Source organism: Kutzneria sp. 744, assembly GCF_000568255.1.
In the GTDB taxonomy this organism is placed as follows: domain Bacteria; phylum Actinomycetota; class Actinomycetes; order Mycobacteriales; family Pseudonocardiaceae; genus Kutzneria.
In genome coordinates this window covers 919,717-970,378 of sequence record NZ_KK037166.1, presented here as the reverse complement: position 1 = coordinate 970,378, position 50,662 = coordinate 919,717, and the positions used below count along the sequence as shown (strand labels likewise).

The following is a 50,662-nucleotide window of genomic DNA, read 5'->3' as shown; positions in this document are numbered from 1 at the left end:
CGAGACCCTGGAGGCGGAAGCCGAGGCCGAGTCGGAGGAGCTCTCGGCGGAAGCCGAGGAGACATCCTCGCTGCCGGAGTGCGAGGTCGGGGAACCATGCGTCAACAACGGCATGGGCAATCTCGTCAAGGTGAACAAGCCGGACGCCGATGCCGACAAACTGGCCGAGCGGATCGGCGGCGAGTCCCGGATGAAGTTCGAGAACGACCCGGCCGGCAAGGAATATGACACCATCACCGACCGGTATGTCGCGGAGACGAAACCGGCCAACTTCACCTTGAACAAGGACTGGCGCAGGCAGGCCAAAGCCGTGTTCGACATGGCAGTCAAGACGGGCCGAACGCCGTACTTCCATTTCGAGGGGCCACCCGGGCCGGGAGTTCTCGAAGCGCTCAAGCGGTACGCCGAGCGATACGCGATCGAGCCGGTCATCGACCTCGAGCCGTTAGGCTGACTGCCATGCACGAGTTCCACGGCTGGTTCGGCATCTCGGAATCGGCCTATGAAGCTGATGAGGGAACGCTGGCGGAGGGGCTGGCGGAGCTGCGGGCCCGGGTCGCCGAGTTGGCGTGGTCGATGGGCACGGTGCGGGTGGTCGTCCACAACGCCCGGGAATTCCTGGAGGTGAACGGGGTGGCGAACCGGCGAGGCGTCGAGGCGATGGAGCTGGACAGGCTGTTGGAGCATGTCGCCACGCGGTTCCCCGGCAGTTACGGCCTGCTGTACGAGCGCTCCGACGACCCGGCCGACTTCGACACGCCCGGCGTCAACGCGTTCCGGGTGCGGGTGATGGCTCGGGGCGAGATCCACACCCGCCTGGACCCCTTCCTGTCCCCGTGCAACCCGGTGATCGAGGACTAGGACACCAGGTCGAAGCGGACGACGATCGGCAGGTCGCCGATCTCGCCCAGCGTGACGGCCGTTCCCTCGGAGATCACGGGCTTGCCGTCGAGCCTCACAGCAGTGTCAAGATCGAGCAGGCCGGCGAGGTGAGGAAGTCTCATCTCGCCGGTTTCGGCTATCAGGGCATAGGCGTGGTTGCCACCGCGAGTCCAGCGCAGCCAAGGAGAATCGCTGGGGGAAACGCCGTCCAGCGGCCGGGTGTCATGGATGGCAACGGAATTGACGGCCATCCACTCGGCCATGCCCTCCAGCACAGCCCACTGCGTCGGTGGGAGCGTGCCGTCGGCGCGAGGGCCGACGTTCAACAACAGGTTGCCACCACGGGAAACCACGTCGGCCAGCTGGCGGACGGCCCCGGCCACAGGCAACGAGTGGGAAGCGTCCTCGGCCTGGTTGTAGCCGAAGGAGAAGCCGATGCCACGGCAGTTCTCCCACGGGCCGGAGCCCTCGACCGAGCGGTTGGCCTGGTACTCGCTGGTGCGGAAGTCGTAGGCGACGTCGGGGCGGCGGGAGTGGGTGCCGTCCCACCGGTCGTTGACGATGCCGTGGGGAACGTCGGCGCGGTAGAAGGCGAACAGGCCGGGCAGATCGACCAGGCCCTGGTCGGGCCAGCCGATGTCGTTCCACAGGATGTCGGGGGAGTAGCGGGTGATGAGGTCCTGGACGTGGCGAAGAGCGTACGCGGCGTAGGCGGCCTCGTTGGCCCGGCCGTGGTCGTCGATCTGGTCCTCGTGCCGGATGACGGCCCGGCGGCCGGCGAACCAGTCGATGCCGCCGGAGTAGTAGACGCCGAACCGCAACCCGGCGGCACGAGAGGCGTCCGCGATGGAGCGACGAGGTCGCGGCGGGGACCGCGGTGTACGTGTTGCGGGTGCCGTGCGGGAGCGTCCACAGGGTGATGCGTCGTGTGCTGTGTCGGCACCACGTAGCGGGCCCCGCCCGGCGAAGAGCGAAGCCAGGTCGGCGGGATCGAAGTTCTCGGCCCGCCAGAAGTCCAAGAAGGAGTCGTACGGCCGGCCGCCGTGCACCGACTGGTGGTGGGAAAAGGCTGCGCTGCCGGGGATCTGGCTGGTGTTCCAGTACCACTCGGCATAGGGGCAGTGGGCGAACCAGAACTCCGAGTCGAACGTGCCCAGCTCGCCGATGGGCTCGGCCCACGCGGGCACGGAGTAGGCGCCCCAGTGCATGAAGATGCCGAACTTGGCGTCCTGGAACCAGGTCACCCGCGGATCGCCCCCTCGGTGGCTCCCGCGATGAAACCGCGGGCGAACAGGCCGAACACGGCGACCATGGGCACGGTGGCCATCAGGACCCCGGCCATGACCATGCTGTAGTCGGTGCTGTGGCCCACGTTCAACTGCGCCAGCGCGACCTGGAGCGTCAGCCGGTCGGGGTTGGTGAGCACGATCAGCGGCCAGATGTAGTCGTTCCACGAGTTGACGAAGGCGTAGATCGACAGGAACGACAGGGCCGGCCGCATCAGCGGGACGGCGACGTTCCAGTACTGGCGGAAGAAGCCGCAGCCGTCGATGCGCGCGGCGTCGAGCAGCTCGTCGGGCACGCCTCCGCTGATGTACTGGCGCATCCAGAAGATGCCGAACGCGTTGGCCAGCGCGGGCGGCACCAGGGCCTGCAGCGTGCCGACCCAGCCGATCTGGGACATGATGATGAACTGCGGCAGGGTGCCCAGCTGTAGCGGCAGCATCATGAAAACCAGCAGTAGTCCGAAAAGGACTCTTCGGCCGGGGAAGTCGAACTTGGCGAAGGCGAAGGCGGCCAGCGAGTCGATGAACACCACCAGGAACGTCGTGACCGAGGCGACGACCAGGGTGTTGAGCATCGACCCGAAGAAGTCGACGTTGGCCAGCACGTTGCCGATGTTGTCCAGCAGGTGCGAGCCGGGTGTGAACTTGGGCGGGTTGTGGTAGATGTCCGTGGTCGTGTTGGTGGCCATGATGATGGTCCACACGAACGGGAACACGGAGATCAGCACGGCCACGACCAGGATCGCGTGGGTGCCCCAGCGACGGGTCATTCCTTCCTCCCGCGTTGCACCAGCCACCAGTTGACCACGACCAGCACGAGGATCAGCAGGAAGAACGCCCACACGATCGCGGCGCCGTAGCCGTAGTCGTTGTTGGTGAACGCCTCCTGGTAGAAGTACAGCAGCGTGGTCAGGCCGGCCTGACCGGGCCCGCCGAGGCTGGCGTTGGCCGCGTTGGTGCCGAACAGCACCTGCGGCTCGCTGAAGCTCTGCAGCCCGTTGATGGTGGAGATGACCACGGTGAACAGGATGATCGGCCGCAGCATCGGCAGCGTCACGGAGAAGAACGCGCGCACCGGCCCGGCGCCGTCGATGCGGGCGGCCTCGTGCACCTCCGGCGGGATCGCCTGCAGGCCGGCCAGATAGATGATCATGTTGTAGCCGGTCCACATCCACGTCATCAGCAGCGCGATGACCACCTTGATCAGCCACGGGTTGCTCAGCCAGGCCACCGGCGGAATGCCCACCCCGGCCAGAATGGCGTTGACCAGACCGAAGTTGTTGCTGAACACCGCCGCGAAGAAGATCGCGACGGCCACGATGGAGGTGACGTTGGGCAGGAACAGCGCGATCCGGTAGAAGCCCTTGAACCGCCGCACCGAGTGCACCAGCGCGGCCAGCACCAGGGCGCCGAACAGCGTCGGCACGGTCGAGAGCACCCAGATGACCAGCGTGTTGCGCACCGACAGCCAGAACACCGGATCCTTGATCAGGAACCCGAACTGCTGCAGCCCCACGAACTTCATGTCGCTGAGGCCGTCCCAGTGCTGGAAGGCCAGGAACAGCGAGAAGAACACCGGGAACAGCGAGAAGACCGCGAACATCAGGTAGAACGGCGAGATCGCGAGGTACTGCCGCCAGTAGGTGAGGACTCCTCGCCGGGCCGGCTGGGCCGAGAGGGGAGGGGTGCGCCGAGGGCGGAACCGGGGCGGCGCCGTCCGAGTGGCCAAGCTCAGCTCACCCCCTGCCGCTGGGCGATCTGCTTGGCCTGGCTCACCGCGTCGTTCCAGGCCGCCTCGGGCGACTTGCCGCTGGCCTCGATGTTGCCCAGTTCCGTGCGGTAGGGCGCCATCACGGCCGCGTCGGCCGGGGCCTCGTAGCTGATCGGGATGGCCTCGGCGGCCGGCCCGAACACGTCGATGGTGCTCTGGCCGCCGAAGTACGGGTCGCCCGCGGTCAGCGCCGGCAGCTTGTAGGCGGCCGGGGCGGCCGGGAAGATCGCCGCGTCGGTGAAGCTTCGGGCGTCGTTGGCCGGGCTCAGGATCCAGCTGATGACCTTGAACGCCTGCTCGGGGTTGCGGCACTGCCTGGGCAGCGCCAGGAAGGAGCCGCCGTCGTTGGCCGGGCCGCCGGGCATCGGGGCCACCCGCCACTTGCCCTTGAGGTCGGGGGCGGCCTGCTCGATGTCCAGGGCGTGCCAGGCGGCCCCGAGCTCGACGCCGAGTGTGCCGGTGGAGATCGCCGCGTTCCAGCTGTTGTCGTCCACCTTGCCGTTCAGGCCGGCGGTCGCGCCCTTCACGGCGGTGTTCCAGGCGGTGCGGATGTGCTCCTGGTCGCCGATGAAGTGGTTGTTCTCGTCGACGAACCGCTTGGTGCCCTGGTTGACCACGATGCTGAACAGCTCGGGCAGGTTGCGCATGGGGAAGGACTTGGGCACGGCCTGGTGCAGCTGCTTGCCCATGGCGAAGAAGTCGTCCCAGGTCTTGACCTGGGCCGCCACCTGCTTCGGGTCGGTGGGCAGGCCGGCCTGCTCGAACAGGTCCGTCCGGTAGTACATGCCGGTCGGGCCGATGTCGATCGGGAAGCCGAGCTGCTTGCCGTCGGTGGTCTGCGCCCGCTTGACCTTCCACGCCAGGTACTGCGACGAGACGTCCTTGAACCCCAACTCGTTGAGGTCGAGGAACTTGCTGGCACTGGGCAGGAACGAGGCCATGTCCTCGCCCTTGATGCCGGTGATGTCCGGCACCGAGGAGCCGCCGGCGGCCAGCGTGGTGACGAGCTTCTGCTTGAAGTCGCCGCCGATGGAGCTGGCGGTGAGCGTGATGTCCTTGGCGAACTGGGTCTTGGCGTCGCCGACGACCTTGTCGCTCAGGCCGCCGCCCCAGTACCACAGGGTCAGGTCCTTGCCCTGGGCGCCGCCTGCGCCGGAGCTGCCGCAGGCGGCGGAGAAACCGGCGGCCATGGCGGTCAGCGCCGAGGCCTGGATGAATCGTCTGCGGGAGAGTTCCATGGGATCGCTCCTAGTCGTGCATGCCCGGCAGGCGGTCGAGGAAGGCGTGTTCGGGGCGGTGATCGGTGGCCCGCCAGCGGGCCAGGTCCGTCCACAGTGGAGCGGACGCGGCTCCGCCGATCCGCCGCACCGACAGTGCGGCGACGAGGGCGGCGAAGCGGAGCCGGTCGGCCAGGGCCAGGCCGGCCAGGGTGGCGAAAACCAGCGCGGCGCCGAACACATCGCCGGCGCCGGTGGTGTCGACGGCGTCAACGGCGACGCCGGGGATCGAGGCGCTCTCGCCCGTGCTGCCGTCGATGGCCAGGACCCCGTCGGCCCCGCACGTCACGACGGCCAGCGGCACCAGTTCGGCGAGCTTGGCCACCGCGGCCTCGGCGGAATCCGTTCCGGTGTAAGCCATGGCTTCACGGTCGTTGGGCAGGAACGCGTGACAACCGGGCAGCTGGGCCAGGATCGCCTCGGCGTGGTGTGAGGCCTCCTCCCACCCGGCGTCCGCGAACACGAGGGTGTCCTGGGCGACGGCCTTGCCGATCCAAGTCTGTGGCTCGGGGCAGAGATGGGCGACGGCCGCGCGGGCCGGTGGCGGGGTGCCGACCAGGTCGTCGGCCGTGACGGGCGCGGCGGTGCCGTGGGTGACCAGCGCGCGGTCGCCGTCGTATGCCATGGCCACGGTCAGCGGCATCAGCCAGTCGGGGATCACCCGGGACAGCGACAGATCGACGCCTTCGGCCAGCAGTTCCCGCTGGCACATGTCGCCCATGACGTCCGAACCGATGGCGGCGGCCAGCGAGGTGCGCAGGCCCAGCCGGCTAAGCGCCACGGCGAAGTTGGCGATGCCGCCGGGGCTGGTGCCGCGCGACCCGGCCCAGACCTCGGTGCCGGCCGCCGGCGCGGCGGGCAGGCCGGCGAAGCCGATGTCGTAGAAGAGCAGGCCCGACAGGAACACGTCGGGGACCGCTGCTGGTGTTGCCACGCCGCAACCTTCTGTTCGGTCCGAAGTTGAGCTAGAGACTGCACCGCGTGCACGAGAATGGCAATAGCTGCGTGACTTTGAGCGAGTTTGCAGAGTAGGGTCCGACTGTGCTTCCCGCCCGACGACACGAGCTGATCCTGCGCGCGCTGCGCTCGGACGGCCCCAGCACGGTGGCCGTGCTGGCCGACCTGCTGGGCGCGAGCCAGGCGACGATCCGGCGCGACCTGCTGCAACTGGAGGACGAGGGCCTGCTGCGGCGGGTCTTCGGCGGAGCGGTCCCCGTGAACGGCCATGACGACCCGTTCGCCGACGTCGCCGACGTGCGCGTGGAGGCCAAGGACGCCGTGGCCGCCCGCTGCGCGGCGATGGTGCGCGACGGCCAGACCGTGCTGCTGGACATCGGCACCACCGCGCACCGCATCGCCCGCCACCTGCGCGGCCGTTCCCTCACGGTGATCACCAGCAACCTCGCCGTTTTCGAGGAACTGGTGGAGGACAAGGAGATCCAGCTCATCCTGCTGGGCGGCGTGGTCCGCCGGGACTACCGTTCCCTGGTGGGCTTCCTGACCGAGGACAACCTGCGCCAGGTGCACGCCGACGTGCTCTTCCTGGGCACCAGCGGCATCCGGCCCGACGGCCACGTGCTCGACACGACCGCCGTCGAGGTGCCGGTGAAGCGGGCGATGATCGCCGCCGCGGAGAAGGTCGTGTTAGCCGCCGACGCCGGGAAGTTCCCCGGCACGGGCATGGCCCGCGTGTGCGGGCCGGAGGATCTCGACGTCGTGGTGACGAACGCGCCCGCCGACGCGGCGACGTGCGGCGCACTGCGCGAAGCTGGGGTGGAGGTCGTGGAGGCATGAGGCTGACGATCCTGGGCGGGGGTGGCTTTCGGGTCCCCCTCGTCTACCGGGCGCTGCTGGCCGATCGGGGCAAGGACCGGGTCACGCACGTGACCCTGCACGACCTGGATCCGCGCCGCCTGGACGCCATCGTCAAGGTGCTGCGCGAGCAGGCGTCCGATCATGACGACGCGCCGGAAGTGCGCGTGACGACCGACCTGGACGAGGCGGTGACCGGCGCCGACTTCGTGTTCTCGGCCATCCGCGTCGGCGGACTGGCCGGCCGCGCCACCGACGAGAAGGTGGCCCTGGAGCTGGGTGTTCTCGGCCAGGAGACGGTCGGGGCCGGCGGCATCGCGTACGGCCTGCGGACGATTCCGGTCGCGGTGGACATCGCCCGCCGCATCGCCCGCCTGGCCCCTGAGGCGTGGGTCATCAACTTCACCAACCCGGCCGGCATGGTCACCGAGGCCATGGCCGCGCACCTGGGCGACCGGGTGATCGGGATCTGCGACTCGCCGGTCGGCCTCGGCCGCCGCGCCGCCCAGGCACTGGGCGTCGACCCGTCGCGGGCCTGGCTGGACTACGCGGGGTTGAACCACTTGGGCTGGCTGCGGGCGATCCGCGTCGACGGCGTGGACGTGCTGCCCCGGCTGCTGGCCGACGAGGACGCCCTCACGTCGTTCGAGGAGGGCAAGCTCTTCGGCGCGGACTGGTTGCGCACCTTGGGTTCCCTGCCCAACGAGTACCTGCACTACTACTACTTCAACCGCGAGGCCGTGGCCGGCGCGCGGGCGGCTTCGCAGACCCGCGGGGCGTTCCTGCTGGACCAGCAGTCCCGTTTCTACGAGCAGATGCAGGTCCCCGGCACGCCGCCGTTCGCCACCTGGGACGCCACGCGCCTGGAGCGTGAGGTCACCTACATGGCCGAGAACCGTGAGGCCGTGGACGCCGGCGAGCGCAACTCGTGCGACCTGGACTCCGGCGGCTACGAGAAGGTCGCCCTGGCCCTGATGCGGGCCATCGCCCTGGACGAGCGCACCACGCTGATCCTCAACGTCCGTGGTCGGGGCGCGTTGAAGCCGCTCGACGACGAGGCCGTGATCGAGACGAACTGCCACGTCGACGCCAACGGCGCCCGTCCCATCACCGGCCTGCCGCTGGCCCCGCACTCCGTCGGGCTGGTGACTGCCGTGAAATCCGTGGAGCGGGACGTCATCGCCGCTGCCACTACTGGCGACCGGTCCGCTGCTCTGCGGGCCTTCGCGTTGCATCCCTTGGTGGATTCCGTTGCTGTGGCGCGGCGTCTGCTCGACGGGTATCTGACTCACGCCCCCGGCCTCGACTACCTCAAGGCGGCCAGCAATGCATGACGACCGCAAGCAGGTCGAGGCGCGTCTCGACCGAGTCCTGGAGCAGCGGATTCGTCCTGCTGTGTATGGGGATGTCGTTCCGTTGACGTTGACCGCGTGGCACGTGCCCGACGAGCCGGTGCCGGTGTCCGAGGCCTTGGCCGCCCCGTACTCGCCGTTCGCGGTGGGGGAGCGGTGGGGCCGGCCGTGGTCGACCACCTGGTTCCGTGTCGTCGGGACCGTGCCGGCGGAGTGGGCGGGACGGCGTGTGGAGGCCGTCTTCGACCTGGGCTTCGTCGGCGACTGGCCCGGCGGCCAGGCCGAGGCGCTCGTCTACTCCCCGTCCGGGCAGCCGGTGAAGGGCATCGAGCCGCGCAACCAGTACGTGCCGGTGGCCGCCCCGGCCGTCGGCGGCGAGCCGGTGGAGCTGCTGCTGGAGGCCGCCGCCAACCCGGACATCCTGGCCAACGGCTTCATTCCGACGCCGATGGGCGACAAGCTCACCGCCCCGCCCGACCCGATCTACACCTTCGCCCGCGCCGACCTCGCCGTGCTCAACGAGGACGTCTGGCATCTCGTGCTGGACATCGAGGTCGCCGGTGAGCTGATGAAGCAGCTCAGCGAGCACGACACCCGCCGCCACGAGCTGTTGCGCGCGTTGGAACGGACGCTCGACGCCGTCGACATCGCCGACGTCGGTGGCACGGCCGCCGCCGCGCGTGTCCAGCTTGAGGGCGTGTTGTCCCGGCCGGCCCATGCCAGCGCCCACACCTTGTCCTCGGTCGGCCACGCGCATATCGACAGCGCCTGGCTGTGGCCGTTGCGGGAGACCGTCCGCAAGACCGGGCGGACCTTCGCCAACGTGACGGCGTTGGCCAAGGACTACCCCGAGTTCGTCTTCGCGTGTTCGCAGGCCCAGCAGTACGCGTGGGCCAAGGAACACCATCCCGTTGTGTACCAACGCATGCAGGAGGCGGCCAAGGCCGGCAACTGGGTGCCCGTCGGGGGTATGTGGGTCGAGGCCGACGGCAACCTGCCCGGCGGCGAGGCGTTGGCCCGACAACTGGTGCACGGCAAGCGTTTCTTCCTCGACGAGTTCGGCGTCGAGTGCGAGGGCGTGTGGCTGCCGGACTCCTTCGGTTACACGGCGGCGTATCCGCAGCTGGCGCGGTTGGCCGGCATGCACTGGTTCCTGACCCAGAAGATCTCGTGGAACCAGACCAACAAGATGCCGCACCACACCTTCTGGTGGGAGGGCATCGACGGCAGCCGCGTCTTCACCCACTTCCCGCCCGTGGACACCTACAACGCGGTGTTCTCCGGCGAGGAGATGGCCCACGCCGCGCGCAACTACGCCGACAAGGGCGGCGGCACAAGGTCGTTGGTGCCGTTCGGGCACGGCGACGGCGGTGGCGGCCCCACCCGCGAGATGATGGAGAAGGCCCGGCGGCTGGCGTCTTTGGAGGGTTCGCCGCGCGTGGTCGTGCAGGATCCGAACGTGTTCTTCCGTGAGGCAGAGGCGGAGTACAGCAACGCCCCCGTGTGGTCGGGGGAGTTGTACCTGGAGTTGCACCGGGCCACGTACACCAGCCAGGCCCGCACCAAGTCCGGCAACCGCCGCAGCGAGCACCTGTTGCGCGAGGCCGAGTTGTGGGCGGCCACGGCGGCTGTGCGGGCTGGGTACTCGTACCCGTACGAGCAGCTGGACCGGTTGTGGAAAACCGTGCTGCTGCACCAGTTCCACGACATCCTGCCCGGCAGTTCCATCGCTTGGGTGCATCGCGAGGCCGAGGCCACCTACGCCGCCGTCGCCGCCGATCTCCGTGGCATCATCGACGGGGCCTCCTCGGCGTTGGCCGGCACTGCGGCCGATGTCCCGTGGGTACTCAACGCCGGTCCTCGCGCTCGAACCGAAGTCGTTGCCGTGCCTAGGAAATTGGCCGTCGACGGTCAGTCTCTCTCCGACGGCTCCGTCGCCGTGCTGACCGCTGTCGAAGGCTCCACCGCCGGGCCGTTGGTTACTGTCTCTGCTGCACACCCCGTTGTCGTCGGCGATCGCCTGCTGGAGAACGGCTTCGTCCGGGTCTCGTTCGACGACGACGGCCTTTTCACGTCCGTCTACGACCTCGTCGAGGACCGTGAGGTGTTGGCGCCGGGGGAGCGCGGCAACCTTCTGCGCCTGCACACCGATTTCCCCAACCAGTGGGACGCTTGGGACATCGACCAGCACTACCGCCACCAGTACACCGATCTCACCGACGCTTCGTCGATCACCGTCGTCGAGCACGGTCCGCTGGTCGGTGCTCTTCGCGTCGAGCGCCGTTTCGGTTCGTCCACCCTCGTTCAGACCATTCGTCTGTGTGCCGGTTCGCCTCGTGTCGACATCGAGACGGAGATCGACTGGCACGAGCAGGAGAAGATCATCAAGGCCGTGTTCCCGTTGGACGTGCACGCCGACCGCTCGGCCGCCGAGATCCAGTTCGGGCACGTCTTCCGGCCCACGCACACCAACACCAGCTGGGAGGCCGCCCGGTTCGAGGTCTTCTGCCACCGCTGGGTCCACGTCGCCGAGCCCGACTACGGCGTCGCCGTCCTCAACGACTCCACCTACGGCCATGACGTCGGCCGCGCCGCCCGGCCCGACGGCGGCACCACGACCACCTTGCGGCTGAGCCTCGTCCGCGCCCCGCGCGTGCCCGATCCGCACGCCGACCAGGGCTTGCACCGGATGACCTACTCGCTGCTGCCCGGCGCCTCCGTGGCCGACGCCGTCGAGGGCGGCTACGCCCTCAACCTGCCTTTGCGGGTCGTCCCCGGTTCTTCCCGCGCTTCGACGTCCCCGTTGGTCGCCCTGGACGGCCGCCGGGCGGCCGTCGAGTCCGTCAAGCTGGCCGATGACCGCTCCGGCGACGTCGTGGTCCGCCTCTACGAGTCCCTCGGCGGCCGCGCCCGGACCGTGCTTCGCCCCGGCTTCCCCGTTTCCCGCGTCCAGGTCGTGGACCTCTTGGAGCGCCCCCTCGGCCAGGACCTCCCTGTCGCGCCTGACGGCTCCGTGCACCTCCGCTTCCGCCCCTTCCAGGTCCAGACCCTCCGCTTGACCCCGTCGCCATAGTTCGCCGGTCAGTATTGGTGGGCTTGTGTGCTGTACTCCCGCCCCAGTGGCGTAGTCCAGTGCGTCGTCCCGTCCGCATCCCTCGTCACGCTGTAGTTGTCGTGCTTGACGTGACGGTGCCGGCGGCACAGGCCTTGCAGATTCGCAGGCTCCGTGCCGCCGGCCGGCCACGGCGTGATGTGGTCATGCTCCTCGATCGGCCTCGAACACCCCGGCGCCGTGCACGTTCCCCCGCTCCGCACGTGATCGAACTCTTTCATCAGGTTCGACGGCCGATACGTGTTCTTGCTGATCGCCGCCGCCCGCCGATACTCGTCCAGCGCAATCCCCCGCCAGCGCCCTCGCATCGCCAGCTCCCGCGCCGCGTCCGCCGCGATCGGCCCATACCCGGCCAGCTGACCCGGCTCGTTATCGAGCCCCATCAGCGTCTTCATCCCCACCGTGACGAACGTCCTGACGTTCCATTCTTTCCGCTGGCCCAGCATCCTCTCCCTCAGCACATCACACCGCTTCTGGTCCGTAGTGCGCCCATCGGCCGGCAGTCCTTTGGCATCCGCACACACCTGCTGAAACAGCTCCCTGGCCTCCGCCGCCGGCAGGATCCACATCAGCTTCGCCATCCCGTCCGGCAGCGGCGAGAACTCCACCCGCCGCTCTTCCCGGGCTTTCTTGCACCGCCTCTCGTATCCTTCCGGATCCGCTTTGGCCACCAGCGCCGTTGTCTTTCGACACAGCTGTGACCGGGTAAGCCCGCCAGCGACCTCAGCGAGAGCGCGATCCACTTGACTCACCTGCGCCGGGTCTTCGAGATGCCGGGTCCGCTCATGCACCGCCACGAACCGCGCCAGATCAACATCCCCACCCCGAAACCGCTCCGCCAGCGCCGGATGACCGCCCAGCGCCGCCGCCACCTCTCGCGCCTTCGTCAGCGCCGGCTCCGCCACCTTGATCGCCATGGCCGCGCCATGGCCAGCTCGGTGGTGTCCCGCACCTGCGCCAGCGCCGCCAGCTCGGCGTATTCGCAGCAGGCTCTCAGTCTCCGCGCCACAATGGCAAACGTCAGTAATTCTTCCTGCGTGAGCCCCGCCGGATCGACACTCATGATCAGGTCATACATCGCCCCATCGGGCCGACCGTTCTCTATTTCCGGAGTGAGTTCTCCCATGTCTCCAGAATACTCTCGCGCAAGATCCAATTCGAGTCACTAACGGGTGATTGCTTCATGCATAATCGCGCGCTCAGGGAGAGGGAGAGGGAGAGGGAGAGGGAGAGGGAGAGGGAGAGGGAGAGGGAGAGGGAGAGGGAGAGGGAGAGGGAGAGGGAGAGGCGGAAGGGGTGCGGGGGGAAGAAGGTGGGGAAGGGGAGGGGGGAAGGTGGGATATAAGAGAAAGGAAGGCGGGAGGCGGGAGGCGGGAGAAAAGCTTTTCCGTCAACCTTTCACCTTTGACAATTCAGAAAAGCGTGGATTTTGCGTGGAGGGGATTGGTGTCGTACAATTGACATCGCGAAGGGCAGCCCTGCCTGCCCGCTTTTGCCCTTCGCGACATCAATCAGAGGCTCCACGCCAAATCCACGCGACCCAACGCAAGCGAGCCACGAACAGTCCACCACTCTCAGCGGCGGACTTGGCAGTGCTGTGCTCGAACCCGGTCGCGCAGGCCCGCCTCGACCCACCCACTCCCCGATCCACCAACCCCCCGACCCGCCACCCCGCCAACCCACCACCCCAACCCCACCGACTGCCACAGCTGCATCACCCCACCCCCTGAACGTATGGTTGCCACGTGCATGCTCCTTACTCCCCAACACCAGCCGCGTGACCGCGCCGACTCGCCCCGCGCGGAGCGCGATCCTCACTGTCGACGACGACCCCGGCGTCTCCCGAGCCGTGGCGCGGGACCTGCGTAGGCGCTACGGCGACCGGCACCGGGTGATCCGGGCGGAGTCGGGGCGGCAGGCGCTGGACACGCTGCGGGAGATGGCGCTGCGCGGGGAGCTGGTGGCGGTGATGCTGGCCGACTACCGGATGCCGGACATGAACGGCATCGAGTTCCTCGAGCAGGCGATGGACCTGTACCCGGCGGCCCGGCGCGTGCTGCTGACGGCGTATGCCGACACGGAGGCGGCGATCGACGCCATCAACCTCGTGGACCTGGACCACTACCTGCTCAAGCCGTGGGATCCGCCGGAGGAGAAGCTGTACCCGGTGGTGGACTCCCTGATCGACGCGTGGGCGAGCACGGACCACAAGCGGGTGCCGGAGACCAAGATCGTCGGCCACCAGTGGTCGGCCCGGTCGTCGGAGGTGCGGGAGTTCCTGGCCCGCAACCAGGTGCCCTACCGCTGGTACCAGGTCGACGAGCCGGAGGGCGAACGCCTCCTGGCCGCCGCCGGTGCGGACGGACGGATCCTGCCGGTGGTGGTGACCACGAACGGTGACGCGCTGATCGCGCCCACGGACGCGGAGCTGGCCAACGAGGTGGGCCTGAGCACGAAGCCGTCGGAACGCTTCTACGACCTGGCCATCGTCGGCGGCGGACCCGCGGGTCTCGGGGCAGCGGTGTACGGCGCCTCGGAGGGGCTGCGGACGGTCCTCATCGAGCGCACGGCCACGGGCGGGCAGGCGGGCCAGAGTTCGCGGATCGAGAACTACCTGGGCTTCCCGGACGGTGTCTCGGGCGCCCAGTTGGCGGACCGGGCCCGCCGACAGGCCACCAAGTTCGGCGCGGAGCTGATCACCACCCGTGACGTGGTCGGCGTGGAGATCAACGGATCGGCCCGTACGGTGCGATTCGCCGACGGGGACGCGATCGACGCCCACGCGGTCATTCTGGCGACGGGTGTCTCGTACCGGCAGCTGTCCGCGCCGGGCCTGGACGACTTCACCGGACGGGGCGTGTACTACGGGTCGGCGCTGACGGAGGCCACCAACTGCTCCAAGCAGGACATCTTCATCGTCGGCGGGGCCAACTCGGCCGGGCAGGCGGCGGTGTACCTGTCCCGGTCGGCCCGGTCGGTGACGATCGTGGTGCGGGCCGAGTCGCTGACCGAGTCCATGTCGCACTACCTGATCCAGCAGATCGCCGCCATCCCGAACATCTCGGTGCTGACCTGCACGGAGGTGGTCGAGGCCGGCGGCGACGACCACCTGGAGCACATCTCGTTGCGGCACAACAAGACCGGCGAGGTGCGCAAGGTCGACGCGTCCTTCCTGTTCGCGTTCATCGGCGCCGCGCCGCGCACGGACTGGCTGGACGGCGTGGTCGCCCGTGACGAGCGGGGCTTCGTCATCGCCGGCCCCGACCTGGCCGTGGACAACGCATTGCGGGACTGGCCGCTGGACCGCCCGCCGTATCACCTGGAGACCAATGTGCCCGGCGTGTTCGTGGCCGGTGACGCGCGCTCCGACTCCGGCAAGCGGGTCGCCTCCGCGGTCGGCGAGGGAGCGATGGCCGTCATGCTGGTGCACCGTTATCTGGAGCGGACATGAGCCCTCTGCCGTGTGACATCGCCGAGCTGCGCACCCTGTTCCTGTTCGAGAAGCTGGACGAGCACCAGCTGGAATGGCTGTGCGAGCACGGGCACATCGAGCATTTCGAGCCCGGCCCCGTCTATCGCGAGGGCGACCCGGCGACCTGCTTCTACGTGATGATCGAGGGCGGCCTGGCGATGTCCCGGCGGGTCGGCGCCGAGGACGTGGAGATCAGCCGGACCACCCAGCCCGGCGTGTACGCCGGCGCGTGGCGGGCCTACCTGGGCGACCGCGTGCCGCAGAACTACGACGGCTCGATGCGGGTCACCGAGCCGTCCCGGTTCTACGTGCTCGACGCGGTGCTGTTCGAGCAGGTCATGCGCGAGTGGTTCCCGATGGCCCTGCACATGCTGGAGGGCCTGTTCTTCGGCATGCAGAACACCCAGCAGGCCATCGGGCAGCGGGAACGCCTGCTGGCGCTGGGATCCCTGTCGGCGGGGCTGACCCACGAGCTCAACAACCCCGCCGCCGCGGCGATCCGGGCGACCTCGACGCTGCGGGAGCGGGTCGCCGGCATGCGGCACAAGCTGGGCATGATCGCCGCCGGCCCGTACGACCGGGTCTCGCTGGCGACGCTGGTCCAGCTCCAGGAGCAGGCCGTCGAGCTGGTGGCGAAGGCCAAGCCGCTGGAGCCCCTGGAGGCCGCCGACAAGGAGGACGAGCTCTCCGACTGGTTCGACGAGCACGAGATCCGCGCCGGCTGGGAGATCGCGCCCACCTTCGTGCAGGCGGGTCTGGACGTGGCCTGGCTGGACACGGTGGCCAGCACCGTGGACAGGTCCATTCTGGAGGGTGCGGTCCGCTGGCTCAACTACACCGTCGAGACCGAGCTGCTGATGACCGAGATCGAGGACGCGACCACGCGAGTGTCCACTTTGGTCTCAGCCGCCAAGCAGTACTCCCAGCTGGACCGGGCGCCGTTCCGTCCCGTCGACGTGCACGAGCTGCTGGACAGCACCTTGCTGATGCTGGGTCGCAAGATCGGTGACAACATCACCGTCGTGAAGGACTACGACCACAGCCTGCCCGAGGTGCCGGTGTACGCGGCCGAGCTCAACCAGGTGTGGACGAACCTGATCGACAACGCCATCTCGGCCATGGGCGGCGTCGGCACGCTGACCGTGCGCACGGCCCGCGAGGACGACCGGCTGCTGGTGGAGATCGGCGACACCGGGCCCGGCGTGGCGCCGGAGATCAAGAACCGGATCTTCGAGCCGTTCTTCACGACCAAGCCGGTCGGCTCGGGCACCGGCCTCGGCCTGGACATCTCATGGCGCATCGTGGTCAACAAGCACCGCGGCGACCTGGCCGTCGTCTCGGTGCCCGGCGACACCCGCTTCCAGGTCCGCATCCCGCTCGTCCCCGCCGTTCAGGAAGGCAACTCATGACCGTTCCCGGCATCGACCCGTCCGTGCCCCCGAGCGGCACCGGCTGCGTCGAGTGCGACGCCGCCGGCGGCTGGTGGGTGCACCTGCGCCGGTGCGCCCAGTGCGGGCACATCGGCTGCTGCGACTCGTCGCCGGCCCAGCACGCCAGCGCCCACGCGAAGTCCTCCGGGCACCCGTTCATCCGCAGCTTCGAGCCGGGCGAGGACTGGTTCTGGAACTTCCAGACCAACGAGTTCTACGACGGTCCGGCGCTGGCCGGCCCGCAGTCGCATCCCGAGGACGCGGCCATCCCCGGCCCGGCCGGTCGCGTTCCGGAGGACTGGCGCAGCCACGTGCACTAGGTTTGATGTCCATGAGCCACGAGGAGCTCGCGGACGCCCTGCGTCTCGCGGTCGTCGGTCGTTCCGGAGTGACTCCCGTGTCGCTCCGGAACGCCATTTCGAAGCGGGTCGCGGGCGGGCCGGCGGTGAAGGAGCCGTACGACACCCTCGCCCGGCGGATCGCCGAGGCCTCCTACCGCGTGACCGACGCCGAGGTCGACGCCGTGCGGTAGGCGGCCGGCAGCGAGAAGGCGGCGTTCGAGGGCCGTGATGGCGGCCTGTGTCGGGGCCCGGTCTCACGCCTGGGATGCCTTCGTGGAGGCGCTCGATGCGTCTTCCTGAGATCGAGCGCGGCGACAGCCTCCGCAGCCGGGCGGTGATCCAGGTCGTCTCGCTGGCATTGGGGGCGCGACTGCCCGACGCCGCCCGGGTTGCCTTCTACCAACAAGGCTTTTGTCGGCACGGCGCTCGGCGCATGGACGCAGGAGGCCATGCGCGGGCCGAGCGAGTGGTCCGTGGCCGAGCGGGAACTCATGGCGGCGATGGTCGCCCGGTGGAACTCGTGTCCGTTCTGCGTCGGGGCGCATCGGGCCATTGCCGCGCTGGGCATGGACAAGGCCGTTGCCGAGGCCTGCCTCGACGACTACCACACCGCGCCCATCTCGGAACCGTTGCACGCCACACTGTCCTTTGTGGAGACCATGACCCTGCGTCCCGGCGAGCTGCCGGCCGCGGTCCGGGCGGCAACGGCCGAAGGCGTCACGCGGCAACAGCTCACGGACGCCGCCGCGGTCGCCTCGGTGTTCAACATCATCACCCGCTACGCCAACGCCCTGGACTTCGTGATCCCGAGCGAGGCCGAGTTCGACAAGGCCGCCGGCATGATGCTCAAGCGCGGCTATGCCTGAGCTCCCCGAGGTCGAGTCGGCTCGCTCCGTCATAGACCGCGCCGCGCTGGACCGCCTGATCGTCGAGGTCGACGACACCGACGACTACGTGTGCCGGCCCCATCCGCCCGGCGAGATCCGGTCGCTCCTGCTCGGCCACCGGCTCGTCGCCGCGCACCGCCGGGGCAAGTCGCTGTGGTGCGACACCTCCTCCGACGGCCCGGCGCTCGGCATCCACCTCGGCATGTCGGGAAAGATCGTCATCGCCGACGTCGACGGCAGCGAGATCGACGGCGGCGACTACTGGGAGGGCCGCCGCGTGTCCGGCGACTACCGCTGGTCGCGGTTCGCCCTGACCTTCTCCGACGGCGGCCGCCTACTGCTGGTCGACCCGCGTCGGCTGGGTCGCATCACCCTCGACCCGCCCGTCGACCGTCTCGGCCCCGACGCCGCGACGATCACCTCCGCGCAGTTCAAGGCGGCCTTGTCGAGAGGGTCGGCCCCGCTCAAGGCCCGCCTGCTCGACCAGCATTTCGTCGCCGGCATCGGCAATCTGCTGGCCGACGAGATCCTCTGGCGCGCTCGCGTCCATCCCGGCCGTCCGGTCGACGAACTCACCCCGCGCGAGGTCGGGAAGGTCTTCCGTGCCACCCAGTCCGCCGTGACGGACGCCTTGGACGGTGGTGGCGTGCACACCCTGTCGATCATCCCGTTCCGCCACGCCGGGGCGCTGTGCCCCCGTGACGGCGCCCCGATGGCCCGGGGCACCGTCGGCGGCCGCACCAGCTGGTGGTGCTCGGCGGAGCAGGTGATCTAGTCGGCGTTGTTGTTGTCCGATCGGGCATTTCTGGTCCGAGGTGACCTCCTTGCCGTGATCGTCGTGGTTAGGGTGGCGGCATGAGGTTCGGGCTGTACCTGCCGCAGGGCGAGTTGGCCGATGCGCGGCAAGGCGTGATGACGGTGGCGCGCGAGGCGGAGCGGATCGGCTACGACAGCCTGTGGGCCTTCGAGCGAACCCTGTTCCCGCTGGAGCCGGCCGACGGCATGGGCGGCGTGCCCGGCCTGCCGTGGGCCGACTTCTACCGGCACAACATGGATCCGTTGACGCTGCTGACGTTGGCCGCGGCGGTCACGGAGAAGGTCCGGCTGGGCACCGGGGTGCTGGTCGCCGGGCTGCATCCCGCACACGCGTTGGCCCGCACCATGGCGACCCTGGACCAGGTCAGCGGCGGCCGGGCGGTGCTCGGGCTGGGCGGCGGCTGGTCCAGCGACGAGTTTCGGGCCGCGGGCGCCGACGTCCGCCGCCGTGGCCGGTCGCTGGAGGAGACCGTCGACGCCTGCCGGGCGTTGTGGGGCCCCAACCCGGTGTCCTATCGGGACAGTCGTATGGTCGTCGACAACGCCCTCGTCACGCCGAAACCCCTGGGACGCTTACCGATTCTCCTCGGTGGCGGCAAGACCGAACGTCGCGCTGGACCGGATCGCCCGCAAGGCCGACGGCTGGATCCCCGCCGGCCTCGGGCCCGCGGCCGTCGCCGGCACGTGGAAGCGGCTTCGAGACCTGGCCGCCGATCACGGCCGTGATCCGTCCTCGCTGGGCCTTTACCCTCAGGTGCGCCCATTCGTCACCCCGAAGGACCTCGGCCCCGACCGCATGCCCGGCCAGGGCTCCATGTCCCAGGTGGTCGACGACCTCGCCGCGTACGCCGAGGCCGGCGCCGACGAGGCCCTTATCGTCGTCCTCGACGCCCGCTCCGCCGGCGAGCACGTGGACAAGGCCGCGGTCCTGATGGCCGCCGTGACCGCAGGAGGCCTGCGATGAAGGCATTGCGCTTGGAGCGCTGGAAGTCGGATCCCGTGCTGACCGAGGTTGCGGAGCCGAGGCCCGGCCCGGGGCAGGTGGTCGTGCGGGTGGGCGCGGCCGGCGCCTGTCACTCGGACCTGCACCTGATGCGGGAGTTCGGCCCCGGCCTGTTGCCGTGGGGTCCGCCGTTCACCCTCGGGCACGAGAACGCCGGCTGGGTGCACGAACTCGGTCCCGGCGTGACCGGCGTCGAAGTCGGCCAGCCCGTCGCCGTGTACGGGGCGTGGGGCTGTGGAACCTGCGCGCGGTGCCGGCTCGGCATCGAGTCGTACTGCGAGAACCGTGCGGGGGCACCGGCCCCGGGCGGCGGTTGCGGGCTGGGTGTCGACGGCGGCATGGCCGAACTGGTGCTCGTGCCCGATGCTCGACACCTCGTCCCGTTGCCGGACGGCCTCGATCCCATCCTCGCCGCCCCGCTGACCGACGCCGCGCTCACGCCGTACCACGCGATTCGGCGCTCCTGGTCCAAGCTGCATCCCGGCGCCACTGCCGTGGTGATCGGCATCGGCGGCCTCGGCCATCTCGCCGTGCAGATCCTGCGGGCCACCACCGCCGCCCGCGTGATCGCCGTCGACACCCGGAACGAGGCGTTGGAGCTCGCTTCGCGGGCCGGGGCCGACCACTGCTTGTTGGCCGGTCCCGACGCCGCAAGCACCATCCGCGAGCTCACCGACGACCGCGGCGCCGATGCCGTTTTCGACTGTGTGGCCAGCGAACGCACCGTCGCCCTCGGCGTTGCCGTCGGGCGGGTGATGGGCGATCTGACGCTCATCGGCCTCGGCGGGGGAGCCGTGCCCGTGCGCTTCGCCGCTGTCCCTCATGAGTTGTCGGTGCAGACGACCTACTGGGGCAGCCGATCCGAGCTGGAGGAGGTCCTCGACCTCGCCGCCCGCGGCCGGCTGCATGCCGAAGTCACCACGTTCGCCCTCGACGACGCCCTGGAGGCCTACCGGCTGTTGGAGGCCGGCGAGATCACCGGCCGTGCGGTGATTGTGCCGGGCTAGCTCGCGGCTGACCGCGGATCGTTGTGCAGGTAGGCCAGTTCCTGTGCCCGGTGGGCGATGCGCCAGCCGGCGTCGGTGCGCACGAAGCGGTCGATGTACCAGAGGCCCACGAACATCACGCCGCCGGCGGTGAGCACGAGCGGGTTGTGGCACATGGTGCGCCCGGTGGCGACGTCGCCGTCCAGCTCGATCTTGCTGGCGGCGACCAGGTGCTGCGTGACGCTGAAGTACGCCATGGTCTCACCCAGGTAGGCCTTGATCGTGGCGAGGTCGCCGTGCACGGAGCCGGTCGTGGCCCGGAAGTCGATCTCGGCGTCGGGCGTGAAGATCCCGTCGAGCGCGTCCCACTCCCGCCGGTCCACCGCGTAGCTGTAGTCGACGAGCAGGTCCTGGATCTCCAACCGGTCGGACAGCTCCTGCAGCGACTTGGTCATGCGCGCCCCCGGCCCGTGGTGATTATCGTGTCACTGTGACACGTTAATCGCCACGGACCGGTTCGTCACGCCCGGATCACTTCACCAGCCCGCACGCCGAGGGGTCGGCCGAGACGTGGAGCTCGGTCGTCCAGCCGTAGCCGACGACCTTGCCGGCGCCGTCGGCCGCCAGCGGCGCCCAGGTGTCGGTGGTGTCGTCCCGCTTGTACCAGCGCAGCACCGGGCCGGTCGAGATCGAGGAGCCGCGCGCGTACAGGATGTCCGCGCCCGGCGAGAAGATCTCGCTGAACATCTGCCAACCGGTGCCGATCGGCTCGGCGATCTGGAGCCACCTGTTGTCGGCGAAGGAGTACTCGTACCGGAACAGGGCGCCGGCCGGGGTACGGGCGTACAGCACGCCGTCGCCGGCCGCGGTGATCGAGTTGTACATGAGCCAGTTGGTGCCCAGCGACACGCCGGCGCCGTTGACCCAGTTGTTGGTGGCGGTGTTCCAGATGAACACCCGCAGCTCGCCCTTGGCGTTGATGGCGAAGATCCGGCCCTGCGAGTCCACGGTGACCCGGTTGGCGTACGCGCGGTCAGGTACGGCGCCCAGCCGCCACCGACCTGGCCGCCGCCGGTCCACTTGGTTCCGTTCCACGCGAAGCGCCGGATGACGCCGTCGGCGAACGTGTCGGCCGCGCCGGTGTTCTTGTGGATGTCCCACACGATGCCGTCGGGCGCGGCAAGCATCCGGCCGAGCCAGCCGCTGCCGACGGCCGCGGTCGGGTTGACCCAGTTGGCCGTGCCGTTGGCGGCGTCGTTGTGCACGTAGTGCCACATCCCGCCGCCGGCCCGCTCGGACCAGACCGTGGCCGGGGTGCACTGCACCTGCGCGGGGGCGGTCTGCTGTCCGATCCACGCCGCGAGCGTGTCGGTGCGGATCTCGGTGGTGCCCTGCTGTGGCTGCTCGATGCCCATGCAGCCGTGTTGCAGCGAAGAAGTGGTGACGCCGACGAGCGTCGCCAGGCCGCCCGCCTCGCGGAAGGCCGGGGCGCCGGCGTCGCCCTTGCAGGCGTCGGCGGTGTCGCTGTGCAACACCAGCTGCGCGGCGTCGACCGTCCCGACGGTGAAAGCGCTGGTGTGCAGCACGTTCGGGATCCACTCGTCCGCGGTGCGGCCGAAGCCGGCCAGTCGGACCGGGTCGCCGGCGGCGGGCGCGGTGGTGCTCAGGGGGACGGGCGTGATGCCGGTCGCGGCCTTGTCCAGCTTGACCAGCATCACGGTGTGGCCGGCGTCCGGCACGAGCTTGGACGCGTGGGCGGTGATGCCGGCCGTCGAGCCCAGATTGACGCGGCCGACAACAACTGTTGTCGCCTTGGCCGGCGCGCCGCCGTCGGGGTTCTCGGGAAAGCAGCTGGGCACGGTGAGGACCCAGGCCGGCGCGACGAGGGCGCCGGAGCAGGCCCGGCCGTCTGCGGTGATCTTCGCCGTGAAGTTGTAGGTGGTCGCGGCGTCACCGGACACGGCCAGGGCCGGCGCGGTGAGTAGGGCTCCGCCGGTGACGGCGACCAGGGCGGCGGTGACGGCTCTCGACCGGATCCGCGCAGATCTCATGCATCCCCCTCAGATGTGCAGCTGCCCGGCGAGTATCGGGCGAATTCGCCCCCGATGTCCCAAGAGATCGCTGTGACCCGGGTCACTAACGGGTGGGCGACACCGGTTGGCCACGCGATGTTCGTCGGGGCGGGATAGGAAGCGGGGGAACCGATTCTGGAGGTCCAGCGATGTCACTGACCCGGCGCACACTGTTCCGCGGCGCGCTCGCCGCCGGTGGCCTGGCCGCCTCCGGTCCCGGCCTGGTCCGTTCTGGTAGGCCCGCGCTGACTCACGGCGTGCAGAGCGGGGACGTGCTGGCCGACCAGGCGACGGTGTGGGCCCGCGCTGACCGGCCGTCCCGGATGATGGTGGAGTTCGGCACCGATCCGACGTTCCGGCGGACCACCCGGATGCCCGGGGCGCTGCTACTGCCCGGTTCGGACTTCACGGCCAAGACCGTGCTGCCGCAGCTTCCGGACGGGGCCGACGTCTACTACCGCGTGACCCCGGTGGACCTGCACGACAGCTCGCTGGCCGGTCAACCGCTCAGCGGGCGCCTGCGGACCGTGCCGCGGCGGGCCAAGGACGTGTCGTTCGTGTGGTCCGGCGATCTGGCCGGGCAGGGCTTCGGCATCGACACCGCCCGCGGCGGCTACCGGATCTTCGAGCAGATGCGCCGCCTGGACCCGGACTTCTACCTCTGCAACGGCGACAACATCTACGCCGACGACCCGATCGAGCCCACCGTGGCGCTGCCCGACGGGACCCTGTGGCGCAACGTCGTCACCGAGGAGAAGTCGAAGGTCGCCGAGACGCTGGACGAGTTCCGGGGCAACTACAAGTACAACCTGCTGGACGAGAACCTGCGCCGGTTCTACGCCGAGGTGGCGCAGATCCAGCAGTGGGACGACCACGAGACCCACAACAACTGGTATCCCGGCGAGATCCTGGACGACCCGCTCTACACCGAGAAGCGGGTCGACGTCCTGAAGCTGCGGGCCCGCCAGGCGTATCACGAGTACGTGCCCATCAATCCGGTCTACGACCGGGAGAACCGGATCTACCGGGTGCTGCACCACGGGCCGCTGCTGGACGTGTTCGTGCTGGACATGCGCTGGTACCGCGACGCCAACTCGCCCGACAAGCAGACGTTCAACGACGGCGGCATCCTCGGCCAGGAGCAGGCGGCCTGGCTCAAGCGGGAGCTGAAGCGGTCCACGGCCCGGTGGAAGGTGATCTCCAACGACATGCCGCTGTGCGAGGTCGTCACCGACGCCGGCGGCAAGTTCGAGGCGGTTTCCCAGGGCGACAACGGAATGCCCCTCGGCCGGGAGTTGCAGATCGCCGAGCTGCTGACGTTCCTCAAGCGCAACCGCATCCACAACGTCGTGTGGCTCACCACGGACGTGCACTACACCGCCGCGCACTACTTCGACCCGGACAAGGCTGCCTACCAGGACTTCGATCCCTTCTGGCAGTTCACTTCCGGGCCGCTCAACGCCGGGGCGTTCCCGCCCGCCGCCGTCGACACGACCTTCGGCGCGCAGCAGGTCTTCGTGAAGGCCCCGCCCTACGCCAACGCATCGCCGGCCACCGAGTTCCAGTTCTTCGGCCAGGTCAGCGTTTCCGCCGTGACGGGGGCGATGACCGTGCGGCTGCGGGACAACTCCGGCGCCGTGCTGTGGTCGAAGGAGCTGACGCCCCAGCGCTGAGCCGGGTTCAGGCGTGTCCGACGCCCGAACCCGGCCCGGGACTACGCCGGGTCGAACGGCTTCTGGTCGATGCCGCAGGTCGCGCCGACGGGCGGCAGCACACCGGAGATCAGGTAAGCGCGCTTGGCCTTCTCGGCGCAGGTGCTGTGCACGTACATGGTGCTGTGGCCCGAGCCCTCGACCACCAGCAGCCGTGCCTTGGCCAGCTCGGCGATGCCGTCCTTGGCCCCCTTGAGCGGCGTGGACGGGTCGAAGCGGCTGTTGATCACCAGGATGGGGGCGGAGGTCGGGCGGTTCCACGGGCCGCGGTAGGGCTGCACGGCCCGGTGCGGCCAGTAGGCGCAGGACATCATGTCGAACACGCCGATGCGGCCGAAGTACGGCACCCGGGCGTCCTCGCTGGTGGCCAGGGCGCTGTAGGTCGATTCGTCGGTGGGCACGGTGCTGTCGCCGCACTGGATGGCGTTGAACGCCTCGGTGGAGTTGCCGAGGTACGGCTCTCCCTTGGGGGACAAGGCCTTCGCCGTGACAGCGCTGGCCTCGTAGAGGCGCTCCAGCTGGGCGGCGTTGTCCTTCCACGCCTCCGGCTTGGCGAGATCCCCGGCCAGGTTGATCACCGCCGAGTAGCTGAAGGTGCTGGCGGTGCCGTCGGGATTGGTGACGGTGATCGGGTGCTGGCGGGCCCGTTCGGCCAGCGTCTGCCACTTGGCGTGCACGTCGCCGCCGGAGAAGGCGCAGTTGGGGCCGGCCGCGGCGCACTGAGTGAGGAAGGACTCGAAGGTCTCTGCGATGCCACCGGCCACGTCCTGCCGGGTGTCCACGGGCAGGGTCGTCCCGGCGTTGCCGTGACCGGTGGCGCTGCCCTGGAAGTCCATGGTGCCGTCCATGACGAGCGCCCTGATCCGGTTGGGGAACAGGTTGGCGTAGATGGCGCCGATGTGGGTGCCGTAGGAGATGCCGTGATAGGTGATCTTGGCGTCGCCGACGGCCCGCCGCAGCAGGTCGATGTCCCGCGCGGTGTTGACGCTGTTCATGTACGGCAACAGGTTCCCCGCCTGTTGCTGGCAGCGGTCGGCGAGGTCCTTGGAGGCGTGGAAGTAGGCGGGCTCGCCGGCCGCGTCGCCCGGCATCTCCGGGAACGAGGCGAAGTACTGCTCCTGCTCGGCGTTGGTGGAAAAGCACCGCACCGCCGTGCTGTGGCTGACCGCCCGCGGATCCCACGACACCAGGTCGAACCGGGCGCGCAGCTCGTCGGAGAACAGCCACTGCCACTTGGCCCGCTGCCGCAGTCTGTCCACACCGGACGGTCCGGGCCCGCCGAAGTTGACGAACAGCGTGCCGATCCGGTGGGCGGGGTCGCTGGCCGGCAGCTTGATCAGCGCCAGGTCGATCTTGGTGCCGTAGGGGTTGGCGTAGTCCAGCGGCACCCCGGCCGTGGCGCACTGGAAGCCGTCGGCGCAGTCGGCCCAGGTCAGCGCGGGCGTCGGCGCGCGGTCGGCCAGCACGTCGGAGCCGTCGGCCGTGGCGTCGGCTGTCGCCGGCAGCAGGCCGAGACCACAGGCCAGCGCGGCGGCGAGGGCGGCGGCCCGCAGGCGCGGTCTTGTTCGTAAAGGCACTGGGAGGTCTCCTCATGGTCGTGTGCAGCCATCTGACGCCATGCGGATCACCCAGGTTGTTCGTTATCGGGCAATAGTCACGGTGCCCGGTCGAGCCGTCGGGGGTGGAAAATCAGGCGGTCACCTGGATGATGGTCTTGCCGGCGGTGCGGTTTCGACGGGCGAAGGCGTCGGCCGTCTCGGCCAGCGGGCGCACGGCCCCGACGAGGGGCTTCAACCGGCCGTCCCGCACGCGCTGAGCCAGGTCGGCCAGCTGCGCGCGGTCGGGTTCGACGACGAAGAAGACCGCCCGACCGTCCTTGGGCTGCACCGTCGGCGGCGCGGGGATGGTGACCAGCGTCCCGCCGGGGCGGACCAACGCGGCCGACCGCTCCAGCACCGAGCCGCCGATGACGTCGAGCACCACGTCGACCTCGCCGCTCAACGGTTCGGCGTCCAGGTCCACAAACGCCTGTGCGCCAAGGCCGAGAACCAGATCACGGTCGGCGGCCCGGCCGGTGCCGATCACCCGGGCGCCGACCTCGCGGGCCAGCTGCACGGCGATGGATCCCACGCCGCCGGCCGCGCCGTGGATCAGCACCGTCTGGCCGGTGGTGAGACCGCCGTGGACAAAAAGTCCTTGCCACGCCGTCAATCCCGAGATGGGCAGCGCCGCGGCGACGGTGTGGTCGATGTCGGCGGCCAGCGGCGCGAGGTTGCGCGCCTCGACGGCCGTGTACTCGGCCAGGGAGCCGTCGCGGGCCCAGTCGGCCAGACCGAACACCCGCTGGCCGACGGTCAGACCCGTGGTGCCGTAACCGAGTTCGGCCACCACGCCGGACAGCTCGTGCCCGGGAATGCTGGGCGTGCGGTCGCGGCCGGCCCGGTCGGTCCAGCTGGTGGGCCAGTCCAGCTCGCCCGGGGTGAAGCCGGCGGCGTGGACCCGCACGATGACGTCGTTCTCGGCGGCATGCGGGTAGGGCCGGTCGGTGAGCGTCAGTCCGTCGATGCCGGCGGCCTGGTCGGTCACGGTGATTGCTTGCATGCCAATGCCTTTCCCGAGGGCCCGGCGGTCCGTGTGGACCGGCGGGCGGCGTGCAGCGTCGCGAACAGGGACAGTGTCCCGACAAACGCCGTGTACAGATAGCTGGTGGCCGCCAGGCCCCACCAAGGTGTGGCCAGCCCGGCGGCGACCGACGGCAGGCCCAGCGCCGCGTAGCTGACGAGGTAGGCGGCGGAGAACACCGCCGACCGCGACGCCGCGTCGGTGGCCCCGCTGATGCCGCGCAGGGTCCCGTTGAATGTCAGGCCGACGCCCAGACCGGCCACGATCGAACCGCCGATGAACACCGGCGGCGAGGCGAAGAACACCGCGGCGGCCAGGCCCACCGCGCCGACGGTCAGGAACACCGACCCCAGCAGCGTGGCCCGCCCAGCCGGCTGTCGTGCCGCCCACAGGCCGCCCACGCTGTTGGCGAGGAACAGGACTGTGATGCTGAGACCGCCGGCGGCGCCGAACCCCACGTGCAACACGTCGTGCACGAGCGAAGGCGCAAGGGCCAGGAACAGGCCGGTGATGGACCAGCCAGCGACGATGGCCGGCACGGCGGCGAGGAATTCCCGCCGCGTCGCCGGGGGAACGTGGACTCTCGGGCGCAGCGCGGCCAGCGCGCCGGGGCGTCGTCCGGCCGTCTCCGGGACGGCGGCGACCAACACGGCGAGGATCGCGAACGCCACCGTGAGCGCGGGGAACACCACACCGTCCGGGCGGGGGCCGGCCTGGACGAGCAGACCCGTGACGCCGCCGCCGACGGCCAGCCCGAAACTCGTGCCCACCGCGGTCATCGTCGGCCCCCGGTGCGGGCGGCCCTCGGGGGAGAACTCGACCAGCACGGCGGTGAGTGCGCCCGTCGCGGCCCCGGTCGCTATGCCCTGGACGATGCGGGCGACCACCAGCGAGACCACCCCGTCGGCCGTCCAGAAGACCGCCGTGCCGGCCGCGGCCACCAGCAGCGACGCCACCAGCACCGGCCGGCGGCCGAGATGGTCGCTCAGCGAGCCGACCGTCAGCAGCGCGGCGGCCAGCCCGGCCACATACACCGCGAAGACCACGGTCAGGACCGTCACCGAGAAGCCCCAGCGCTGCAGGTACAGCGGGTAGATCGGCGAGGGCGCGCTGGTGGCGGCCATCAGCAGCACAGTGGTGACCACGATCAGGCCGAACGAGGCGGCCCGGCCGAAAGCGGGCATCGTCAGCTCGGCCAGGCCGAGCCGAGAATGCGCTCGACCGAGGTGGTCTGCCGGAAACCGGGGATGAAATGGGCCAGCACGTCGGCGTTCACGGTGCCGTTGGTCGTGTCGGGTCGGTGCTTGAACCCGTCGAAATAGGCGCGGAGGAACTCCTTCTTGAAATCGCCCCTCGGATGGCCGGCCAGCACCTCCTCTACCTGCGCGATATCCAGCTCGTCGAGGCCGAATCCGATCACGTCGGTCACCACGCCGAAATACAGCGACGAGATCTCCGGGCCCATTCGGTGCGGAATTCCCGGCGTCGTGTGCAGCGCGATCGCCGTCCACACGGTGTCGGCCGCCGCGGCCGAGAAGCCGTGCTCCAGCAGGAACTTACGCCCGTGGTCGGCCCCGTCGACCTCGAACCGCTGCTCCACCTCGGAAAAGGGCGTGGCGAGGCCGGTGTCGTGGAACATCGCGGCCAGGTAGAGCAGTTCCGGATCCGGCGTCACACCGAGGCGTCGGGCCTGGATCTGGCCGAACAGGAACACCCGGCGCGAGTGGTGGTAGACGAGCGGGCTGGTCGTCTCCTGCACGAGACGGGTGGCCTCGGCGACGGCCGCCGTCTCCGGAACCTCCACACCCGCGATGACCTCTGACATGACGTTCCGCGCTTTCGGCTGATGGTGACCGGACTTCTTCCATGGTGCCGACCGCGGTCGGACCCGCGCCGGTGTTCTCCGGCCACGAAACCCACCGATCAGGACAGGCGGTCGCCGTCGACGGCGCCGCTTCCACCGAGCCCGCGCCGGACACGTGCCTGGTGGCCGGCTCCGTCAGTCTGAGCGCCCGCGACCTGACCCGGCCTTCCCCGAGGAAGTGTCGCTGAGTTCCACCGCCTACCAGTGTCGATTCGGCGCCACCCGACAGGGAGCATGATCAACTCCTGGCGGGCCGGCTGTTTCGTGGGCACTATGGGCCGCATGTCCGCGATTCCCGAGAGTTCGGCCGAAGCCGTGCTGAACGACTACGACAGCTTCGCCGAGGCGTACGTGGCCGAGAACGAGACCAGCCTGTTCAACGCCTACTACACCCGGCCCGCCGTCGTCGAACTGGCCGGTGACGTGGCCGGCCGCCGCATTCTCGACGCCGGCTGCGGCGCCGGTCCCATCTTCTCGGACCTGCGCGACCGCGGCGCCGTCGTGAGCGGCTTCGACTCCAGCGCCGAGATGGTGCGCATCGGCCGTGAGAAGCTCGGACCCGACGCCGACATCCGGGTCGCCGACATCACCCAGCCCCTGCCGTACGCCGACGCCGAGTTCGACGACGTCGTCTCCGCCCTCGTGCTGCAGTACTTCGAGGACTGGACCACCCCGCTGGCCGAGCTCCGCCGCGTCCTCAAGCCCGGCGGCCGCCTCATCCTCGTCGTCAACCACCCCATGATCTACAAGCTGGCGTTCCCCGACACCAACTACTTCGACACCACACAGTGGTCCGACGAGTACACCTTCGCCGGCCGTCCGGCCGTGCTCACCTACTGGCACCGCCCCCTCAGCGCCATGAGCGACGCCTTCGCCGCCGCCGGCTTCCGCACCGCCCACATCGCCGAGCCCTATCCCGCCCCCGAGGCCTACGAGCTCCATGCCGACCAGCTCAAGGGCCACAAGCGCTTCATCTGCTTCATCTTCTTCGTGCTGGAAAGCGGTCTGACCGCGGCCCTGCTTCGAGGTAGCAGTATATAGCGCTATGACTTCAGTGATAAGTGAAATCTAATCTTCTGACCTCGGGGCAGGACAACACCACGCCTGGAGGGTGGGCGCCTGCTTTCAGGCCGGCAGGAGGGTGGGGGTCAGATGATGTCGGAGGCGAGGGGCCAGCGACGGACGCGGTAGGGGAGCCACCAGGCGCGGGCGCCGACCAGGCCGACGAGGCCGGCGGAGATGAGGTCGCGGGCTATGGGGGCGGGCAGGGAGGCGAGCGGGGGACCGTCGCGGAGGGCCTCGATGGCCTGGCGGTAGCGGGGGTCGGAGATGATGAGCTTGCGTAGGCGGCCGGAGCGGAAGTCGCGGATCTCGACGAAGCCGGGGCCGTGGCGGTCGACGCACTTGCAGAAGTGGTAGGAGGACCGCCACTGGTCACGGATCGAGGGGTGGTCGACGACTTCGGCCGGCGGATGGAGGTGACCGAGGGCGGGCCACATCTCGGCGTCGCCGGGCAGCCGCAGGCGCCAGTCCACGGCGATGCCCCACGCGGTCAGCTCCCGTACCAACGTGAGGGACTGCACGGTGGAGGCCTCCGCGTCGGCGGCCAGATCGACCAGCGAGGGCAGGACGGCGTGCCGCGCGCCCTCGGCGTAGAACTCGGCCACGGTGGCGAGGGAGGGCCCGGACCTGGTGCCCAGCACCGTTTCCGGCCGGCCGTAGTCCCGCCACAGGATCACTTCGGTCACGGCAGCCGCCCCTCACTGCCGACCAGCGGCGCCGACGGCGTCCAGGTGGTCCGGGCACCACGCGAAACCCGGGTCAGCGCCTGGTTGTTGGCCAACGGCGCGGTCGACACGTGCTGGCCGCCGTCGGAGTACAGCAGCCCGAGTTCCCGCCAATGGCTCAACAGAGCCGAAACCGCGCCATCGCCGAGGCCGGGGAACCGGTCGGCGAGCTTGCGGGTCAACGCGGCCGACGTGTGCGGGCGGTCGAGCAGTCGCAACGCGGTCAGCTCCAAGGGGTCGTCGACGGTCAAGGTCCGCCAGTCGAAAGCCGAGCGCTCGCTGACGAGTTCGATGTGGTCACCCCGGTCGGCGCTGGTCAGGCGGCTGCTCTGGTACGCGGCGGCCCAGCGGTCCACGGCTGCCGCCAGCTCGGCCGCCACGTCCTCGTCGACACCGCGCGGCGGCACCGCGAACAGGTAGGCCAGCTCGAACAACTCGGACTCGGGCAGGTCGTACATCATCGCGTACTGCGGATCCGGCGCCAGGTCAGGGAAACCGAGCTCGGGGCGGTTGAAGTACGGGCTGAACCGCTCGACCGCGAACCGCCCCACCGAGTGCGGCGGCGGCAGGTGGTGCAGGGCCGGCATCTGCGCGACGACCGAGGCGTAGTCGGCGACGGTCTCGCCGGGAAACCCGTACAGGTAGTTCCATTCGACCCAGACGCCGCAGGACTCGGCGTCCCGCAGCATCCGCACGTTCTGGCAGCCGCTGATGCCCTTGTCCATGATGCCGAGCACGTGGCTGCTGAGGTTCTCGATGCCCGCCTGCACGTTGACGATGCCGGCGTCGGCCAGCAGCTGCACCTGCTCGCGGCGGAGATTGGCCTTGATCTCGCAGAAGAACCGGAAGTCGTGGTCGGCGGCGGCCAGCTCGGGCAGCAGCGAGGTCAGGTAGTTCATGTCCAGGATGTTGTCCACCATGAAGATGTCGAGCACCCGGTGGCGTCCGGTCAGCTCGACGATCTCGTCGAAGAACCGCCGCGGGCTCTTGCTGCGGAACTCCATGAACGAGCCGTTGAGGCCGCAGAACGTGCAGTGGTGCTTCTCGCCCCACCAACAGCCGCGCGAGCTTTCCATGACCAGCTTGGGATCCGTCCACGTGCGAGCCGCCGACGACGCCAGCCGCTCGAAGTAGCCGTCGTAGTCCGGCGCGACGATCTCGTTGGGCGGCAATGGTTTTGTGCTCATCGCGTTGGCCACCGAACGGTCGCCGTCGCGCCAGCAGAGCCCGGACACGGCGGCGAGGTCCCGGTCGCCGGCCAGTTCGGCGACCAGTTGGGGGAACGCCACCTCGCCCTCGCCGCGCTGCACGAAGTCCAGGAAGTCGAAGTTGCGGTGCAGCGCGGTGCCCTGCGGACCGTCGCAGCTGGCGCCGCCCATGATGGTCATGATCTCCGGGGCCAGCCGTTTGATGTGCTTGGCCGCGGACAGGGCGGCCGTGGTCTGCTGGAAGGTCGCGGTGAAGCCGACCAGATCCGGTCGGCCGGCCACGATGCGCTCGGCCAGCTCGGCGACGAACGCCGGGGCCGACCGGTGCAGCCGCCGCAGCAGCGCCAGGTCCCGCTCGGAGCGGCCGCCGACCGCGTCGACGAGCTGCGGCCACCGCCAGTCGGGATCGTCGTACAGGGCCGACGAGAAGACGAAGTCGCCGCCGCCGGTGGCGAACGAGTGCAGCGAGAACAACTCGTAGTCCGGCAGCGTGACCGGCGATTCCCGGCTCAACCAGTCCACGTAGTCGATGTTCGCGTGCAGCACCTCGACCTCGGCGTCCGGGAACCGGGCGCGCAGGCTGCGGCTGAGGATGCCGAGCGCCAGCGACGGGATTTCGACCGAGCCCCAAGGCATGTTGACCAGCACTATGCGCATGACACGTCTCCGGATTCGCGGCTCAGGCCGGGTCCATCAGGGCGAACTGCGATGCCGTCGCGGCGGCCAGCGATCCGGTGGCGTGCAGCCGGTCGAGCACGATGGCGTCGACGATGTCGGCGTGCAGCCGCTCGGCCGCCTTGTCGGTGTTCGGCTCGGCCCCGTACCCGCACATCACCCACCGCTCCCGCACGACCGGCTCGCGGTGGTAGCCGGCCGTGACCGTGCCGACGTCGTATCCGTCCTGGCCGGCGGAATGGCAGCAGCTGTACAGGGTTCCGTCGGAATTGACCACCGCGCCGGTGGTGCCGCCGACCGCGTCGCAGAACAGGCAGGGGGCGGCCCTCGGCGGGGCGACCGTGAAACCGGCGTCCATCGCGTGCAGGTACAGCTCGCCCACCCGTTTCGCCAGTTCCGCCGAATGCCGCACGGATTTCTGGTAGCCGATGCCGACGTCCTGGATCAGGGCCAGTTTCAGCATGAACCGGCCAGTGTCGAGCCGGTCGCCGAGTCGGTCGATGAGCGTCTGCACGCCGTCGATGGACTCGCGGCTGATGTTGACCCGCAGCCGCCATTTCAGCGCGGTCCGCGCGGAGGCCGCCTCGACGTTGCGCAGAATGGTGGCGAACGTGCCGCGGCCGCCGAGGGTGATCCGGGAGCGGTCGTGGTCGGCCGCGTCGCCGTCCAGGCTGATCTGCACCCATTCCAGGCCGGCGCGTTCCATCTCGATCGCGCCGGCCGCGTCGAACAGCGTTCCGTTGGAGATCATCGACGCGCCGGTGAGCCCGAGCGGCCGGCATCCTTCCAGCAGTTTCAGGCAATAGCCGGGAAACATCGTCGGCTCACCGCCGAACAGCATCAGCTTGACCGCGGTCTTGTTCAGCTCGGCCATGCGGTCGCGGGTGAAGGCGAGGATGTCGGCGACCTTGCGGTCATCGACGGTGGCGCCCGGGATCCGCAGCGGAATCGCGCCCTCGGGGGCCTGCGGGAGTTCGGTGTTCTGAAAGCAGTACGGGCAGGCCAGATTGCAGCGGGTCGTCACGAGCACGGTCAGGCCGTACAGGTCCGAGTCGGTGGCCGGCGCGGCGTCCCGGGCCGCCAGCAGTTCCCGCACCGCCGGCGTCGGCCGTCCCTGCGCGTCGAAGTGCTGCTCCGGGACGCGCGCGACGAAGGTGCTGCCGACCGCCCAGTAGCCGGCGGCGCCGCGAATGAAACGCATGCCAGGACCCCCATTTTCCGCTGGCTCGAATTTCCCTCGAATACGTGTGCGCCGCCGGGCGAGAGCCGACAACCCGCCCTCACCCGGCGGGTTCTCACCGTGTCACAGCGGCAGGCACGGCCAGGCGACCTGCGTCTGGAAATCGAAGAATTCGATCTGGATCGCCGGCTCGCGCGGCGGATCGACGGTCGCGACCTCGGTGAGGTCGAGTTCGTTCTCCACGTGGACTCCTCCTTTCGGGATCGACCAACCGCTCAAGAATCGCCGGGCCAGCGCGGGGCAGGCAATGGCCGGTCCGCTCAGCGGACCGGGACTTCCCGAATTGGCCCCGAACGGGGCATGCTGGCCCGGTCGGCGTATTCGCCCGCGGCAGACGGTGGTGGTTGTGCCCATGGAATCCGGTCCGCGAATCATCGTCTGGGACACGACCTATGCGTGCCCGCTGCTCTGCGTGCACTGCTATTCGGAATCGGGTCGGCGGCCGACGCGGCAACTCGATCCGGACACGATGCTGCTGGTCGCCGACAAGATCGCGGCGGCCGGGCCGGAGTCGGTCGTGCTGTCGGGCGGAGAGCCGCTGCTGACTCCCGTGATCGCCGACATCGCCCGGCGGCTGTCGCAAGCCGGCGTCCAGGTCGTGGTGTACACCGGCGGCTGGTCGATGCGGCCCGAGCTGGCCGAGCAGCTGGCGTCCACGGTGTCCCTGCTGGGCGTCAGCGTGGACGGCGCGACCGCCGAGGTCCACGACAAGGTCCGTGGCCGGCGCGGCGCCTTCGACCGCGCGCTGCGCTCCCTCGCCATCCTGGACGAGGTCGCCTCGCGCGTGCCGTTCAACTTCGGCCTCGACTGCTCGGTGATGCGGAGCAACTTCCACCAGCTCGACGACATCTGCGCGACCGTCGCGCCCCGCTTCCCGCGGCTGGGGTTCGCCTACTTCGGCCCCGTCGTGCCCAGCGGCGCGGCCAGCCGTGCCGGGTTCGACGCCGAGCTGCTGACCGACGACCAGGTGCGGGAGCTGACCAGCGACGACCGCGTGGCCCGGCTGCGCTCGTTGGCCGGCGACGGCGTGGACGTGCAGACGACCGACAACCGCCAGCTGATGATGCATCCCGATCGGGCCAGGGACTGGTCGACCTACGGTTCCGTGCAGATCGAGCCCGACGGCCAGGTGCGAGCCATGTCCATCTACGAGGGCACCGTCGGCAACATCCGCACCGACCCGCCGTCCGTGCTGTGGGAGCGGGCGCTGGCCCGTTGGCACGATCCCTTCGTCGTCGAGACCCTGGGCCCCGTGCGGACCATGGCCGAGTGGGCCGTCGCCGCCCGACGCATCGACCAGCGTTTCGGTTCGCCCGACGACCTGCGCCGCATCGCGCGCCGCCCGGCCTGATCCTCTGCGGGGCTGACTGTCAGCGGGCCTGATCGTCAGGCTGGCCGACCGTCAGCCGGGTTCGAGGCCGGCGCTGATGGCGCGGCCGACCCGGCGGAGCACCTCGGCGATGCGGGGCAGTCGCGGGGAGGCCTCGATCATGGCGCACACCGCCGCCACCGAACGGCCGTCCCGCGCTCGTATCGGCACGGCGGCGCAGGCGACGCCGGGCACCGCCTGCTCGTGGTCGAGGGCGATTCCCCGGTCCCTGATCAGGGCCGCTTCTCGTTGCCAGGACGCGGATTCCAGGGCAAGCGGGGCCAAGCCCGCGGCCAGCGCCTTGCCGACCGCGGTCGGGAAGCCCCAGGTGGCGCCCGCACGCAGGGGCACCAGCTCGTCGATCTCGCCCGGCACGCCCGACACCACCAGGGCCCGGCCGGCCCGCAGCACGCACAGACCCACCGAGGCCCCGGTCGCCCGGGCCAGCTCGTGAAGGGGCTGCGTCGCCGTGCTGCGTAGTCCGGGATGCGGCTCCCACGCCTGGCCCAGCTGGAACAACCTCGGACCGACGCGGTACCTGGTGTCGGCCCGTTCGACCGCCCCCAGCCGCACCAGCTGATCCAGCAGCCGATGCGCCGTCGCCTTCGGCAGTCCGCTGCCTGCCGCCAAGGCCGTGAGGCCGGCGTCGCCGACCTCGCACAGTCGGTCCAGCAACCGGAACGCGCCGTCCAGCACCCCGCGTCCCCCGTCGTCCGCGTGTGCCCCGCTCATCGGCCGTGACCGCCGACCGCCGCTCGTCGTGGAGTCCGCATTCCCCCGAGCATCCGGCACCGACGCCGTCGCCGGCGCCGCCCGGAGCCGTACCGCGCCTTTGGGCACCCCATCGCGCAGCTGAGCACGGGCTTTGCCGCTAACGCCACTCGTCCAGGGCGGCCACCAGAAGCTGGCCGCGCCCGACGAGAACTGCACCGCGTGGGAGTCAGTCGCCAGGGCTCGGCGTCGCGGACGAGCTGGTCGACGGGCCACGCCCGGTCGAGGAGCGGGCGTCCGGCTGACGAGAACTGGACGGCGCGGTCAGCGGATCGAGCACTCCTTCTTGCGCTCGCGGTAGGCGCGGGTGGCCATCTGGCCGCTGCACGACGTGCTGCAGTACAGCGCGGAGGAGTTGCGGGTCTTGTCGAAGAAGGCGGTGTAGCAGGTGTCGTTCTTGCACACCTTGACGCGGGCCCAGGCGCCACGGGAGGCGAGGTCGGCGACGGCGCTGAGGAGATAGGCGAAAGAGCGGTCGACGCCGGTGCCGGTGGGGTGCAGCTCGCAGCCGTCGGCGGTGACGACGGTGGTCACGGGAAAACGGAGCGCGGCCCGCTGGAGGTGGGCCTCGGCCTCGGACACCATCGACAGGCCCTCGTCGCAGCCGACGTGAGCACGAAGGATGCTGAGCAGCGCGTCGCGAAGTTCACGGGCGGTGGCGGCATCGGCGTCGGTGGCGTCGGACGACTCGCCGGCGCCGGCGGCCGCAAACCAGGCCGCGACGGCGGGACCGTCGGCCAGCAGCTCGGTGGGCTGCTTGTGGTGCGGGCGCGAATTGACGAACGCCATCAGCAGATCCGAGCTGACGCACTCCGCCCCGGCGCGCGGCGGACCCAAAGTCACCTTCACGGCCAACACCTCCTGGAGCCGAGTCTAGTGGACGTGGGTGTCATGAGCTAACTGGTTACGAATGTCACAAGAGGGCCAACAGGCTTGCTATGTGATGACCGTGTGCGAGTAGCGTATGACGGGTCACGAGCCGCGCGGTCCAGCGCGGGGACAGTTCAGGGAGACAAGAACATGAGCAAGCTGCTGGTGATCCTCACGTCCGCGACGGTCTGGAGCCAGAAGGACGGCAGCCAGCGGCCCACCGGCTTCTGGGCGGAGGAGTTCGCTGTGCCGCACCGGATCCTGTCCGCTGCCGGCGTGCAGCTGACCATCGCGACGCCGGGCGGCCGGCCGGCCCGGGCCGACGAGCTGAGCCTGAGCGCGGAGGCCAACAACGGCAACCAGGCGCACGCGGACGAGATGCGGGCCTACGTGGAGGCTCACCGCGACCTGCTGCAGGAGCCGGCGAGGCTGGAGGACATGGACCCGGCCGACTTCGACGGGGTGCTGATCCCCGGCGGCCACGGCCCGATGCAGGACCTGGCGGTCAACGCGGACGTGGCCCGCGTGCTGGCGGCGCTGCTGCCCGACCAGACCAAGGTGGTGGCCTCGCTGTGCCACGGCCCGGCCTCGTTCTTCGCGGCCGGAGCGCCCGACGGCAGCTGGCTGTTCAAGGGCCGCAAGCTGACGGCGTTCACCGACGACGAGGAGACGCAGGTGGGCCTGGCCGCCAACGCCCCGTGGCTGCTGGAAGAGCGCCTGCGCGGCGCCGGCGCCGACTACTCGGCGGGCCCGGCCTGGGGGTCCTACGTGGTGGTCGACGGCAACCTGATCACAGGCCAGAACCCGGCCTCGGGCGGCGAGGCGGCGGAGGCGGTCCTGAAGGCGCTGGCCGAGCGCGCCTGAGCGATGTCGACGGGCAGCGCGGACCACGCGCTGCCCTATGCTCGTCGGGTGATTCGTGTTGACCATGCAGTCACCAGCGGCACGTTCAGCCTCGACGGCGGGACGTTCGACGTCGACAACAACATCTGGGTCGTCGGCGACGACACCGAATGCGTTGTCATCGACGCCCCGCACTCCGTCGACGACATCCTGGCGGTGGTGGGGGAGCGGACCGTCAAGGCCATCGTGTGCACGCATGCCCACGACGATCACGTGCGGGTCGCGCCTGCCCTGCGCGACCGGGTCTCGGCGCCGATCCTGCTGCATCCCGACGATCGGCCGCTGTGGGAGCTCACGCACACGGAGTCCCGCTGGGACACGGACCTGATCGACGGCCAGACCGTCGACGTGGCCGGCACTTCGCTGCAAGTCCTGCACACGCCGGGTCATGCTCCCGGCGCGGTCTGCCTCTACGTGCCCGCGCTCGGCTGCGTCTTCACGGGCGACACGCTCTTCAACGGCGGCCCCGGCGCCACCGGGCGCTCGTTCAGTGATCGCCCGATGCTCGAATCGTCCATCCGCGCAAGGCTTTTCGCGCTGCCGGACGACACGATCGTCCACACCGGACACGGCGACGACACCACCATCGGCCGGGAACGCGCCCTCCTGGACGCGACCGACTGACGCATGTTCCGCCGTCGCTGGGTCCGGCGCGTGCTCGGCGCCGGGCTGGTCGCCGTCGTGCTGGCCGTGCTGCTCACGAGCGCGAGTGTGATCTGGGCGTACTCCGCCTCGGTCGGGCATCGTCACGACCTGGCCGACGCCCCGCCCGCGCCAGTGGTGATCGTGTTCGGTGCCCAGGTCCACACCCCGTTCCTCGCCGGCCGGCTTGACGCGACGGTCGAGCTGGTGAATGCCGGCAAGGCGAAGTCGGTGCTGGTCTCCGGCAACGCCGCCGGCAGTTCCGGCGACGAGACCAAGGAAATGACCTCCTACCTCGTCGCCCGGGGCGTGCCCGCGGCCAAGATCGTCGTCGACCCCTACGGCCTGGACACGTACGACACCTGCGCGCGGGCCGTGCGGGTGTTCGACATCCGGCGGGCGCTGCTCGTGACGCAGGCCTACCACCTGCCGCGGGCGGTCTCGCTGTGCCGCGGCCTGGGCATGGATGCCGAGGGAGTGGCCGCCGACTGCGACTGCGGCGCCCTCCTCCTGTTCGTGAACGAGGTCAGGGAGTGGTTCGCCACGGTCCGTGCCCTCGGCGACACGATCTGGCCTCGAACCGCCGACTGACCCATCTTGCGTTCAGGGTTAGCTAAGCCTAACCTAACGGCCTTGTGACTCTTCTTCCGATGGCGGCGGCGCCGACCGAGGCGGCGATTCCGGCCTGGTGGCGGGTGTTCAGCGAGGTCGCCTACTTCGCCGCGCTCGCGGCGGTGATCGGCGGCGCGGTGGTGTACCTGGCGGTGATCCGCCCGGTCCTGAGCTCCGATGTGGACGATGCCGATCGACGCTCGATGCATCGGAGAGCCGTGCGGTTACTCGCCTGGTGTGGCCCGGGCCTGCTGGTCGCGGGCTACCTCCAGCTGGCCGGCCGGGTGGCCAGAGGCGTCAAGGGCGTCACCTTCGGGCAGGCGTTGGAACCGGGCCGGATCTGGGCCTTCCTCAACCTCCCCGCCCCGCATGGCGCGTGGGTGTCGTCGGGCACGCTCACCCTGGTCCAGAACGTCTGTTACGTGCTGGCGGCGCTCGCGCTGATCGTCCTTTTCGTCCGCGACAGTCCGGTTCTGGCCACCGCTGTCGCGCTGCCGCTGGCCGTGCTCGGCACGGTCGTGCTGGCGCTGCCGACGACCTGGCGCAACCAGACCGTCGACACGCAGCTGAACTCCTGGCTCACCCAGCTCCACATCCTCGGCGCGTGCGCCTGGCTCGGCGGCCTGTTCGGGCTGGTCATCGTGGGTCGCGGCCGTGGTCTCGGCGAACGGGCCGGCCTGGCCTGGCCCGCATGTGGCAGCGGTTCAGCTCCGTCGCCCTGGTCTCGGTCGGCGCGGTGGTCGCCTCCGGGGTCTGGCTGGCCTGGCGGCACGTCGGCGCCGTTGCCAGCTCTTCACCACCACCTACGGCCGGTTCCTGCTGGTGAAGCTGATCATCGTCGCCGCCATGGTCGCGGCCGGCGCCTACAACCAGCTCGCCCTCACCCCACGTATCGCCCGGGCCCACGCGGAGGGCGACCTCGGTCGGGGATTTGCCTTGACGCTCAAGCATTTCCCGAAGGTCGTGGCGGTGGAGACGGTGCTGGGCCTGGCCGTGCTGACCATAGTGCCGTTCCTGTCCGGCTCGGCCCGGACCCAGGCTGGCGGCCCGCCCGCGCCGGCCGTGGACGGCGGTGTGCTCGCCCTCGGCACGGTGCTGGTCGTCATGCTGGTGGCGTCGCTGTACGCCAGCTACCGCGTGTCGACCATGTTGGCCCGGCGGGCCGTCGAGCCCGTGGCGGCGTGACCGCAGTGGTCACGAAACGATAACCGGCAGTGGAATGGCGAACCTGTCGGCGGTGTGCGCGTCCCTGTATGTGTGAACGAGATCCGCTCGTTTCCACAATTCTTCGGGGGAATTCCGTGATGAGCACCGCCATGCCCAAACGCGTTCGCCTGCTGGCCGGTATCGGCGCCGGAGTCGCGCTGGTCGGACTGGCCGCCACCGCGTGCGACTCCACGCCGGCGAAGGTGTCCGCACCGGCCACGACCACCAGCACCGCCACGTCGACCAGCACCACGACGACCACGACCACCGCACCCGCTCCCACTACGAGCACGGCCACGTCGGCGCAGGCTTCCCAGCCGGCGCCGACCCTGGGCCAGCCGTGGAACACCTCGCAGAAGGGCTACGGCACGGTGCGGCCGGCCGTCATCGACAACGGCGGGGACGGGACCGGCGTCGTCGACGGCGTGAAGTGGCAGTCGTGGGGCGCCGCCACCGCCGTCGCCACCGGGACGGCCTTCTACGTCGCCCCGGACGCCCCCGATCTGGCGCACGGCGTTTCCCGGACGGCGACGGTGCAGGCGTTCAATCTCGGAATGTGCCACGGCAAGCTCATGTACCAGGCCGTCGAATGGTATTTCCCGAGCGAGGGCGGCAAATTCGATCCGAACAACTACTGGAACGTCTGCACCGGCACGCGCGTCGGCTCGAACTGAGCCGTCATTCCGTGCTGGCCCAGGCGGTTCCCGGGGGCACGAAGGCCACGCGGCGGGCGATCGACATTGCGTGGTCGGCGTAGCGCTCATAGAACCGGGCCAGCAGCGTGGCGTCCACCGCGGGCATCACGCCGTACGACCAGTCGTCGCCCATCGTCGCCGCGAACACGCTGCGGTGCAGGGTGTCCATGCGGTCCTCCAGCTCGTGCAGCGACGGTCCGCTCGTGTGGCGGCGAATCACGCCTTCGGCGATGTCGGCCATCTCCGCGGCGATCGCGCCCATGTCGGCGAAGGTGGCCCGCAGCGGCTCCGGGACCGCCGGATTCGGGTGCCGGCGGCGGGCCGCCTGCGCGATGTGCCGGGCGAGATCGCCCATTCGCTCCAGGCGTTCGGCCACTCGGATGCTGGCCAGCACCACCCGCAGGTCGGTCGCCACCGGAGCCTGCAGCGCCAGCAGGGCATACGCGCGGGCCTCCAGCTCGGTCCGCGCGTCGTCCAGCGCCTCGTCCGCGCCGATGACGCCCTCGGCCTTGCCCAGGTCCACCCGGAGCAGCGCCTCCGTGGCGTCACGCATCGCGATGCCGGCCCGCTGGCACATCGCGGCGAGCTGGAGGTCCAGGTTCTGCAGTTCGGCGTGGAAGTTCTCGCGCATCGTCCGATCCTAGAGCCTGCCCGCCCGACCCCGTGCATCGTGGGCGAGTGTGAGCCTCACTCCGATTTCACGGTCAACCGCAAGGTGTTCTCGCGCGTCCTTGGGGTGAGGGTGGGAGGCGGGGTGTTCGTGAGTTCGCCGTTGGAATGGTCGTTGGTCGAGGGGCCGATCCCGGTCGCGCTCACGGTGGTCTCGGCGCTGTTGGTGATCGTCTTGTCGTGGACCCGCCGGGCGCGGTGGTGGACGCGGGCGGTGCCGATCTGTGTGGCGGTCGCGGTGGCGGTGACCATGGGACTGCGGTGGGTGATCGAGGACGTGGCGGCGCCGTTCCCGGACCGGCTGCCGTGGAGCCTGTACGGCTGGGTCGGGCTGACGGTGCTGACCGTGGCGCTGGCGGTGGCCCGGGTGGGCTCGGCGCGCTGGACGGGGCGGGTGCTGCTGGCGTTCGGCATGGTGCTGTCGGTGGTGATAGGGGCGGCCAAGGTCAACGAATTCTTCGACCAGTACACGACTTTGCGCGCCGTGTTGGGGCCGCTGGTGTCGCCGCAGGCCGATTTCGCTTCGGTGCGGGGAAAAGACGGCTGGCTCGTGCGGTCGGGGCGGGGGAAGCCGCTGGCTGACGTGTGGCATGCGCCGGTCGGCATGCCCGACCGGGGAGCGGTGTCGACGGTGGAGATCCCGTCCTCCGGCGGATTCGGTCCGCGGTCGGCGTGGCTGTACCTGCCGCCGGCCTACCTGGTGTCGCCGAGGGCCGAGTTACCGGTGCTGGTGCTGCTGTCCGGCCAGCCCGGCACCACCCGTGACTGGTTGGACGGCGGCCACCTCGCGGACATGCTGGACGACTTCGCCCGGGCTCACCAGGGCCTGGCGCCGGTGGTGGTCATGCCCGACATCCTCGGCTCGTACGCGGCCAATCCGCTGTGCCTGGACTCGCGATTAGGGCAGGTGGAGACGTATCTGGCCAAGGATGTGCCGGCGTGGATCCAGCGTTCGCTGGCCGTGACGGACGATCACCGGCGATGGGCGGTCGGCGGATTCTCCTTGGGCGGCACGTGTTCGCTGCAACTGGCGGTGCGGGCGCCCGAGGTGTACCGGAGCTTCGTGGACCTGTCCGGTCAACGTGAGCCGACGCTGGGCGGGCATGAGCAGACCGTGGCCGCGGCGTTCGGCGGCGACCAGGCGGCGTTCGCCCGGGTCAACCCGTTGGACATCCTGGCCGCTGCGAAGTTCCCAGGCAGCGCTGGTTTTGTCGCGGTCGGCCGTCAGGACGAGACCTATCGGCCGCAGCAGCGCACGGTGTCCGAAGCCTGTCGGGCGGCCGGCATGGACGTGCGGTACGAGGAAGTGGACGGCGGCCACAGCTGGAAGGCGTGGCGGCCGGCGTTCCAGCGGGCTTTGCCTTGGCTGGCCACGAAAACGGAGCTGACCGGCTGAGGCCGCCCGGTCGCGCGAACCGGGCGGCCCCGTGGCGTCAGCCGGCCGCGGCCAGGCTCAGGGCGAGCGTGCCGGTCGAGGTGTAGTCGTCGGCGGGCTCGTTGGTCGCCCAGGTGAGGATGTTGTCCAGGTAGCGGATCGAGGTGTTGTCGTACGTCTTGTACGAGGGGTCGCTGCACGCGCGGTAGCCGTCGGGCAGCGGGTCGATGGTGTCGAACTGGTGGGCGTCGATCGGGCCGTTGGCCACGCCGCCGACCGCGATCCTGCCGCTGCCGGTGAGGCTGCCGGCCAGGTTGGCCACCTGGTTGTGCACGCACTTCGGGAAGTTGCCCGAGCCGATCAGCATCGAGATCCCCCACGCGTTGGAGCCGAGGATGTAGTCGCGCTGCTGGGTGGCGAAGGCGTCGTAGTCGTGCTTGCCGGTCAGCTGCCCGTACAGCAGGGCGGTGGTCATCAGGCCGAAGGTGTGCGTGGCCCCGTCCCCGTCCACGATCGGCGCGCCGGTGCGGAACGGGCTCTTGGCCGCCTCCGCGGCGGCGGCCTTCAGCTGGCGGGCGAGGTCGCCGGTCAGCTGCGCCTCGGTGACGGCGAGCTTGGGAGAGTTGTTCTGGCGCAACAGCTTCACGAGATCGGCGTGGCCCAGCGCGCTGGTGTCGTACAGGTTGAGCGAGTCGTGGTTGCCGCTGGCGATGTAGGCCTTGGCGTACTTGCCGGCGTCGGTCGCCCAACCATTGGCACGGTTGTCGCCCAATGCCTTGGCCGCCAGGGACATTTCAGTGGCGCCCAGCTCGAGGTCGTCCAAATAGGACGATTCCGGGTAGTACTCGTGCGGGAATACGGAGACGACGCTGCCGCCGGCCGTGTCGGCCAGCGCGTAGATCGCCGCCGCCGAGGACAGGTACTGCCTGGCCTTCGCCTTGTCCGTGGTGGCCAGGTTCTGCGCGGCCAGCGCGAACGAGGCGGCCATCCGGCCGGCCAGGTTGGGGCTGATCTTCGCGCCGGGCTTGTTGGCCGCGAACACCGGGCGGTACTTGATGAAGTAGTCCCTGTCGCCCGGCTTCGGGTTCAGCGCGTCGTCGGCCTCCGGCAGCCGCCACACCTCATGGTCGCCGACGAAGTCCTTGCCGTCGCCGACCCCGATGCCGACCTGCGCGTACAGCACGCCGGTCCTGGGGTCCCACATCTTGTTCAGGTAGTCCAGCCCGAACTGCGCCTCCGCGCCCAGTGCGGCGGTCGGGTGAGCCCGTTGCGACAGCAGGAGGTTGCTCACCGTGTACGAGGTCGTGGCGGTGAACTTCAGGAAGTCGCCGGCGTCGAACCAGCCGCCCGAGGCGTCGACCGTGACGCCCGTCCCGGTCATGTTGCTGGTGATCGTCTCGTCGTTGAACGTCGGGATCTCGTAGACCGACGCCGTTTTGTCGGTGAGGTGGCTGGGCTTGCGGTCCATGGTCCCGGGGATCACGTCCTGGCCGTCCCGCTGCATCTGGAAGAACGTCACCGTGTCGTCGGCCAGCGGGGAGAACAGGGCGTTGGCGCTGTCCACCTTGAACGTCGGCGACGTCGTGCCGCCGACCTTGATCTGATAGGTGCCCTTGGTCTTCAGCGCCGTGAGGTTGATCGGGTACACCGCGCTGTAGGCCGTGCTCCACTTTCCGGTGCTGGCGCCGACCTTGCCGGTCAGCACCGACTTGCCCGCCGCGTCGACCACCGTGAACGCCGCTCCGGCGTTCGCGGTCGTGCCCATCAGGTAGGCGGCCTTGGCCTCGCCGGTCACGTAGCCGACCTGGTCCACCCTGATCTGCGCCGTGGTCGCCGCGGGCACGGCCGGGCTCAGCGCCGACGCGACCGCGGTCAGCGCCGCTATCGCTGCTGTCACAACATGCATGGGTTTCCTCCGGTACGGGGGCCGGCGGCGTGGCCCACAGTTAAGAAAGTTTCCTAATTATTGGTAGAAAGTACGGACCGCCGAGGGACCGGTCAACCGTGCCGAGTTCCGCTCGGCCATCCGTGCAGGGCAAGTGCGCACAGGCGGCCGGGGGGAGTGGGTTCTAGGCTCACGGGCATGTGCGACGAGCCTGGTAGTGCCGCTGAAGCCCTGGCCGCGATGCCCCGTTCGGCCGACGGGACGGCGGTGGACCCGATCGGGCTTGAGCCGGTGGACGCGGTGGAGATCACGACGCTGGTCGACAACGTCTACGACGCGCTGCTGCCGGGAAGCGATCGGGTGCGGCGGCCGAGCATGGCGGGGAGGGTGCCGGCGGCGCAGTTCGAGGACGGCGCGACGGTGGCCGGGCTCGTGGCCGAACACGGGTTCTCGGCGCTGGTCACCGTGCATGCGGGCGGGCGCAGCACGAGCGTCCTGTTCGACACCGGCCAGTCGCCGGACGCGATGGTGCGCAACGCGGAGCGGCTCGACGTGAAGCTGGGCGAGCTGCACAGCGTGGTGCTGAGCCACGGGCATTTCGACCACGCGGGCGGGCTGGCCGGGCTGGCCGGACGGAAGGGCGTGCGGGCCCTGCCGATGGTGGTGCACCCGCTGATCTGGACCCGGCGGAGGTTGGCCGTGCCTGGTCGGGAGCCGATGGAGCTCCCGACGCTGTCGGCCCAGGCACTGGCCGGCGAGGGCTACGAGGTCATCGAGCGGCGGAAACCGTCGCTGCTGCTGGACGGCCGGGTGCTGATCACCGGCGAGATCGACCGGACCACGGAGTTCGAACGCGGCATGCCGCCGGCCCACCAGGCGTGGACCGGATCCGACTGGCAGCACGACCCGCTGGTCCTCGACGACCAGGCGCTGGTCGTCAACGTGCGCGGTCGGGGCCTGGTGGTGCTCACCGGCTGCGGCCACGCCGGCGCGGTCAACATCGTGCGGCAGGCCATGCGGCTCACCGGCGTGAACCAGCTGCACGCGCTGCTCGGCGGCCTGCACCTGAGCGGTCCGGCGTTCGAGCCGATCATCTCGCCGACCGTCGCCGCGTTCACCGACCTCGCCCCCGACCTGCTCGTCCCCGGCCACTGCACCGGTTGGCGCGCCCAGCACGCCCTGGCCGGTGCCCTGCCGACGCCTGGGTGCCGAGCAGCAGCGGCACGACCTACCACCTCACGGCGGCCTGAGCTCGTCCAGCTGTCGTTGAACGCGCTCGGCGTCGGCGGTGCGCCCCTGCTGCCGGTACAGGTCCAGCGCTTCGAGCCACACCGCCCGGGCCCGCCCTTGTTGCCCGGAAGCGGCGTACGGGCGGCCGATGCTGTCGAGGGTGTTCGCGACCTCGTAGGCGTCGCCGGTCGGGCGGCGCACGAGGAGGGCCTGGTGGTAGTGGTCGAGAGCCTGCCGGTGGTCGCCGCTGTGGTGGGCGATGTACCCCAGGCTGTCCAAGGTGTCGGCCTTGCCGCCCGGGTGGTCGTGCCGTCGGTACAGGTCGAGGGCGGCCAGACAGAGGTCGCGGGCGGCGCCGAACTCACCAAGACGTGCGGAGTACCAGCCCATCATGTTGAGCGAGGTGGCCTCCCACAGCGGCAGTTCGAGATCGCGGCAGAGGTCGAGCGCGTGGCGGGCATGCTCCAACGCCCTCCGGTCGTTCCCCCGACCCGCCCAGGCGAGTGCGAGCGCCTGGTGGGTGAATGCCTGCTGAGTGGCGTCGTGGTGGTCCGCGGCCACGCCGAGGGCCTGGTCCAGGTGTTCGATGGCTTCCTCGTGGCGGCCCAGATGGGTGCAGGCGCGGCCGAGGTTGCGGTGGGCACGGCCTCGGATCGAGGGATCGGGCAGGTGGGCGGCGGCGTCGAGTGCGGCCTGCCATGCGGTGAACGCGTCGCGGAAGTTCCCCCGCATGTGGTGGAAGGTACTCAGGATCCAGGCGAGGTGGGGAACGACGTGGTGACGTCCGATGGCGAGGGCGGCGCGCTGGGTGGCCAAGAGGGCGGCGTGTTCGGCCTCCATCCAGTGCAGTGCGGCCGCGAAATCGGGCAGCGGAAACGGGTGAACCCCTGCTGCCGGCGGGTCGGGAGGCACGAAGGTGGTGTGAGATTCCAGCAGGCGGTCCGCGGCGAAGGCGGTGTGCAGGTAGAAGTCCGTCACCCGCACCAGAGCCGCCTCGCGTACGTCCTCGGACAGGACTGTGCTGGCAGCGTAGTCGCGGATCAGGTCGTGCATCACGTACCGGCCGCCGGGGCGGCGTTCGAGGAGGGACGCCTCCTCCAATGCCGAAAGTGCTTGGCGGGCAAGGGAATGTGACAGCCAGGTCAACGAGACCACGGCCGGCAGGGCGATGTCGGGGCCGGGGGCGATGCCCAGCAGGCCAAACACGGTGCGATGCTGCTCGGTGAGACGGCGCAGGGACCAGGACAGGACGGTGGGCAGGCTGGCGGCGGGGTCGTCGGAATCCAGGGCGGCCAGACCGAGGGCGCCCAGGTCGGCAACAAGGTCGTCGATCAGGGTCGGTTCGCTGCGGATGCGGGCGGCGATCAGGCCCAGCGCGAGCGGGAAACCCTTGCACAGGGCGATCAACTCGGTGACGGCCCGCTCCGCGCTGTGGCCGAGGGCGGCTTCCAACAGGGTGCGCGCCTCGGCGTCGGTGAGCACGTCGACGTGCACGGGGTGGGCGCCGTGGCGGGCGAGCAAGGACGGCAGGCGGTGGCGGCTGGTGATCAGGACGGTGCACGTGGTGCCACCGGGCAGCAAGGGCTCGACCTGGTCGGCGGTGGCGGCGTTGTCCAACAGGATCAGCAGGCGCCGGCCGGCGGTGTGGGTGCGGTAGAGCGCGATCCGGGCGTCGAGGTCGGTGGGCTGGTGATCGCGGTCGACGCCGAGGGCGGCGAGGAAGTCGGCCAGCACGTCGGCCGGATGCCGGGGCGCGGCGGGGCCGAAGCCGCGCAGGTCGGCCGAGAGCTGCCCATCGGGAAATCGGCCCAGGTTCCGGTTGGCCCAGGTGAGTGCGAGCCAGGTCTTGCCGATCCCGCCGGCGCCGCCGATCGCGGAGATCACCGCGGTGGTGCAGGCGTCAAGCGCGGCCAGCTTGTCGTCACGCCCGACGAACCCCGCCGGCGCCGAAAGCAGTTGGCACGGCGGGGGTGTCGGTGGCCGCGGTGCGGGCAGGTGCTGGTGGATGTCGCCGGTGACCAGCCCGCCCTGCACGATCAAGCCGTTGACCGTGTTGGTGTTGACCGTGTTGCTGGTGTGTCGGTTTGTGTCCGTCATCGCCTCGACCCCTGTCGTGCGCCGCATCCGACGCTAGCCAAGGGAATTGGCCTTGCCTATGCGATTCACGCGAACAGGTGGCCGAGCCCGGATTTGCGGGACCAGGGCACCAGCACGAGTTTGCCGGCGGCGGCGTTGTCCTCCATGTGCCGGTGGGCCGAGACGATGCTGTCCAGGGCGACGACGCGGTCGATGTTGGGGCGATAGGCGCCGGCCTCGACCTCGTGGATCACTCGCTGCAACACGGCGGTGCCCGCGCTGCCGCGGAGGTTGTCGCTGTGGAAGGCGGTGAGTTTGGTGCCGGACGGGATCATGGCGATCGGTTCGAGGTTCGGGATCAGCCAGCCACTGAGCGATCCCGCCACGCACACCGTCCCGCCGCGACGGACCAGGTGCAGCGAATCGACCGCCGTGTCCGCCCCGATCAGATCCAGGACGTAGTCCGGGCCTTCGGGCCAGATCGAGCGCACTGCGTCGGTGTCGAGGAGTGCGTGGTGGACGCCGGCGCCGGTCAGCGCGGCGATCTTGTCCGAACGGCGGGTGGTGGCGGCGATTTCGAGGCCGTGACCGGCGGCGATGGACGCGGCCGCCATGCCCACAGACGAGGTGCCGCCGCGGATCAGTAGCCGACCGGCCGTGGCCCCCAACGCATCCAGTGCGCCCCGTGCGGTCAGATAGGTCTCGGGCAACGCGGCCAGGACGTCCCACGGCAACGTCGTCGTGACCGGCATCAGGAGGTCGTTGGGCAACAACGCGTACTCCGCGTAGCCGCCGTCGAAGGCCCGACCCATCTCGCCCATCACCGCCGCGACGGCGGTTCCCTCCGGCAGGCGCGGGTCGGTAGACGCCGCAACGGTTCCCACGCACTCGATGCCCAGCACGCGCGGGAACACGACGTTCGGCGAATGCCCCTGGCGTGTCCTCAGCTCGGACCGGTTCAGGCCCGCGCCGCGCACCCGGACCAGGCTCCAGCCCTCCCGGACCGCCGGCACCGGCACCCGCTGGACCTCCAACACCTCCGGGCCACCGGCCCGGACACAGACCACCGCACGCATCGTCGTACCCATGCCTGCACTGTCGTCTCGGACTGGGCTGGCCGGCCACCGATATAATGCCAAGCTATGCCCATCGGCCGCCAAATCGCGGCGTCGCACGTCTGGCCCTCCGGAGGGGCACATTCCTGGCCGTCCGGGGGAGCGAGCCCGGTTCAGTCCCATGCCCAGGGACACCTGGTGTACGCGGCCCGTGGTGTGTTGTCGGTGCGCACCTCGTGGGGCACCTCGATCGTTCCCGCGAACCGGGTCGCGTGGACCCCGGCCGGGTGCGAGCACCACCACCGCGCGCACGGCGACACCGACATGCGGATCGTGTTCCTGCCACCGTCTCTCGCCCGGCTGGTGCCCGACCATCCCGCCGTGTTCACGGCCTCCGGCCTCGCCCGCGAAGTCCTGCTCGTCCTTACCGGCCCGCGCAACTACGACCCGGCCGCCCGGCCCCTCGACCCCGCCGCCCGCGTTCGCCTTCGTCGGGTGCTCGTCGACGAACTCCACGAGGCGCCCGAGCAGCCCTTGCAGCTGCCGGAACCCGTCGACGATCGCCTGCGCGCCGTCGCCCGTCTGCTGCGCGAACACCCGGCGGACAACTCCCCGCTGGCCGAGCTGGGGCGGTCTATGGGCGCCAGCAGCCGCACCCTCAGCCGCCTGTTCCACACCGAACTCGGCATGACCTTCTACGAATGGCGCACCCAGCTGCGCATCTACCACGCCCTCGTCCTGCTCGCCGACGGCCACGACACCACGCACGTCGCCCACGCCTGCGGCTGGGCCAACCCCAGCCACTTCATCGCCGCCTTCGCCAAGCTCGTCGGCACCACCCCCGGCCGTCACCGGCACCTGAAGTGAAAAAATTGAGTGTGTGAAAGGGGCTTTCCTAAACTCCGAGTAGAGGAAAGCCCCCTTCCAAGCGCATCACCGGGTCAGCGGGGCGAACTCCAGGGCAGCATCCGGCCGGTGCCAGGTCGGGTCGCCGGCGAAGTCGAGGCCCTGGGCGGACAGGGTGCGCTTCACGACCTTGTAGGTGGCGGTTCGGGGCAGGACAGAGGCGATTCGGACGTAGCGGGGCAGCTGCTTGGGGCCGAGGTCGGGCTGCGCGGCGAGGAACTTGGCGAATGCGCCGGGATCGAAGGCGACGCCGGGGCGGAGGACCAGGGCGGCCACGACCTGGTCGCCGACCGAGGGGTCGGGCACGCCGTAGACGGCGACCTCGGCGACGTCGGGGTGCCGGGCGATGATCCGCTCGATCGGGGCGGTGCCGAGGTTCTCGCCGTCGACCCGGAGCCAGTCGCCGGTGCGGCCGACGAAGTGGCAGTAGCCGTCCCGGTCGACGTAGCCGAGATCGCCGCTGTGGTACCAACCGTTGCGCAGCCGGTCCGAGGTCGCCGCGGGATCGCCGTAGTAGCCGGCGAACCAGCCGGAGCCGGCGGTGTTGACCAGCTCGCCGATGGCCTGCTCGGGGTTGCGCAGACTGCCGTCGGGGCCGAATTCGGCCGGTGGGCAAGGGGTTCCGGTGTCCTGGTGGAGGACGACGGTGCCGTCGGTGAGCCGGCCGAGCCCCCGGGCGGGGTGCCGGGGTCTCGGGCGATGGCCCGCCGCCCTCGGTCGAGCCGAAGCCGTCGACCACGCGGCAGTCGAACCGCTCGGCGAAGCGGGCGATGTCGGCCTCGGCGCCCTCG

Annotated in this window: 49 protein-coding genes and 3 pseudogenes; 27 read left to right on the top strand and 25 right to left on the bottom strand. The window is 70.1% G+C overall.

Translation table 11 applies throughout. The annotated features are described in order from the left end of the window. Together KUTG_RS04235 and KUTG_RS04230 are read left to right on the top strand one after the other, a co-directional pair. Positions 1–454 (top strand): restriction endonuclease fold toxin (locus KUTG_RS04235; protein ID WP_043715039.1); only part of this gene is annotated, 454 nt, incomplete at its 5' end. A gap of 5 nt (positions 455–459) precedes the next feature. Continuing rightward, a complete protein-coding gene (locus KUTG_RS04230; RefSeq protein ID WP_043715036.1) occupies positions 460–861 on the top strand; it encodes an Imm7 family immunity protein in 402 nt (133 codons plus the stop codon). On the opposite strand, the gene KUTG_RS04225 is transcribed toward KUTG_RS04230, so the two are convergent. From KUTG_RS04225 to KUTG_RS04205, 5 genes are read right to left on the bottom strand one after another with little or no spacing between them, the layout of a single operon-like run. Then, positions 858–2,126, bottom strand: a complete 1,269-nt coding sequence (locus KUTG_RS04225; protein ID WP_052393912.1) for an alpha-L-fucosidase — start codon at positions 2,124–2,126, stop codon at positions 858–860. The two genes, KUTG_RS04230 and KUTG_RS04225, sit on opposite strands and share 4 nt — an antisense overlap. Next, positions 2,123–2,938: a carbohydrate ABC transporter permease gene (locus KUTG_RS04220; RefSeq protein ID WP_043715034.1), complete on the bottom strand. Its 816-nt coding sequence runs from the start codon at positions 2,936–2,938 to the stop codon at positions 2,123–2,125. Before KUTG_RS04220 ends, KUTG_RS04225 begins: the two co-directional genes overlap by 4 nt. After that, positions 2,935–3,897, bottom strand: a complete 963-nt coding sequence (locus KUTG_RS04215; protein WP_198047001.1) for a carbohydrate ABC transporter permease — start codon at positions 3,895–3,897, stop codon at positions 2,935–2,937. Before KUTG_RS04215 ends, KUTG_RS04220 begins: the two co-directional genes overlap by 4 nt. 2 nt (positions 3,898–3,899) lie before the next feature. Beyond that, complete coding sequence (locus KUTG_RS04210; protein WP_043715031.1) at positions 3,900–5,177, bottom strand: ABC transporter substrate-binding protein; 1,278 nt, start codon at positions 5,175–5,177, stop codon at positions 3,900–3,902. A gap of 10 nt (positions 5,178–5,187) precedes the next feature. Further along, the gene (locus KUTG_RS04205; protein WP_043715029.1) at positions 5,188–6,150 is read right to left on the bottom strand and encodes a PfkB family carbohydrate kinase; all 963 of its coding nucleotides are present in this window, start codon (positions 6,148–6,150) and stop codon (positions 5,188–5,190) included. Between the two features lie 107 nt (positions 6,151–6,257). Between KUTG_RS04205 and KUTG_RS04200 the strand changes: the two genes are divergently transcribed. Genes KUTG_RS04200 through KUTG_RS04190 form a run of 3 tightly spaced genes read left to right on the top strand, consistent with a single transcriptional unit; the run spans position 6,258 to position 11,453 of the window. Next, positions 6,258–7,010, top strand: coding sequence for a DeoR/GlpR family DNA-binding transcription regulator (locus KUTG_RS04200; protein ID WP_043715028.1), 753 nt, complete (start codon positions 6,258–6,260; stop codon positions 7,008–7,010). Beyond that, on the top strand, positions 7,007–8,362 hold the full coding sequence (locus tag KUTG_RS04195) for a 6-phospho-beta-glucosidase (RefSeq protein ID WP_043715026.1): 1,356 nt from the start codon (positions 7,007–7,009) through the stop codon (positions 8,360–8,362). Before KUTG_RS04200 ends, KUTG_RS04195 begins: the two co-directional genes overlap by 4 nt. Then, entirely contained in the window at positions 8,355–11,453 is a 3,099-nt protein-coding gene (locus KUTG_RS04190; RefSeq protein WP_043715024.1) for an alpha-mannosidase, read from the top strand. Before KUTG_RS04195 ends, KUTG_RS04190 begins: the two co-directional genes overlap by 8 nt. A gap of 8 nt (positions 11,454–11,461) precedes the next feature. On the opposite strand, the gene KUTG_RS04185 is transcribed toward KUTG_RS04190, so the two are convergent. Next, a complete protein-coding gene (locus tag KUTG_RS04185) occupies positions 11,462–12,409 on the bottom strand; it encodes an HNH endonuclease signature motif containing protein (RefSeq protein WP_084578882.1) in 948 nt (315 codons plus the stop codon). Next, on the bottom strand, positions 12,379–12,618 hold the full coding sequence (locus KUTG_RS04180) for a hypothetical protein (protein WP_157494321.1): 240 nt from the start codon (positions 12,616–12,618) through the stop codon (positions 12,379–12,381). The genes KUTG_RS04185 and KUTG_RS04180 overlap by 31 nt, the downstream gene beginning before the upstream one ends. A 57-nt stretch (positions 12,619–12,675) precedes the next feature. Between KUTG_RS04180 and KUTG_RS60720 the strand changes: the two genes are divergently transcribed. From KUTG_RS60720 to KUTG_RS04140, 10 genes are all read left to right on the top strand, one after another. Further along, on the top strand, positions 12,676–12,837 hold the full coding sequence (locus KUTG_RS60720) for a hypothetical protein (protein WP_198047000.1): 162 nt from the start codon (positions 12,676–12,678) through the stop codon (positions 12,835–12,837). A gap of 432 nt (positions 12,838–13,269) precedes the next feature. Next, positions 13,270–14,943 carry an FAD-dependent oxidoreductase gene (locus KUTG_RS04175; RefSeq protein WP_043715016.1) on the top strand — a complete coding sequence of 558 codons (1,674 nt, stop codon included), beginning with the start codon at positions 13,270–13,272 and terminating at the stop codon, positions 14,941–14,943. After that, positions 14,940–16,373: an ATP-binding protein gene (locus KUTG_RS04170; RefSeq protein WP_043715014.1), complete on the top strand. Its 1,434-nt coding sequence runs from the start codon at positions 14,940–14,942 to the stop codon at positions 16,371–16,373. Before KUTG_RS04175 ends, KUTG_RS04170 begins: the two co-directional genes overlap by 4 nt. After that, positions 16,370–16,714 carry a UBP-type zinc finger domain-containing protein gene (locus KUTG_RS04165; RefSeq protein WP_043715010.1) on the top strand — a complete coding sequence of 115 codons (345 nt, stop codon included), beginning with the start codon at positions 16,370–16,372 and terminating at the stop codon, positions 16,712–16,714. Before KUTG_RS04170 ends, KUTG_RS04165 begins: the two co-directional genes overlap by 4 nt. A gap of 11 nt (positions 16,715–16,725) precedes the next feature. Further along, the gene (locus KUTG_RS63155; protein WP_232240653.1) at positions 16,726–16,926 is read left to right on the top strand and encodes a hypothetical protein; all 201 of its coding nucleotides are present in this window, start codon (positions 16,726–16,728) and stop codon (positions 16,924–16,926) included. A gap of 198 nt (positions 16,927–17,124) precedes the next feature. After that, positions 17,125–17,601, top strand: coding sequence for a carboxymuconolactone decarboxylase family protein (locus KUTG_RS04155; protein WP_232240652.1), 477 nt, complete (start codon positions 17,125–17,127; stop codon positions 17,599–17,601). After that, positions 17,594–18,397 (top strand): Fpg/Nei family DNA glycosylase, encoded by an 804-nt coding sequence (locus tag KUTG_RS04150; RefSeq protein WP_043715008.1) that lies wholly within the window; start codon positions 17,594–17,596, stop codon positions 18,395–18,397. The genes KUTG_RS04155 and KUTG_RS04150 overlap by 8 nt, the downstream gene beginning before the upstream one ends. An 80-nt stretch (positions 18,398–18,477) precedes the next feature. After that, entirely contained in the window at positions 18,478–19,164 is a 687-nt protein-coding gene (locus tag KUTG_RS04145) for a TIGR03619 family F420-dependent LLM class oxidoreductase (RefSeq protein WP_052393910.1), read from the top strand. Between the two features lie 28 nt (positions 19,165–19,192). Further along, positions 19,193–19,402 carry a hypothetical protein gene (locus KUTG_RS60715; RefSeq protein WP_052393908.1) on the top strand — a complete coding sequence of 70 codons (210 nt, stop codon included), beginning with the start codon at positions 19,193–19,195 and terminating at the stop codon, positions 19,400–19,402. Next, positions 19,399–20,448, top strand: coding sequence for an NAD(P)-dependent alcohol dehydrogenase (locus KUTG_RS04140; protein WP_043715006.1), 1,050 nt, complete (start codon positions 19,399–19,401; stop codon positions 20,446–20,448). The genes KUTG_RS60715 and KUTG_RS04140 overlap by 4 nt, the downstream gene beginning before the upstream one ends. Here the strand turns inward: KUTG_RS04140 and KUTG_RS04135 are convergent. Further along, positions 20,445–20,882: a nuclear transport factor 2 family protein gene (locus KUTG_RS04135; protein WP_043715004.1), complete on the bottom strand. Its 438-nt coding sequence runs from the start codon at positions 20,880–20,882 to the stop codon at positions 20,445–20,447. The genes KUTG_RS04140 and KUTG_RS04135 overlap by 4 nt on opposite strands. 76 nt (positions 20,883–20,958) lie before the next feature. Then, positions 20,959–21,522, bottom strand: coding sequence for a tachylectin-related carbohydrate-binding protein (locus tag KUTG_RS60710; RefSeq protein WP_198046999.1), 564 nt, complete (start codon positions 21,520–21,522; stop codon positions 20,959–20,961). A gap of 12 nt (positions 21,523–21,534) precedes the next feature. Here KUTG_RS60710 and KUTG_RS60705 point away from each other — a divergent pair, with 12 nt between their 5' ends. After that, positions 21,535–21,696: a hypothetical protein gene (locus tag KUTG_RS60705; RefSeq protein WP_198046998.1), complete on the top strand. Its 162-nt coding sequence runs from the start codon at positions 21,535–21,537 to the stop codon at positions 21,694–21,696. Between the two features lie 185 nt (positions 21,697–21,881). Here the strand turns inward: KUTG_RS60705 and KUTG_RS65930 are convergent. Continuing rightward, a pseudogene (locus KUTG_RS65930) lies at positions 21,882–22,478 on the bottom strand (trypsin-like serine protease); the annotation flags it as partial. A 170-nt stretch (positions 22,479–22,648) separates the two neighbouring features. On the opposite strand from KUTG_RS65930, the gene KUTG_RS04115 reads away from it, so the two are divergent. After that, on the top strand, positions 22,649–24,172 hold the full coding sequence (locus KUTG_RS04115; protein WP_043714996.1) for an alkaline phosphatase D family protein: 1,524 nt from the start codon (positions 22,649–22,651) through the stop codon (positions 24,170–24,172). 41 nt (positions 24,173–24,213) lie between these two features. On the opposite strand, the gene KUTG_RS04110 is transcribed toward KUTG_RS04115, so the two are convergent. From KUTG_RS04110 to KUTG_RS04095, 4 genes are all read right to left on the bottom strand, one after another. After that, positions 24,214–25,788 carry an alpha/beta hydrolase gene (locus KUTG_RS04110; RefSeq protein WP_232240650.1) on the bottom strand — a complete coding sequence of 525 codons (1,575 nt, stop codon included), beginning with the start codon at positions 25,786–25,788 and terminating at the stop codon, positions 24,214–24,216. A gap of 112 nt (positions 25,789–25,900) precedes the next feature. After that, positions 25,901–26,812, bottom strand: coding sequence for an NADP-dependent oxidoreductase (locus tag KUTG_RS04105; RefSeq protein ID WP_084578876.1), 912 nt, complete (start codon positions 26,810–26,812; stop codon positions 25,901–25,903). Next, positions 26,794–28,017: an MFS transporter gene (locus KUTG_RS04100; protein WP_052393906.1), complete on the bottom strand. Its 1,224-nt coding sequence runs from the start codon at positions 28,015–28,017 to the stop codon at positions 26,794–26,796. Before KUTG_RS04100 ends, KUTG_RS04105 begins: the two co-directional genes overlap by 19 nt. 2 nt (positions 28,018–28,019) lie before the next feature. Further along, positions 28,020–28,658, bottom strand: a complete 639-nt coding sequence (locus tag KUTG_RS04095; RefSeq protein ID WP_043714994.1) for an HD domain-containing protein — start codon at positions 28,656–28,658, stop codon at positions 28,020–28,022. A 321-nt stretch (positions 28,659–28,979) separates the two neighbouring features. Between KUTG_RS04095 and KUTG_RS04085 the strand changes: the two genes are divergently transcribed. Continuing rightward, positions 28,980–29,738 (top strand): class I SAM-dependent methyltransferase, encoded by a 759-nt coding sequence (locus KUTG_RS04085; RefSeq protein WP_052396522.1) that lies wholly within the window; start codon positions 28,980–28,982, stop codon positions 29,736–29,738. 107 nt (positions 29,739–29,845) lie between these two features. On the opposite strand, the gene KUTG_RS04080 is transcribed toward KUTG_RS04085, so the two are convergent. The 3 genes from KUTG_RS04080 to KUTG_RS04070 are packed head-to-tail and all read right to left on the bottom strand — an operon-like array spanning position 29,846 to position 33,568. Continuing rightward, a complete protein-coding gene (locus tag KUTG_RS04080; RefSeq protein ID WP_052393904.1) occupies positions 29,846–30,445 on the bottom strand; it encodes a DUF5825 family protein in 600 nt (199 codons plus the stop codon). Then, a complete protein-coding gene (locus KUTG_RS04075) occupies positions 30,442–32,349 on the bottom strand; it encodes a RiPP maturation radical SAM C-methyltransferase (protein WP_063753479.1) in 1,908 nt (635 codons plus the stop codon). Before KUTG_RS04075 ends, KUTG_RS04080 begins: the two co-directional genes overlap by 4 nt. A gap of 22 nt (positions 32,350–32,371) precedes the next feature. Further along, entirely contained in the window at positions 32,372–33,568 is a 1,197-nt protein-coding gene (locus tag KUTG_RS04070; RefSeq protein ID WP_052393903.1) for a radical SAM protein, read from the bottom strand. A 391-nt stretch (positions 33,569–33,959) separates the two neighbouring features. Here KUTG_RS04070 and KUTG_RS04065 point away from each other — a divergent pair, with 391 nt between their 5' ends. Beyond that, positions 33,960–34,958 (top strand): radical SAM protein, encoded by a 999-nt coding sequence (locus KUTG_RS04065; protein ID WP_043728210.1) that lies wholly within the window; start codon positions 33,960–33,962, stop codon positions 34,956–34,958. A gap of 51 nt (positions 34,959–35,009) precedes the next feature. On the opposite strand, the gene KUTG_RS04060 is transcribed toward KUTG_RS04065, so the two are convergent. Then, entirely contained in the window at positions 35,010–35,708 is a 699-nt protein-coding gene (locus KUTG_RS04060) for an IclR family transcriptional regulator (protein ID WP_043714990.1), read from the bottom strand. Positions 35,709–36,011: 303 nt separating this feature from the next. Next, positions 36,012–36,596: a CGNR zinc finger domain-containing protein gene (locus KUTG_RS04055; protein WP_063753681.1), complete on the bottom strand. Its 585-nt coding sequence runs from the start codon at positions 36,594–36,596 to the stop codon at positions 36,012–36,014. 171 nt (positions 36,597–36,767) lie between these two features. Between KUTG_RS04055 and KUTG_RS04050 the strand changes: the two genes are divergently transcribed. From KUTG_RS04050 to KUTG_RS04040, 3 genes are read left to right on the top strand one after another with little or no spacing between them, the layout of a single operon-like run. After that, positions 36,768–37,481 carry a type 1 glutamine amidotransferase domain-containing protein gene (locus KUTG_RS04050; RefSeq protein ID WP_043714988.1) on the top strand — a complete coding sequence of 238 codons (714 nt, stop codon included), beginning with the start codon at positions 36,768–36,770 and terminating at the stop codon, positions 37,479–37,481. A gap of 48 nt (positions 37,482–37,529) precedes the next feature. Next, on the top strand, positions 37,530–38,144 hold the full coding sequence (locus tag KUTG_RS04045) for an MBL fold metallo-hydrolase (protein ID WP_232240649.1): 615 nt from the start codon (positions 37,530–37,532) through the stop codon (positions 38,142–38,144). 3 nt (positions 38,145–38,147) lie between these two features. Next, a complete protein-coding gene (locus KUTG_RS04040) occupies positions 38,148–38,753 on the top strand; it encodes a SanA/YdcF family protein (RefSeq protein WP_043714986.1) in 606 nt (201 codons plus the stop codon). A 439-nt stretch (positions 38,754–39,192) separates the two neighbouring features. Here KUTG_RS04040 and KUTG_RS57980 read toward each other — a convergent pair whose 3' ends face one another. Next, the gene (locus tag KUTG_RS57980) at positions 39,193–39,357 is read right to left on the bottom strand and encodes a hypothetical protein (RefSeq protein WP_157494319.1); all 165 of its coding nucleotides are present in this window, start codon (positions 39,355–39,357) and stop codon (positions 39,193–39,195) included. A gap of 71 nt (positions 39,358–39,428) precedes the next feature. On the opposite strand from KUTG_RS57980, the gene KUTG_RS04035 reads away from it, so the two are divergent. Together KUTG_RS04035 and KUTG_RS52875 are read left to right on the top strand one after the other, a co-directional pair. After that, positions 39,429–39,959 (top strand): CopD family protein, encoded by a 531-nt coding sequence (locus tag KUTG_RS04035; protein ID WP_084578874.1) that lies wholly within the window; start codon positions 39,429–39,431, stop codon positions 39,957–39,959. 131 nt (positions 39,960–40,090) lie between these two features. Further along, positions 40,091–40,654 (top strand): hypothetical protein, encoded by a 564-nt coding sequence (locus KUTG_RS52875; protein ID WP_157494318.1) that lies wholly within the window; start codon positions 40,091–40,093, stop codon positions 40,652–40,654. A 4-nt stretch (positions 40,655–40,658) separates the two neighbouring features. Here KUTG_RS52875 and phoU read toward each other — a convergent pair whose 3' ends face one another. After that, on the bottom strand, positions 40,659–41,306 hold the full coding sequence (phoU, locus tag KUTG_RS04025) for a phosphate signaling complex protein PhoU (RefSeq protein WP_043714982.1): 648 nt from the start codon (positions 41,304–41,306) through the stop codon (positions 40,659–40,661). A 129-nt stretch (positions 41,307–41,435) separates the two neighbouring features. Here phoU and KUTG_RS04020 point away from each other — a divergent pair, with 129 nt between their 5' ends. Continuing rightward, a complete protein-coding gene (locus KUTG_RS04020) occupies positions 41,436–42,740 on the top strand; it encodes an alpha/beta hydrolase (RefSeq protein WP_052396520.1) in 1,305 nt (434 codons plus the stop codon). 37 nt (positions 42,741–42,777) lie between these two features. Here KUTG_RS04020 and KUTG_RS04015 read toward each other — a convergent pair whose 3' ends face one another. Continuing rightward, positions 42,778–44,625 carry a glycoside hydrolase family 9 protein gene (locus tag KUTG_RS04015; protein ID WP_043714980.1) on the bottom strand — a complete coding sequence of 616 codons (1,848 nt, stop codon included), beginning with the start codon at positions 44,623–44,625 and terminating at the stop codon, positions 42,778–42,780. Positions 44,626–44,802: 177 nt separating this feature from the next. Between KUTG_RS04015 and KUTG_RS65925 the strand changes: the two are divergent. Next, positions 44,803–45,255, top strand: a pseudogene (locus tag KUTG_RS65925) (MBL fold metallo-hydrolase); the annotation flags it as partial. Positions 45,256–45,840: 585 nt separating this feature from the next. Here the strand turns inward: KUTG_RS65925 and KUTG_RS04000 are convergent. Together KUTG_RS04000 and KUTG_RS03995 are read right to left on the bottom strand one after the other, a co-directional pair. Then, complete coding sequence (locus KUTG_RS04000; protein ID WP_084578872.1) at positions 45,841–47,931, bottom strand: ATP-binding protein; 2,091 nt, start codon at positions 47,929–47,931, stop codon at positions 45,841–45,843. A gap of 65 nt (positions 47,932–47,996) precedes the next feature. Then, positions 47,997–48,998 (bottom strand): zinc-binding dehydrogenase, encoded by a 1,002-nt coding sequence (locus KUTG_RS03995; protein WP_052393895.1) that lies wholly within the window; start codon positions 48,996–48,998, stop codon positions 47,997–47,999. A gap of 54 nt (positions 48,999–49,052) precedes the next feature. Between KUTG_RS03995 and KUTG_RS03990 the strand changes: the two genes are divergently transcribed. Beyond that, a complete protein-coding gene (locus KUTG_RS03990) occupies positions 49,053–49,832 on the top strand; it encodes an AraC family transcriptional regulator (protein ID WP_043714974.1) in 780 nt (259 codons plus the stop codon). 66 nt (positions 49,833–49,898) lie between these two features. Here KUTG_RS03990 and KUTG_RS03985 read toward each other — a convergent pair. Beyond that, positions 49,899–50,662, bottom strand: a pseudogene (locus KUTG_RS03985) (acyl-CoA synthetase); the annotation flags it as partial.

What these genes read in the sequence shown, in the direction of transcription:
- KUTG_RS04230 (WP_043715036.1), top strand. Translation starts at nt 460, where the DNA reads ATGCACGAGTTCCACGGCTGGTTCGGCATCTCGGAATCGGCCTATGAA.
- KUTG_RS04220 (WP_043715034.1), bottom strand. Translation starts at nt 2,938, where the DNA reads ATGACCCGTCGCTGGGGCACCCACGCGATCCTGGTCGTGGCCGTGCTG.
- KUTG_RS04210 (WP_043715031.1), bottom strand. Translation starts at nt 5,177, where the DNA reads ATGGAACTCTCCCGCAGACGATTCATCCAGGCCTCGGCGCTGACCGCC.
- KUTG_RS04195 (WP_043715026.1), top strand. Translation starts at nt 7,007, where the DNA reads ATGAGGCTGACGATCCTGGGCGGGGGTGGCTTTCGGGTCCCCCTCGTC.
- KUTG_RS04190 (WP_043715024.1), top strand. Translation starts at nt 8,355, where the DNA reads ATGCATGACGACCGCAAGCAGGTCGAGGCGCGTCTCGACCGAGTCCTG.
- KUTG_RS04185 (WP_084578882.1), bottom strand. Translation starts at nt 12,409, where the DNA reads ATGGCGATCAAGGTGGCGGAGCCGGCGCTGACGAAGGCGCGAGAGGTG.
- KUTG_RS04180 (WP_157494321.1), bottom strand. Translation starts at nt 12,618, where the DNA reads ATGGGAGAACTCACTCCGGAAATAGAGAACGGTCGGCCCGATGGGGCG.
- KUTG_RS60720 (WP_198047000.1), top strand. Translation starts at nt 12,676, where the DNA reads ATGCATAATCGCGCGCTCAGGGAGAGGGAGAGGGAGAGGGAGAGGGAG.
- KUTG_RS04170 (WP_043715014.1), top strand. Translation starts at nt 14,940, where the DNA reads ATGAGCCCTCTGCCGTGTGACATCGCCGAGCTGCGCACCCTGTTCCTG.
- KUTG_RS04165 (WP_043715010.1), top strand. Translation starts at nt 16,370, where the DNA reads ATGACCGTTCCCGGCATCGACCCGTCCGTGCCCCCGAGCGGCACCGGC.
- KUTG_RS63155 (WP_232240653.1), top strand. Translation starts at nt 16,726, where the DNA reads ATGAGCCACGAGGAGCTCGCGGACGCCCTGCGTCTCGCGGTCGTCGGT.
- KUTG_RS04150 (WP_043715008.1), top strand. Translation starts at nt 17,594, where the DNA reads ATGCCTGAGCTCCCCGAGGTCGAGTCGGCTCGCTCCGTCATAGACCGC.
- KUTG_RS04145 (WP_052393910.1), top strand. Translation starts at nt 18,478, where the DNA reads ATGAGGTTCGGGCTGTACCTGCCGCAGGGCGAGTTGGCCGATGCGCGG.
- KUTG_RS04140 (WP_043715006.1), top strand. Translation starts at nt 19,399, where the DNA reads ATGAAGGCATTGCGCTTGGAGCGCTGGAAGTCGGATCCCGTGCTGACC.
- KUTG_RS04135 (WP_043715004.1), bottom strand. Translation starts at nt 20,882, where the DNA reads ATGACCAAGTCGCTGCAGGAGCTGTCCGACCGGTTGGAGATCCAGGAC.
- KUTG_RS60705 (WP_198046998.1), top strand. Translation starts at nt 21,535, where the DNA reads ATGACGCCGTCGGCGAACGTGTCGGCCGCGCCGGTGTTCTTGTGGATG.
- KUTG_RS04115 (WP_043714996.1), top strand. Translation starts at nt 22,649, where the DNA reads ATGTCACTGACCCGGCGCACACTGTTCCGCGGCGCGCTCGCCGCCGGT.
- KUTG_RS04105 (WP_084578876.1), bottom strand. Translation starts at nt 26,812, where the DNA reads ATGCAAGCAATCACCGTGACCGACCAGGCCGCCGGCATCGACGGACTG.
- KUTG_RS04100 (WP_052393906.1), bottom strand. Translation starts at nt 28,017, where the DNA reads ATGCCCGCTTTCGGCCGGGCCGCCTCGTTCGGCCTGATCGTGGTCACC.
- KUTG_RS04095 (WP_043714994.1), bottom strand. Translation starts at nt 28,658, where the DNA reads ATGTCAGAGGTCATCGCGGGTGTGGAGGTTCCGGAGACGGCGGCCGTC.
- KUTG_RS04085 (WP_052396522.1), top strand. Translation starts at nt 28,980, where the DNA reads ATGTCCGCGATTCCCGAGAGTTCGGCCGAAGCCGTGCTGAACGACTAC.
- KUTG_RS04075 (WP_063753479.1), bottom strand. Translation starts at nt 32,349, where the DNA reads ATGCGCATAGTGCTGGTCAACATGCCTTGGGGCTCGGTCGAAATCCCG.
- KUTG_RS04070 (WP_052393903.1), bottom strand. Translation starts at nt 33,568, where the DNA reads ATGCGTTTCATTCGCGGCGCCGCCGGCTACTGGGCGGTCGGCAGCACC.
- KUTG_RS04065 (WP_043728210.1), top strand. Translation starts at nt 33,960, where the DNA reads ATGGAATCCGGTCCGCGAATCATCGTCTGGGACACGACCTATGCGTGC.
- KUTG_RS04060 (WP_043714990.1), bottom strand. Translation starts at nt 35,708, where the DNA reads ATGAGCGGGGCACACGCGGACGACGGGGGACGCGGGGTGCTGGACGGC.
- KUTG_RS04050 (WP_043714988.1), top strand. Translation starts at nt 36,768, where the DNA reads ATGAGCAAGCTGCTGGTGATCCTCACGTCCGCGACGGTCTGGAGCCAG.
- KUTG_RS04040 (WP_043714986.1), top strand. Translation starts at nt 38,148, where the DNA reads ATGTTCCGCCGTCGCTGGGTCCGGCGCGTGCTCGGCGCCGGGCTGGTC.
- KUTG_RS52875 (WP_157494318.1), top strand. Translation starts at nt 40,091, where the DNA reads ATGCCCAAACGCGTTCGCCTGCTGGCCGGTATCGGCGCCGGAGTCGCG.
- phoU (WP_043714982.1), bottom strand. Translation starts at nt 41,306, where the DNA reads ATGCGCGAGAACTTCCACGCCGAACTGCAGAACCTGGACCTCCAGCTC.
- KUTG_RS04015 (WP_043714980.1), bottom strand. Translation starts at nt 44,625, where the DNA reads ATGCATGTTGTGACAGCAGCGATAGCGGCGCTGACCGCGGTCGCGTCG.
- KUTG_RS04000 (WP_084578872.1), bottom strand. Translation starts at nt 47,931, where the DNA reads ATGACGGACACAAACCGACACACCAGCAACACGGTCAACACCAACACG.
- KUTG_RS03995 (WP_052393895.1), bottom strand. Translation starts at nt 48,998, where the DNA reads ATGGGTACGACGATGCGTGCGGTGGTCTGTGTCCGGGCCGGTGGCCCG.
- KUTG_RS03990 (WP_043714974.1), top strand. Translation starts at nt 49,053, where the DNA reads ATGCCCATCGGCCGCCAAATCGCGGCGTCGCACGTCTGGCCCTCCGGA.